The sequence below is a fragment of the Peribacillus frigoritolerans genome, assembly GCF_001636405.1.
Taxonomy (GTDB): domain Bacteria; phylum Bacillota; class Bacilli; order Bacillales; family DSM-1321; genus Peribacillus; species Peribacillus frigoritolerans.
This window is the reverse complement of the sequence record NZ_KV440950.1, coordinates 120,344-178,014: the sequence shown is the minus strand read 5'-3', so window position 1 is coordinate 178,014 and position 57,671 is coordinate 120,344. Positions and strand designations below refer to the sequence as shown.

The window sequence follows — 57,671 nt, the reverse complement described above, 5'->3', positions numbered from 1 at the left end:
ATTAAAGACGGAGGAAATTGTCAGCATCATCATCTTGCTGGCTTCGGTGATGACCGGAACCATCGGCTGGATGATATACGATTTATCACTCGACCATATATTCTCGCGATACCTGGTCCTCCTCTTCGGGCTGGCGGGAGGGGCCGCCATAGGCTCCACTGTAGGTGTAGTTACTGGATTGATATTCAGTTTAGCAAGTATTGCCAGTCTATATCAAATGAGCCTTCTCGCATTTTCAGGGCTTCTGGGCGGACTGTTGAAGGAGGGAAGGAAGATAGGGGTTGCTAGCGGCCTCTTGATTGCTACATTACTGATAGGTTTATATGGTGAGGGCACCAATAATATTATGGTGACCCTTTATGAATCACTTATAGCTGTGGCCCTATTTATATTGACTCCGTCATCCATCATCAACAAAATAGCGAAACATATACCGGGAACAGTCGAGAATTCTGATGAACAGCAGCAGTATGCCCGAAAAGTGAGGGATGTCACCGCTCAAAGGGTGGAGCAATTCTCACATGTATTTGAGGCGCTCTCTAATAGCTTTTCCCAAGTGGATGAAAGGGGAAGACTGGAGGAAGATGAGAAAGAATTCGACTACTTCTTAAGTAATGTAACGGAAAAGACGTGCCAGCTTTGTTTTAAAAAGGAACAATGCTGGTCCAAGAACTTTAATACAACCTATGACGGCATGCAGGAAATCATGCTTCAATTAAGTGAAAATAATGGTCAGCTCCCCCAAAAAACTTCGAAAGAATGGGGGAAATATTGCAGTCGCGGGCCTCAGGTGATTGGGGCGATATCACAGGAGCTTACTTATTTTGAAGCTAACCAAAAATTAAAAAGGCAGGTGAAGGAAAGTCGGAAGCTAGTGGCGGATCAACTGCGGGGCGTTTCGGCAGTAATGGATGATTTTGCAAAAGAAATTCAAAGGGAAAGGAAGAATCATCATGTACATGAAGAATCCATTTTGGAAGCCATCCAGGATTTTGGCCTGCACATAGGCCATGTGGAAATATACAGTCTAGAACAAGGAAATGTTGATATAGAGATGAGTGTCCCATACTGCCAGGGCAGAGGGGAATGTGAAAAGTTGATTGCACCTATGCTTTCAGACATTTTAGGGGAAACGATAGTCGTTCATTCAGAAGAGTGTGCAACGTATCCAAGCGGGCAATGTGAGGTGATATTTAGGTCAGCAAAAAAATTCACGGTCGAAACGGGTGTGGCTCATGCTGCCAAGGGGGGAGGGCTTGTATCAGGAGATAGTTTTACGACCATGGAAATTGGCTGCGGCAAATTCGCAATAGCCATTAGTGATGGAATGGGAAATGGGGAAAGGGCCCATTTTGAAAGTACAGAAACATTGAAGCTGCTACAAAAATTTTTACAATCGGGAATAGAAGAAAAAATAGCCATTAAATCCGTAAACTCCGTATTATCTCTACGCACTACCGATGAAATATTTTCGACTCTTGATTTGGCAATGATTGATCTTCAGGACGCAAGGGCTAAGTTTTTAAAAATCTGTTCGATACCGAGTTTCATTAAAAGGGGGGATAGGATAATAAAAATTGAATCAAGTAACCTCCCTATGGGGATCATCCAGGATTTCGATGTTGATGTAGTATCAGAAGAGCTGAAGGCAGGGGATATATTAATCATGATGAGCGATGGAGTGTTCGATGGCCCCTCACATGTCGAAAATATCGAGTTCTGGCTAAAACGAAAAATCAAGGAAATGGAAACTGACGATCCGCAGGAAATCTCTGATTTAATATTGGAAGAGGTCATCCGAACGAAAGGCATCATAGATGATGACATGACAGTGGTGACATCGAAAATTAAGCATAACACACCGAAATGGGCATCCATTCCCGTTTCCCCAAAACGTAAAAAGGCCCAGTAGGGGCCGTTTATATATAAAATAAATAAAACCCAAAATGAGGTGGTGTAAATGGAAGAAGGATAAAAGGTAAAGGGATGAACTCTTTTCAATCATTCCGCTCCATGATATGACTTGATGTAATGTCTTTTGCGTATAATTTCCCCTTTTTTAGTCAATTATGGTAACAAATTGATAGGAAGGGAGAGCAAAACATGAAAGCAGGAACATTAAGACAGATTTTGCTTATAACCGACGGATGTTCAAATCATGGTGAGGAGCCGTCTGCCATGGCTGAATTAGCAAGGGAGCAAGGCATAACCATCAATGTCATAGGTGTAATGGAAAATGATGTGATAGATGAAAAGGGACTTAAGGAAATCGAGAAGATTGCTGGTTCAGGAGGTGGCGTAAGTCAAGTAGTCTATTCGCAGCAGTTGTCCCAAACCGTCCAGATGGTGACACAAAAGGCGATGACTCAAACAATACAGGGAGTTATCAATCGCGAACTTCAACAAATACTAGGAGATTCAAAAACGATGGAGGATCTTCCGCCGGATAAACGGGGAGAAGTGATGGAGGTGGTCGATGAGCTTGGGGAAACAAGCAAGCTCGAAGTACTGATTCTTGTTGATACCAGTGCAAGCATGAAACATAAACTGCCTACAGTAAAAGATTCCTTATTAGATCTTTCCCTTAGTATGAATGCAAGGATGGGTGACAGCCGTTTTTCCGTATTCGTATTTCCTGGGAAAAGAAATGACGTTGAAAAGTTGCTGGATTGGACCCCGAACCTCGAAGCCTTGACGGCAACTTTTCCTAAGCTCAGTACAGGGGGACTCACTCCGACAGGTCCAGCCATTCGTGAAGCTTTAACTCATTTCAATAAAAAACGTTCATTGAGGGGATTGTTATCACATGATGATGAACAATACTTTGAGGAATCAATGTAAACTTCTGCCTGGCAGTTTGGTCACTGGAAAATGGAATAAAAACCAGTACAAAATAATTAAGGAATTGGGGTGTGGAGCGAACGGGATCGTTTATTTGGTTGAAAGCGGAAATCGTCATTATGCTTTAAAGCTCAGTGATAATGGGACGTCCATTATTTCGGAGATGAATATCCTAAAATCCTTTTCAAAGGTCCAGGGGTCTACCCTTGGACCTTCCTTTTTGGAAGCGGATGATTTCATGAAAACAGGAAAGCAGCTCCCTTTTTATGTCATGGAATATATCCATGGACACGATTTTTTGCGTTTCATTGATAAGAAAGGGTCGTCATGGATTGGAGTCTTGATGCTTCAGCTTTTAACAAGCTTGTCTGCCTTGCATTCCAATGGCTGGGTGTTCGGTGATTTGAAACCCGAGAATTTGATCGTGACATCACCAGCCTATAAGGTACGGTGCGTGGATGTTGGCGGAACCACCTTGATCGGGCGGTCTGTTAAAGAATTCACCGAGTTTTTTGACAGGGGGTACTGGGGACTTGGATCAAGAAAGGCCGATCCGCAATATGACTTATTCGCTGTAGCAATGATTATAATCAATTCTGCCTATTCCGGACGTTTTCAGAAGAAAGGGGAGGGGTATAAACAGCTTAACGACTTAATTAAGCAGAAAAAGGAATTGCATCCATACAGGAAGATGTTGGATAAGGCGCTCCGCGGACAGTATGATTCGGCCATCCAAATGCGGGAGGATCTGGTAACGGTGCTAAGTAAGCAAAATCATTCGAGGAAAAAGGGCCCGAACCAGACAGCGACGGGTCAGCAGCAAACCGTGCAGCCTTCAACAAGACAAGCAAGAAGGTCCCAAAACCAATCAAAAAAGAAAAGCGGCGGTTTTTTTGAAACGTTTTTGCTGGTTGCCATCATATCGATGCTCTATGTTCTTTACATATATGAACAGTTGTTATGATATAGTTATTAGGTGAATGCCATGAAATGGTTGAAACCATTTCATGATTCAATCGTATAAAACTAATGCCTGTCCATAAAGAAGGAAGATTGTATGTTAAAGGAAAAAGTTCTGAGCACCATTTATAGAAACGAATTGATTAAGGAAAACTCGAAGTTGCTAATAGGTGTTTCCGGAGGACCGGACTCGCTGGTGCTTCTCCATATCCTTAAGGAAATTCAACCTCTTTTTCATTACGAGATGATTGTAGCAAGTGTTGACCATATGTTTCGTGGTGAAGAATCCTATGGGGATTATAAATATGTCGAGCATATTTGTGAACGGTGGGGCATTACATTTGAGGGAAAAAGGATCGATGTTCCTGCCCGGATGGAACAAACGGGGGAAAGTTCACAAATAACGTCAAGAAAGCTGCGTTTTGCTTTCTATGAGGAAGTGATGGATAAGCATCAAGCCTCCACGCTTGTCCTGGGGCATCATGGAGATGATCAAATAGAAACGATGCTCATGCGATTAACAAGAGGGGCGACAGGCAAGGCAAGAGCGGGTATTCCTATAAAGAGACGTTTTCATACAGGGGATCTGATCAGGCCTTTTCTTGAAATCACGAAAAGCCAAATAATCGAATATGCGGGCCTTCATGATATTGAACCAAGGTTTGATCCGAGCAATGAAACGGGTGTCTATGCAAGAAATCGTTTTAGACATGAAGTTCTTCCGTTTTTAAAGAAAGAAAATAGAAAGGTTCATGAGCATTTTCAACGATTCAGTGAAGAGCTATATGAAGATGAAGAGTTTTTTTTGAACCTGGTTTCAAGCAAAATGTCCGAGGTTTGGATCCAGCAGGATAAAGATCAAGCGGTTATTCAGATTGATAAGGTTCTCGCGATGCCTAAACCTTTACAAAGAAGGGCGATTCAACTAATATTAAACTATCTTTATTTGGAGAGACCTTCATCGCTTTCGGCATTACATATTGACCAACTTTTAGTTTTGTTTTTGAATCCTCAACCATCTGCAGAATTGCATCTTCCGGAGGGCCTTATTGCGGAAAAATCATATCAAACTTGCACGTTTAGATTTTTTCGGCAAAAAAGCCGTGAATATTCCCTAAAATTACAAATTCCCGGTGAGACTATTCTTCCGAATGGATATAAGATTAAAGCGCACTATATAAAAGAAGAAATTCCGGTACTTAGGGGAAATCATTCTTTTATTCTTCCCGAATCAGCTGTTCAGTTTCCGCTTACAGTCCGAACCAGGAATGAAGGCGAACGGATGGCCGTCAAGGGATTAGGTGGAACTAAAAAGTTAAAGGATATTTTTATTAATGAAAAGATCCCGATGCTAGAAAGAAATGTGTGGCCGGTCATCATCGATCAAACGGGAACGGCGATTTGGCTGCCCGGTTTAAAGAAGTCGAATGTTGAGCCGGATATAATTTCTGATGAAAAATCTTTAATTTACTTAGAATATAAAAAAGCTTAATTCTTCATGGGGGGCAATTAATTACAATGACCATGCAAAACGACATTGAAAAAGTTTTAATATCAGAGGAAGAACTTCAATTGAAAATAAGGGAATTGGGTGCGCAGCTAGAAGCGGATTACCAAGGTAAGTTCCCGTTGGCCATCGGAGTGCTGAAAGGCGCCATGCCATTTATGTCAGATTTACTGAAACGTGTGGATACACATCTTGAAATGGACTTTATGGATGTTTCGAGCTATGGTAACTCCACTGTATCGTCCGGTGAAGTGAAAATCATCAAGGACCTTGATACATCGGTTGAAGGCCGGGATATTTTAATCATCGAAGATATTATCGACAGCGGTTTGACTCTTAGCTATCTTGCGGAACTTTTCCGTTATCGAAAAGCAAAATCAATTAAAATCGTTACCTTATTGGATAAACCAACAGGCAGGAAAGTGGATATCACGCCTGACTATGCCGGGTTCATCGTTCCGGATGCATTTGTTGTCGGATATGGTCTTGATTTTGCGGAAAAGTATCGTAATCTCCCGTATATTGGCATATTGAAGCCTGAAATTTACTCGAATTAATCGTACCTGTTTGAAAGGGAAGACCAGATAAAAACAGCGGTGTTAAATTATTGTAATTCATTAATTTTATATGATAGTATTTACTATAGTTTGTTTACCCGTGGGAGGAGGTAAGGGATGAATCGGATCTTCCGTAATACCATATTTTATTTACTGATCTTTTTGGTCATCATTGGGATTGTAAGCATTTTTAATAATAACAATGAACCAACGGAGAAAATGACCCAAGATGAATTCTATAAGCATTTGGAGAATGGGGACGTTACTGCACTGACGATGCAGCCCGAAAGCAGTGTATTTGAAATCACAGGAAAGCTCAAAGGTTATGAGGAAAACAAATTCTTTGTGACGTACGTGCCTTTCAGTGAATATTCGCAAAGTCGGATAAATGATGCCGTAACCAAGTTGGATAAGGACATCATCACTGTGGAACCTCCAGAAAAAACAAGTGGCTGGGTGACATTTTTCACTTCCATCATTCCATTTGTAATCATTTTTATCCTCTTCTTCTTTTTACTTAACCAAGCTCAGGGCGGCGGTGGTGGCCGCGTCATGAACTTCGGGAAAAGTAAGGCGAAATTGTATAATGATGATAAGAAAAAAGTTCGCTTCAATGATGTTGCCGGGGCGGACGAAGAAAAGCAGGAACTTGTCGAGGTCGTTGAATTCTTGAAAGATCCTCGCAAATATGCCGAGCTTGGAGCCCGTATTCCTAAAGGGGTACTTTTAGTTGGGCCTCCTGGTACAGGTAAAACTTTACTTGCACGAGCAGTAGCTGGTGAAGCCGGAACTCCTTTCTTCTCAATCAGTGGTTCTGATTTCGTTGAAATGTTTGTTGGTGTCGGTGCATCCCGTGTTCGTGATTTGTTTGAAAATGCTAAGAAGAATGCACCATGTATCATCTTCATCGATGAAATTGATGCAGTCGGTCGTCAACGTGGCGCAGGTCTTGGTGGCGGTCACGATGAACGTGAACAGACATTGAACCAATTACTGGTGGAAATGGATGGTTTCGGTGGTAATGAAGGAATCATCATCATCGCTGCGACTAACCGTGCTGATGTATTGGATCCGGCATTATTGCGTCCGGGACGTTTTGACCGTCAAATAACGGTAGGCCGCCCTGATGTTAAGGGCCGTGAAGAAGTGCTGAAAGTGCATGCACGCAATAAACCATTAGCGGAAACAGTCGATTTGAAAGCGATCGCTCAGCGTACTCCAGGATTTTCTGGTGCAGATCTTGAAAACTTACTGAATGAAGCGGCGCTTGTTGCTGCCCGTCAAGATAAGAAGAAGATCGACATGTCCGATTTGGATGAAGCTTCGGATCGCGTTATCGCCGGACCTGCCAAGAAAAACCGTGTCATTTCCAAAAAGGAAAGAAATATCGTAGCGTGGCATGAAGCAGGCCATACCATTATTGGGCTGGTTCTGGATGATGCCGAAGTCGTTCATAAAGTTACGATTGTCCCTCGTGGTCAAGCCGGCGGTTATGCAGTCATGCTGCCGAAAGAAGATCGTTTCTTCATGACGGAACCTGAGCTAAAAGATAAAATCGTAGGACTATTGGGTGGCCGTGTAGCCGAAGAAGTTACATTCGGAGAAGTGAGTACCGGTGCGCATAACGACTTCCAGCGTGCAACGGGCATAGCTCGTAGCATGGTTATGGAATATGGAATGAGTAAGCTCGGACCGCTTCAATTCGGTAATTCTCAAGGTCAGGTCTTCCTAGGCCGCGATTTCAACAATGATCAAAACTATTCAGATGCAATAGCATATGAAATCGATCTTGAAATTCAACGTATCATCAAGGAAGCTTACGAAAGATGTAAGAAGATCCTTACTGAAAATCGTGAAAAACTTGATTTGGTTGCAAAAACCCTGCTTGAAGTGGAAACACTTGATGCGGAACAAATCAAAGGTTTATTCCATAATGGTAAATTGCCAGATCGGGATTATACGGCCCTGAATGGGAATTTAACCACTGATGATGTCAAGGTGAACATCAATAAGAAGAAGGAAGAAAAAGAGGCCCTATTAGATCCATTGGATAAAAGAGGACCTGAGGACCTTGAAATAACGGAGGAAGGATTGAATACTCCTCCAATCAAAGAAGGTGCACCTCAAGATCAGCCGCTTTCCTTCCCGAACGAAGACGACAATAAAAAGTCTTAATCGACTAAATTCAAAAGGGTATTTCCGCCTCGGAAATACCCTTTTCTTAACTTTTAAATTAATTATGATAAAGTTCCTGGGATACCTTCCGAAAAGTGCGACTAATAGCGTGGGAAATAACAGTGTGGTATGATGTTGGAGAATAATTTACCGGAGTGATGAAACGATGATTTTTGTATTGGATGTTGGGAATACGAATACCGTATTAGGCGTATACGATGAAGATATTTTAAAATATCATTGGCGAATTGAGACTAACCGTCACAAGACAGAAGATGAGTATGGAATGATCATAAAGTCTTTGCTGCAGCATGAAAGTCTTGCGTTTGATCAATTTGATGGAATCATTATTTCTTCGGTAGTTCCGCCAATTATGTTTGCGCTTGAACGCATGTGCAAAAAATACTTTGGAATTAAACCGCTTATAGTTGGACCTGGAATAAAAACTGGATTGAATATTAAATACGAAAATCCCCGTGAGGTGGGAGCGGACCGAATCGTTAATGCTGTTGCTGGCATTCAGGAATATGGAAGCCCTCTCATTATCGTGGATTTTGGTACGGCAACTACATATTGCTACATAAATGAGGATAAACAATACATGGGAGGAGCCATTGCCCCGGGTATAAATATTTCTACTGAGGCACTTTATTCAAAGGCAGCCAAACTTCCGAGAATAGAAATCAGCCGTCCGGAAGGGATTATTGGGAAAAATACGGTGTCCGCCATGCAGGCTGGCATTTTGTATGGGTATGTTGGGCAGGTAGAAGGAATCGTTAATCGAATTAAAGCGCAAAGTAATCTAGAACCAACGGTAATAGCGACAGGCGGACTGGCTACCTTAATTGCTAATGAGTCTACTGTTATTGACGTTGTGGAGCCATTTTTGACCTTGAAGGGTTTGCAGCTGATTTATAAACGTAATCGTGAGCAAGTGAAGAAGTAACACAAAGCATGAAAGGAGCAATATAAATGAAGGATTATCTAATAAAGGCGTTAGGTTATGAAGGACAGGTTCGTGCATATGCTGTTTCAACAACAGACACCGTAGGAGAAGCTCAGCGACGCCATTATACATGGCCCACTGCTTCGGCTGCCCTTGGACGGGCTATGACGGCAGGCGTTATGATGGGTGGAATGTTAAAAGGGGAAGAAAAGCTGACGATTAAAATCGAGGGCGGTGGTCCGATTGGTTCCATCCTGGTCGACAGCAATGCAAAGGGAGAAGTCCGCGGATATGTCACTCATCCGCAAACCCACTTTGATTTGAATGAGCAAGGTAAGCTGGATGTCAGGAAAGCGGTGGGTACCGATGGTTTGTTGACTGTTGTGAAAGATATTGGTCTTCGTGATTACTTTTCAGGGCAAGTACCGCTTGTATCTGGAGAACTGGGTGAAGATTTCACTTATTACTTTGTTACTTCCGAACAGGTGCCTTCATCAGTGGGGGTTGGGGTCCTGGTGAATCCGGATAATTCAATCCTTGCAGCGGGCGGATTTATCATTCAGTTGATGCCGGGTACATCCGATGATACGATTTCCAAAATCGAAAAAAGACTAAGCACGATTACTCCAGTTTCCAAGATGATTCAAAACGGCATGACTCCTGAAGAAATCCTAACCGAAATATTAGGTGAGGGAAATGTGAATATATTAGAAAAAGTGGATGTCCAGTTCTCCTGTCAATGTTCAAGGGAAAGAATTGCGAATGCATTAATCAGCCTGGGGCAGGCTGAGATTCGGGATATTATAGAGACAGACGGACAAGCGGAGGCGCATTGTCATTTTTGTAATCAGACCTACCAATTCTCTAAGGAACAACTTGAGGAACTGGAAGCAGAAACCAAAAAATAATGTACGGGGGATAAAGGGTTTGCCAAAACACAAGCTTCGGGCAATTATTGCTGGCCTTGCCTTGTTGAACCTATTGACTATCATTATCTTTGTCATAAAACCACTAATCATTTCAAAAACCGTCATTGGGGAAGAAACGGCCGCGAAGGTCGGGTCGAAGGATATTTCCCGGGACGCATGGATGAATGAACTCGAAAAAAGATATGGGGAAGATGTACTTGAGGAAATGGTCGATAAAGAGGTAGTGAAACAGGCAGCTGAAAAATTCAAAGTGAAAATTTCGGATGAAGAGCTAGATCGGGAACTTAAAATGATGAAAACGATGTATGGGACTGCCGGTCAGAACCTTAATAAAAGTAACGATCAATTGAGGCAGGAAATTCAGTCGAGTCTCCTCCTCGAGAAGCTCCTCACCAAGGATGTTTCGGTTTCCAAAACGGCAATGCGGAATTATTATGATAATAATAAGGATATCTATAGAATCCCTACTGCTTTCCATATTTCACATATTACCACGTCTACAAAAAAGCAGGCAGACCAAGTCATACGTGAACTGGAGAAAGGTGTCTCCTTTGAAGTCTTGGCGATGGAAAAGTCCCTTGATGAATTTACTGCCAATCAAGGGGGCGACATGGGTTATATATCACAGGATAACGAGCAAGTATCCAAGGAATACATTACCGCTGCCGAGAAATTGAAGGTTAAAAAGTGGAGTGATGCAATCCAAACGGAGGATGGCTGGGCCGTTCTCTACCTGCATGAAAGAATAGAGGGCAAGCAATATGAATATGACGAAGTTAAAGACAAGATTCGCCGCCAAATAGCTCTTGAACAGATTCAGGCACCGGTCTCAGGGAAAATTTTCTGGGACGAATTTGATGTAGAATGGTTTTATGGATTGAAGGAAGAAAAGTAGGTCAATGGTTGTGTGAGAAAATTTAGAATATAGTATATAATCATTGACAATGAACTATTAAAACTGGTAACTTTAAAATTATAAAACCAATAAACATACTCGGTATTGAAATGACAAGGGAGTGGAGAAAATGGCACGTATAGCTAATTCTGTAATCGATTTAATTGGACAAACACCTATTGTTAAGTTAAACAAGCTTCAAAATGAAAACAGTGCAGATATTTATTTGAAACTTGAGTATTTTAACCCAGGCAGCAGTGTAAAAGACCGTATCGCCCTTGCGATGATCGAAGCGGCAGAAAAAAATGGTACCCTTAAACCAGGTGATACGATCATTGAACCTACAAGCGGAAATACTGGAATAGGCCTGGCGATGGTAGCTGCGGCAAAGGGCTATAAATCAATTCTGGTTATGCCGGAGACGATGAGCTTGGAACGCCGTAACTTGCTTCGCGCTTATGGCGCAGAATTAGTTCTTACTCCTGGGCCTGAAGGAATGAAGGGTGCAATCGCAAAGGCGACTGAGCTTTCTAAAGAAAAAGGTTACTTCATTCCACAGCAATTCGAAAACGAAGCCAACCCTGAAGTACATCGGAACACTACAGGCCCTGAAATCGTTGAAGCCTTTGGAGATGAAGGCCTGGATGCATTCGTTGCCGGAATCGGTACTGGCGGAACCATTACAGGTGCCGGTGAAGTCCTGCGTGAGAAATTCCCTGACATTAAAATTTACGCTGTTGAACCTGCGGATTCCCCAGTATTATCGGGAGGGACTCCAGGACCTCATAAAATCCAAGGAATCGGAGCAGGCTTCATTCCAACTATATTGAATACAGATCTCTATGACGAAATCATTCAAGTCAATACAGAGGAATCCTTTGATTATGCACGCCGCGCAGCAAAAGAAGAAGGAATCCTTGGCGGAATTTCTTCTGGAGGTGCAATTGCAGCTGCCATTAAAGTGGCTGATAAACTGGGAAAAGGCAAAAAGGTACTTGCCATCATACCAAGTAATGGTGAACGCTACTTAAGTACGCCATTATATAACTTTGAGTAAGACAAGACGCTAAAAATGAGAAGCGAAGTTCCTTAGGGGCTTTGCTTTTCTTTTTGCAGTAATGTTTGCAGAAGTGTTCCGAATCTTCATGGAGCTTGCACTATGCCTGTGTAAATGGGTAAACTCGTATATATAGATTTCTTTAAGTGAAGGAGAACGTTGGATGTCATTAGCTGGAGCGTCAAAAATAAAATGCGGTTCATTTGATTTGGATTACAGCAATAAAACCTTAATTATGGGGATTTTGAATGTTACGCCGGACTCCTTTTCGGATGGCGGGAAATATAATCGGATAGATGCTGCTTTGAAGCATGCCGAACGGATGGTCAACGATGGAGCGGATATATTGGATGTAGGCGGAGAGTCCACCCGACCTAATTATGAGAGGATATCGGAGGAAGAGGAAATAGAGAGAGTCGCCCCGATTATAGAGGCCATATCCCGTAATATTGAGGTTCCAATATCGGTCGATACGTATAAATCAAGAGTGGCGGAAGCGGCGGTAAAAGCGGGAGCCCATATATTAAATGACATTTGGGGAGGTAAAGCCGATTCCTTGATGTCGAAGGTTGCTGCAGAATATAAGGTGCCGATCATCTTGATGCATAACAGGGGTAATATGGAATATGGACATTTTGTTCGGGATGTACTTCAAGATTTATTCGAAAGCATCATGTTGGTGAAGGATGCAGGTGTCAAGGATGAAAACATCATACTCGATCCAGGAATTGGCTTTGCGAAAGATTTAAAGTTAAATTTAGAAATGATGAGGAATCTTGATAAGCTGGTATCGTTAGGTTATCCAGTTCTGTTAGCCACATCAAGAAAGTCCATGATTGGACATGTTCTGGACCTGCCGCCTAGTGAGCGAATGGAAGGAACGGCCGCCACAATCTGTCATGGCATTCAACAAGGCTGTCAAATGGTTCGCGTACATGATGTGAAGGAAATGGCACGGACTGCAAAGATGATGGATGCTCTATTAGGAAAAGGTGAATGATATGGATAAGATATATGTGAATAAAATGGAGTTTTACGGTTATCATGGAGTTTTTCCGGAAGAAACGAAGCTTGGCCAGCGATTTAAAGTGGATTTAATCGTCCAGACTGATTTAGCTAAGGCAGGAAAGAGTGACAACCTTGAAGACTCAATCAACTATGGCGAGTTATATGAAGTGTGTAAAAATGTTGTTGAGGGGGAACCTTTTAAGTTAGTGGAAGCTGTCGCTGAAAAAATAGCCTCTGAACTGCTTAATAAATATTCTTCCATCGAGACATGCACCGTCAAGGTTTATAAACCAGATCCTCCAATAGCAGGTCACTATGATTCGGTTGCTATAGAGATTGTAAGGGGACGCTGATTGTGAGAAATATTGCTTACCTTTCTATAGGGTCGAATTTAGGTGATCGCCTTGAAACATTTCGAAAGGCTTTCCAATTATTGTCTGAAAGCCCGCATATCAAATTGGTGTCATGCTCCTCTTTATATGAAACGGACCCGATAGGATATGAAGACCAGGACTGTTTTTTAAATGCTGTCCTTAAAGTGAAAACCGATTTAGAACCCGAACAATTACTTCACGCTTGTATGAAAATTGAACAGGATTTAGGGAGAAAAAGGGAAATCAGGTGGGGTCCTCGTACTTTAGACCTTGACATTTTGTTATATAATCATGAAAATATTGAGACAGAGATTCTTTCAGTCCCGCACCCTCGTATGCGCGAGAGGGCTTTTGTTATCGTGCCTTTAATGGAAGTGGACCCAGATATATCACTTCCGCAAATGCGTGCACCTTTGAGCGACCTGCTTGAACAGATTTCGGATAAAGAAGGAGTTCGATTATGGAAGGTGAAAAATGGGGAAGGCGTATTCGCGCTTTTCGAAAGTTAAAGGGTTATACCCAGGAAGGGTTTGCGAGGGAGATAGGTGTTTCCGTTTCCTTGCTGGGAGAAGTTGAACGAGGGAACCGTAACCCTTCAGAAGCATTTTTACTGGAAGTGGCGGAAATTCTTCATATTTCCATTGAGGAGCTTCAGCCACCTGAGGATAAATGAAAGAATGTTATAGGGGGTCACAACGTGTTAAGAATAGGCGATATAGAAATGAAGAACCAGGTAGTGCTGGCCCCGATGGCGGGAGTCTGTAACTCGGCATTCCGCTTGACTGTCAAGGAATTTGGAGCTGGTCTTGTTTGTGCGGAGATGGTCAGTGACAAAGGAATCGTTCTTAAAAATGCTAGAACGATGAATATGCTTTATATAGATGAAAGAGAAAAGCCGTTAAGTTTGCAAATCTTTGGCGGTGAAAAGAAATCTTTGGTCGAAGCTGCGCAATTTGTAGATAAAAATACAACTGCTGACATCATTGATATCAACATGGGCTGCCCTGTCCCTAAAATCACTAAATGTGATGCGGGTGCGAAGTGGCTTCTCGATCCAAACAAAATTTATGAGATGGTTTCAGCGGTGGTTGATGCTGTTGAAAAGCCGGTAACGGTAAAAATGCGCATAGGCTGGGATGATGAACACGTTTTTGCGATTCAAAATGCTCAGGCTGTTGAACGCGCAGGTGGTAAAGCTGTTTCCATGCATGGCAGAACACGTGTTCAAATGTATGAAGGAAAAGCTAACTGGGACATCATCCGTGAAGTGAAGAAATCAATTAATATTCCCCTTATCGGTAACGGTGATGTGGAAACTCCACAGGATGCGGAAAGAATGCTGAAGGAAACGGGTGTTGATGGAGTCATGATCGGCCGTGCAGCTTTAGGTAACCCGTGGATGATTTACCGGACTGTAAAATATCTTGAAACCGGTCAACTGATGGATGAGCCTTCAGTTCGTGAAAAGATGGATGTTTGCGTGCTTCATATGGATCGTTTGATTGCGTTGAAAAATGAAAATGTCGCCGTTCGTGAAATGCGTAAGCATGCTTCTTGGTATTTAAAGGGTGTTAAAGGGAATGCTACGGCACGCAAAGGAATTAATGATTGTGAAACAAGGGAAGATGTTGTGAAGCTTCTCTATGGACTTGTTGATGATATTGAAGCGAAGCAACAAAATATCCAAATGGTCTGATGTTTGACATTACCTTCCTATTTTCCTATAATACGCTTATCTTAAACTGCCAGTAAACCTGGCAGTTTTTATATGTACATAAACAATGTTTTATGATAAAAAGCTGTTGAATTCCTTTACTTTATGTAAGAATAAATATGTATGCAAAAGAATTTCTGATTAATTATATAAGGCATTTATTAATAAAGATGGAGATGATTTTCGTGAGTCATGAAGAATTGAATGACCAACTGCAGGTAAGACGCGATAAAATGCAAGCGATGATGGATAATGGACTAGACCCTTTCGGGAGCAGATTCGAGCGCACACATAACACTCAAGAGTTAATCAGTGCTTATGGTGAATTAGAAAAGGAAGATCTTGAAGAAAAAGAAATTGAAGTTACGATCGCTGGCCGTGTCATGACGAAGCGCGGAAAAGGAAAAGCGGGATTTGCCCATATCCAGGATATTAGCGGCCAAATCCAAATCTACGTCCGTTTGGATAACATAGGGGAAGATTCTTACCAAATTTTCAACCAAACGGATCTTGGTGATCTTGTAGGGGTAACTGGCGTTATCTTCAAAACGAAAGTCGGGGAACTTTCCATAAAAGCTAAAGAATATGTGTTCCTTGCTAAAGCACTTCGCCCGTTGCCTGATAAATTTCATGGCTTGAAGGATGTTGAAGAGCGTTACAGGAAACGCTATGTCGATTTAATTACAAATGAAGAAAGCAAAAATACGTTGATCATGCGCAGTCGCATTGTACAAGCCATGAGAAGGTATTTGGATGATCATGGCTACCTTGAAGTGGAGACGCCGCTATTGCACTCTGTTGCTGGTGGAGCAGCTGCACGACCTTTCCTTACTCACCATAATGCTTTGGATATGCCTTTGAATTTAAGGATTGCCATTGAACTTCATCTAAAACGCTTGATCGTTGGCGGATTGGAGAAAGTTTATGAAATTGGCCGGGTTTTCAGAAATGAAGGGGTGTCCACAAGGCACAATCCTGAATTCACGTTGATCGAATTGTACGAAGCTTATGCGGATTACCAAGATATCATGAGCTTAACGGAAAACTTGATTGCCCATATAGCTCAAGAAGTTCTTGGGACGACTACCATCCAGTATGGGGAGTATGAGATAGAGTTAAAACCGGAATGGAAACGACTTCACATGGTTGACGCTGTAAAAGAATATACCGGTGTGGACTTCTGGACTGAAATGAGTAAAGAAGAAGCCCAGCAGCTTGCTAAAGAAAATGGAATTGAAGTTAAGGAATCCATGGAGTTCGGCCATATCGTAAATGAATTCTTTGAACAAAAGGTCGAAGATAAGTTAATTCAACCTACATTCATCTATGGGCATCCAGTGGAAATCTCTCCTTTAGCAAAGAAAAATCCGGAAGATTCCCGTTTCACAGATCGTTTTGAGTTATTCATAGTAGGTAGGGAGCACGCAAATGCCTTCACTGAACTTAATGATCCTATTGATCAACGTCAACGCTTTGAAGCTCAATTGAAAGAACGAGAGCAAGGTAATGATGAAGCTCATGAAATGGATGAAGATTTCTTGGAGGCGTTAGAATACGGAATGCCGCCGACTGGCGGGCTGGGAATTGGTGTTGACCGTTTGGTTATGCTATTGACCAATTCTCCTTCCATACGTGACGTCCTGTTATTCCCTTTAATGAGACATCGCTAAATATAAGCAAAATGAGTTTTGATTGCAGGGCCGAATTCGGATGGCTGGGATCATGGGCGTAGCTCCTGATCCTGGTAAGTCCAATTCGGTTTTTGTTTTTTAATTATAATTTCATGCCTTTCAATAGAGTGGATTCTAGGGTTTAAAAGAAAAACAACATTATCTCAAAAAAACTTTATAAAAGGTATTGCACAGTTAACGTAATGGTGTTATATTTATATCTGTCGTTACGAACGAGTTGCAAACAGATTACAAACTTTAAAAAGTTTTTAAAAAAGTTGTTGACTTGAAGTGATGAAAATGTTATTATAAATAAGCTGTTCCGAAAGATATTGCTCTTTGAAAACTGAACAAAACAAAGCGCCAACGTTAAATTTTAAGTGAGCACACACTATCAAAAAAGCAAATGAGCAAGTCAAACATTTCTTCGGAGAGTTTGATCCTGGCTCAGGACGAACGCTGGCGGCGTGCCTAATACATGCAAGTCGAGCGAATCGATGGGAGCTTGCTCCCTGAGATTAGCGGCGGACGGGTGAGTAACACGTGGGCAACCTGCCTATAAGACTGGGATAACTTCGGGAAACCGGAGCTAATACCGGATACGTTCTTTTCTCGCATGAGAGAAGATGGAAAGACGGTTTACGCTGTCACTTATAGATGGGCCCGCGGCGCATTAGCTAGTTGGTGAGGTAATGGCTCACCAAGGCGACGATGCGTAGCCGACCTGAGAGGGTGATCGGCCACACTGGGACTGAGACACGGCCCAGACTCCTACGGGAGGCAGCAGTAGGGAATCTTCCGCAATGGACGAAAGTCTGACGGAGCAACGCCGCGTGAACGAAGAAGGCCTTCGGGTCGTAAAGTTCTGTTGTTAGGGAAGAACAAGTACCAGAGTAACTGCTGGTACCTTGACGGTACCTAACCAGAAAGCCACGGCTAACTACGTGCCAGCAGCCGCGGTAATACGTAGGTGGCAAGCGTTGTCCGGAATTATTGGGCGTAAAGCGCGCGCAGGTGGTTCCTTAAGTCTGATGTGAAAGCCCACGGCTCAACCGTGGAGGGTCATTGGAAACTGGGGAACTTGAGTGCAGAAGAGGAAAGTGGAATTCCAAGTGTAGCGGTGAAATGCGTAGAGATTTGGAGGAACACCAGTGGCGAAGGCGACTTTCTGGTCTGTAACTGACACTGAGGCGCGAAAGCGTGGGGAGCAAACAGGATTAGATACCCTGGTAGTCCACGCCGTAAACGATGAGTGCTAAGTGTTAGAGGGTTTCCGCCCTTTAGTGCTGCAGCTAACGCATTAAGCACTCCGCCTGGGGAGTACGGCCGCAAGGCTGAAACTCAAAGGAATTGACGGGGGCCCGCACAAGCGGTGGAGCATGTGGTTTAATTCGAAGCAACGCGAAGAACCTTACCAGGTCTTGACATCCTCTGACAACCCTAGAGATAGGGCTTTCCCCTTCGGGGGACAGAGTGACAGGTGGTGCATGGTTGTCGTCAGCTCGTGTCGTGAGATGTTGGGTTAAGTCCCGCAACGAGCGCAACCCTTGATCTTAGTTGCCAGCATTCAGTTGGGCACTCTAAGGTGACTGCCGGTGACAAACCGGAGGAAGGTGGGGATGACGTCAAATCATCATGCCCCTTATGACCTGGGCTACACACGTGCTACAATGGATGGTACAAAGGGCTGCAAACCTGCGAAGGTAAGCGAATCCCATAAAGCCATTCTCAGTTCGGATTGCAGGCTGCAACTCGCCTGCATGAAGCCGGAATCGCTAGTAATCGCGGATCAGCATGCCGCGGTGAATACGTTCCCGGGCCTTGTACACACCGCCCGTCACACCACGAGAGTTTGTAACACCCGAAGTCGGTGAGGTAACCTTCATGGAGCCAGCCGCCTAAGGTGGGACAGATGATTGGGGTGAAGTCGTAACAAGGTAGCCGTATCGGAAGGTGCGGCTGGATCACCTCCTTTCTAAGGATAATTACGAGAGCGCTTTTGTTTTGTTCAGTTTTGAATGAGTAATTCATTCAAATAGGAAAGACGAACATCACGATGTGATGGATTCTTTCTGCTTTGTTCCTTGAAAACTAGATAATAGATAGAAGGCAATTAATTTTTTTCAAAGCATCTGTAAGATCTTTTTTAACGGTTAAGTTAGAAAGGGCGCACGGTGGATGCCTTGGCACTAGGAGCCGATGAAGGACGGGACTAACACCGATATGCTTCGGGGAGCTGTAAGTAAGCTTTGATCCGGAGATTTCCGAATGGGGAAACCCACTGTTCGTAATGGAACAGTATCTTTACCTGAATACATAGGGTACTGAAGGCAGACCCGGGGAACTGAAACATCTAAGTACCCGGAGGAAGAGAAAGCAAACGCGATTTCCTGAGTAGCGGCGAGCGAAACGGAATTAGCCCAAACCAAGAGGCTTGCCTCTTGGGGTTGTAGGACACTCAACATGGAGTTACAAAGGAACGGGGTAAATGAAGCGACCTGGAAAGGTCCGTCGAAGAAGGTAAAAACCCTGTAGTTGAAACTTCGTTCCCTCCTGAGTGGATCCTGAGTACGGCGGGACACGAGAAATCCCGTCGGAAGCAGGGAGGACCATCTCCCAAGGCTAAATACTCCCTAGTGACCGATAGTGAACCAGTACCGTGAGGGAAAGGTGAAAAGCACCCCGGAAGGGGAGTGAAATAGATCCTGAAACCGTGTGCCTACAAGTAGTCAAAGCCCGTTAATGGGTAATGGCGTGCCTTTTGTAGAATGAACCGGCGAGTTACGATTTCATGCGAGGTTAAGTTGATGAGACGGAGCCGCAGCGAAAGCGAGTCTGAATAGGGCGAATGAGTATGAGGTCGTAGACCCGAAACCAGGTGATCTACCCATGTCCAGGGTGAAGTTCAGGTAACACTGAATGGAGGCCCGAACCCACGCACGTTGAAAAGTGCGGGGATGAGGTGTGGGTAGCGGAGAAATTCCAATCGAACCTGGAGATAGCTGGTTCTCTCCGAAATAGCTTTAGGGCTAGCCTCAAGATGAGAGTATTGGAGGTAGAGCACTGATTGGACTAGGGGCCCCCAACGGGTTACCGAATTCAGTCAAACTCCGAATGCCAAATACTTATTCTTGGGAGTCAGACTGCGAGTGATAAGATCCGTAGTCGAAAGGGAAACAGCCCAGACCACCAGCTAAGGTCCCAAAGTATACGTTAAGTGGAAAAGGATGTGGAGTTGCTTAGACAACCAGGATGTTGGCTTAGAAGCAGCCACCATTTAAAGAGTGCGTAATAGCTCACTGGTCGAGTGACTCCGCGCCGAAAATGTACCGGGGCTAAACGTATCACCGAAGCTGTGGATTGACACCGTATGGTGTCGATGGTAGGAGAGCGTTCTAAGGGCGTTGAAGTCAGACCGGAAGGACTGGTGGAGCGCTTAGAAGTGAGAATGCCGGTATGAGTAGCGAAAGAAGGGTGAGAATCCCTTCCACCGAATGCCTAAGGTTTCCTGAGGAAGGCTCGTCCGCTCAGGGTTAGTCGGGACCTAAGCCGAGGCCGAAAGGCGTAGGCGATGGACAACAGGTTGATATTCCTGTACCACCTATACATCGTTTGAACGATGGGGGGACGCAGAAGGATAGGGTAAGCGCGCTGTTGGATATGCGCGTCCAAGCAGTTAGGCCGGAAACGAGGCAAATCCCGTTTCCATTAAGGCGGAGCTGTGATGGCGAGGGAAATATAGTACCGAAGTTCCTGATTCCACGCTGCCAAGAAAAGCCTCTAGTGAGATGTAAGGTGCCCGTACCGCAAACCGACACAGGTAGGCGAGGAGAGAATCCTAAGGTGTGCGAGAGAACTCTCGTTAAGGAACTCGGCAAAATGACCCCGTAACTTCGGGAGAAGGGGTGCTTTTTAGGGTGAATAGCCCAGAAAAGCCGCAGTGAATAGGCCCAGGCGACTGTTTAGCAAAAACACAGGTCTCTGCGAAGCCGCAAGGCGAAGTATAGGGGCTGACACCTGCCCGGTGCTGGAAGGTTAAGGGGAGAGGTTAGCGCAAGCGAAGCTTTGAACCGAAGCCCCAGTAAACGGCGGCCGTAACTATAACGGTCCTAAGGTAGCGAAATTCCTTGTCGGGTAAGTTCCGACCCGCACGAAAGGTGTAACGATCTGGGCACTGTCTCAACGAGAGACTCGGTGAAATTATAGTACCTGTGAAGATGCAGGTTACCCGCGACAGGACGGAAAGACCCCGTGGAGCTTTACTGCAGCCTGATATTGAATTTTGGTACAGCTTGTACAGGATAGGTAGGAGCCTGAGAAGCCGGAGCGCCAGCTTCGGTGGAGGCGTTGGTGGGATACTACCCTGGCTGTATTGAAATTCTAACCCGCGCCCCTTATCGGGGTGGGAGACAGTGTCAGGTGGGCAGTTTGACTGGGGCGGTCGCCTCCTAAAGAGTAACGGAGGCGCCCAAAGGTTCCCTCAGAATGGTTGGAAATCATTCGTAGAGTGTAAAGGCACAAGGGAGCTTGACTGCGAGACCTACAAGTCGAGCAGGGACGAAAGTCGGGCTTAGTGATCCGGTGGTTCCGCATGGAAGGGCCATCGCTCAACGGATAAAAGCTACCCCGGGGATAACAGGCTTATCTCCCCCAAGAGTCCACATCGACGGGGAGGTTTGGCACCTCGATGTCGGCTCATCGCATCCTGGGGCTGTAGTCGGTCCCAAGGGTTGGGCTGTTCGCCCATTAAAGCGGTACGCGAGCTGGGTTCAGAACGTCGTGAGACAGTTCGGTCCCTATCCGTCGCGGGCGCAGGAAATTTGAGAGGAGCTGTCCTTAGTACGAGAGGACCGGGATGGACGCACCGCTGGTGTACCAGTTGTCTTGCCAAAGGCATAGCTGGGTAGCTACGTGCGGACGGGATAAGTGCTGAAAGCATCTAAGCATGAAGCCCCCCTCAAGATGAGATTTCCCATGGCGCAAGCTAGTAAGATCCCTGAAAGATGATCAGGTTGATAGGTCAGAGGTGGAAGCATGGTGACATGTGGAGCTGACTGATACTAATAGATCGAGGACTTAACCAACGCTTTAAAAAAATGAAATACCTTCTTATTATCTAGTTTTGAAGGAACAACGTTCCTTTTATGTTTGGTGGCGATAGCGAAGAGGTCACACCCGTTCCCATTCCGAACACGGCAGTTAAGCTCTTCAGCGCCGATGGTAGTTGGGGGTTTCCCCCTGTGAGAGTAGGACGCCGCCAAGCAGTTATATATGGAGGATTAGCTCAGCTGGGAGAGCATCTGCCTTACAAGCAGAGGGTCGGCGGTTCGATCCCGTCATCCTCCACCATTTTTACACTTGCCGGTGTAGCTCAACTGGTAGAGCAACTGACTTGTAATCAGTAGGTTGGGGGTTCAAGTCCTCTTGCCGGCACCATTTTCATACAAGCTTGATATTGCATATATAAATAGTTTATATGAGCCATTAGCTCAGTTGGTAGAGCATCTGACTTTTAATCAGAGGGTCGAAGGTTCGAATCCTTCATGGCTCACCATTTTATTATGCGGGTGTGGCGGAATTGGCAGACGCACCAGCCTTAGGATCTGGCGCCGAAAGGCGTGGGGGTTCAAGTCCCTTCACCCGCATGTTCGCGGAAGTAGTTCAGTGGTAGAATACAACCTTGCCAAGGTTGGGGTCGCGGGTTCGAATCCCGTCTTCCGCTCCACTATTTATTTATGCCGGGGTGGCGGAACTGGCAGACGCACAGGACTTAAAATCCTGCGGTAGGTGACTACCGTACCGGTTCGATTCCGGTCCTCGGCACCATCATAAATATGCGCCCGTAGCTCAATTGGATAGAGCATCTGACTACGAATCAGAAGGTTGTAGGTTCGACTCCCGCCGGGCGCACCATGTTTTTTTCGGGAAGTAGCTCAGCTTGGTAGAGCACTTGGTTTGGGACCAAGGGGTCGCAGGTTCGAATCCTGTCTTCCCGACCATTATTTTTTTGGGGCCTTAGCTCAGCTGGGAGAGCGCCTGCCTTGCACGCAGGAGGTCAGCGGTTCGATCCCGCTAGGCTCCACCAAAAAAACTTGACAAGCCGATTTGGCTCTGTTATGATATGAAAGTTGATTCTTTAAGAAGAGTCAAATTGCTCTTTGAAAACTGAACAAAACAAAGCGCCAACGTTAAATTTTAAGTGAGCACACACTATCAAAAAAGCAAATGAGCAAGTCAAACATTTCTTCGGAGAGTTTGATCCTGGCTCAGGACGAACGCTGGCGGCGTGCCTAATACATGCAAGTCGAGCGAATCGATGGGAGCTTGCTCCCTGAGATTAGCGGCGGACGGGTGAGTAACACGTGGGCAACCTGCCTATAAGACTGGGATAACTTCGGGAAACCGGAGCTAATACCGGATACGTTCTTTTCTCGCATGAGAGAAGATGGAAAGACGGTTTACGCTGTCACTTATAGATGGGCCCGCGGCGCATTAGCTAGTTGGTGAGGTAATGGCTCACCAAGGCGACGATGCGTAGCCGACCTGAGAGGGTGATCGGCCACACTGGGACTGAGACACGGCCCAGACTCCTACGGGAGGCAGCAGTAGGGAATCTTCCGCAATGGACGAAAGTCTGACGGAGCAACGCCGCGTGAACGAAGAAGGCCTTCGGGTCGTAAAGTTCTGTTGTTAGGGAAGAACAAGTACCAGAGTAACTGCTGGTACCTTGACGGTACCTAACCAGAAAGCCACGGCTAACTACGTGCCAGCAGCCGCGGTAATACGTAGGTGGCAAGCGTTGTCCGGAATTATTGGGCGTAAAGCGCGCGCAGGTGGTTCCTTAAGTCTGATGTGAAAGCCCACGGCTCAACCGTGGAGGGTCATTGGAAACTGGGGAACTTGAGTGCAGAAGAGGAAAGTGGAATTCCAAGTGTAGCGGTGAAATGCGTAGAGATTTGGAGGAACACCAGTGGCGAAGGCGACTTTCTGGTCTGTAACTGACACTGAGGCGCGAAAGCGTGGGGAGCAAACAGGATTAGATACCCTGGTAGTCCACGCCGTAAACGATGAGTGCTAAGTGTTAGAGGGTTTCCGCCCTTTAGTGCTGCAGCTAACGCATTAAGCACTCCGCCTGGGGAGTACGGCCGCAAGGCTGAAACTCAAAGGAATTGACGGGGGCCCGCACAAGCGGTGGAGCATGTGGTTTAATTCGAAGCAACGCGAAGAACCTTACCAGGTCTTGACATCCTCTGACAACCCTAGAGATAGGGCTTTCCCCTTCGGGGGACAGAGTGACAGGTGGTGCATGGTTGTCGTCAGCTCGTGTCGTGAGATGTTGGGTTAAGTCCCGCAACGAGCGCAACCCTTGATCTTAGTTGCCAGCATTCAGTTGGGCACTCTAAGGTGACTGCCGGTGACAAACCGGAGGAAGGTGGGGATGACGTCAAATCATCATGCCCCTTATGACCTGGGCTACACACGTGCTACAATGGATGGTACAAAGGGCTGCAAACCTGCGAAGGTAAGCGAATCCCATAAAGCCATTCTCAGTTCGGATTGCAGGCTGCAACTCGCCTGCATGAAGCCGGAATCGCTAGTAATCGCGGATCAGCATGCCGCGGTGAATACGTTCCCGGGCCTTGTACACACCGCCCGTCACACCACGAGAGTTTGTAACACCCGAAGTCGGTGAGGTAACCTTCATGGAGCCAGCCGCCTAAGGTGGGACAGATGATTGGGGTGAAGTCGTAACAAGGTAGCCGTATCGGAAGGTGCGGCTGGATCACCTCCTTTCTAAGGATAATTACGAGAGCGCTTTTGTTTTGTTCAGTTTTGAATGAGTAATTCATTCAAATAGGAAAGACGAACATCACGATGTGATGGATTCTTTCTGCTTTGTTCCTTGAAAACTAGATAATAGATAGAAGGCAATTAATTTTTTTCAAAGCATCTGTAAGATCTTTTTTAACGGTTAAGTTAGAAAGGGCGCACGGTGGATGCCTTGGCACTAGGAGCCGATGAAGGACGGGACTAACACCGATATGCTTCGGGGAGCTGTAAGTAAGCTTTGATCCGGAGATTTCCGAATGGGGAAACCCACTGTTCGTAATGGAACAGTATCTTTACCTGAATACATAGGGTACTGAAGGCAGACCCGGGGAACTGAAACATCTAAGTACCCGGAGGAAGAGAAAGCAAACGCGATTTCCTGAGTAGCGGCGAGCGAAACGGAATTAGCCCAAACCAAGAGGCTTGCCTCTTGGGGTTGTAGGACACTCAACATGGAGTTACAAAGGAACGGGGTAAATGAAGCGACCTGGAAAGGTCCGTCGAAGAAGGTAAAAACCCTGTAGTTGAAACTTCGTTCCCTCCTGAGTGGATCCTGAGTACGGCGGGACACGAGAAATCCCGTCGGAAGCAGGGAGGACCATCTCCCAAGGCTAAATACTCCCTAGTGACCGATAGTGAACCAGTACCGTGAGGGAAAGGTGAAAAGCACCCCGGAAGGGGAGTGAAATAGATCCTGAAACCGTGTGCCTACAAGTAGTCAAAGCCCGTTAATGGGTAATGGCGTGCCTTTTGTAGAATGAACCGGCGAGTTACGATTTCATGCGAGGTTAAGTTGATGAGACGGAGCCGCAGCGAAAGCGAGTCTGAATAGGGCGAATGAGTATGAGGTCGTAGACCCGAAACCAGGTGATCTACCCATGTCCAGGGTGAAGTTCAGGTAACACTGAATGGAGGCCCGAACCCACGCACGTTGAAAAGTGCGGGGATGAGGTGTGGGTAGCGGAGAAATTCCAATCGAACCTGGAGATAGCTGGTTCTCTCCGAAATAGCTTTAGGGCTAGCCTCAAGATGAGAGTATTGGAGGTAGAGCACTGATTGGACTAGGGGCCCCCAACGGGTTACCGAATTCAGTCAAACTCCGAATGCCAAATACTTATTCTTGGGAGTCAGACTGCGAGTGATAAGATCCGTAGTCGAAAGGGAAACAGCCCAGACCACCAGCTAAGGTCCCAAAGTATACGTTAAGTGGAAAAGGATGTGGAGTTGCTTAGACAACCAGGATGTTGGCTTAGAAGCAGCCACCATTTAAAGAGTGCGTAATAGCTCACTGGTCGAGTGACTCCGCGCCGAAAATGTACCGGGGCTAAACGTATCACCGAAGCTGTGGATTGACACCGTATGGTGTCGATGGTAGGAGAGCGTTCTAAGGGCGTTGAAGTCAGACCGGAAGGACTGGTGGAGCGCTTAGAAGTGAGAATGCCGGTATGAGTAGCGAAAGAAGGGTGAGAATCCCTTCCACCGAATGCCTAAGGTTTCCTGAGGAAGGCTCGTCCGCTCAGGGTTAGTCGGGACCTAAGCCGAGGCCGAAAGGCGTAGGCGATGGACAACAGGTTGATATTCCTGTACCACCTATACATCGTTTGAACGATGGGGGGACGCAGAAGGATAGGGTAAGCGCGCTGTTGGATATGCGCGTCCAAGCAGTTAGGCCGGAAACGAGGCAAATCCCGTTTCCATTAAGGCGGAGCTGTGATGGCGAGGGAAATATAGTACCGAAGTTCCTGATTCCACGCTGCCAAGAAAAGCCTCTAGTGAGATGTAAGGTGCCCGTACCGCAAACCGACACAGGTAGGCGAGGAGAGAATCCTAAGGTGTGCGAGAGAACTCTCGTTAAGGAACTCGGCAAAATGACCCCGTAACTTCGGGAGAAGGGGTGCTTTTTAGGGTGAATAGCCCAGAAAAGCCGCAGTGAATAGGCCCAGGCGACTGTTTAGCAAAAACACAGGTCTCTGCGAAGCCGCAAGGCGAAGTATAGGGGCTGACACCTGCCCGGTGCTGGAAGGTTAAGGGGAGAGGTTAGCGCAAGCGAAGCTTTGAACCGAAGCCCCAGTAAACGGCGGCCGTAACTATAACGGTCCTAAGGTAGCGAAATTCCTTGTCGGGTAAGTTCCGACCCGCACGAAAGGTGTAACGATCTGGGCACTGTCTCAACGAGAGACTCGGTGAAATTATAGTACCTGTGAAGATGCAGGTTACCCGCGACAGGACGGAAAGACCCCGTGGAGCTTTACTGCAGCCTGATATTGAATTTTGGTACAGCTTGTACAGGATAGGTAGGAGCCTGAGAAGCCGGAGCGCCAGCTTCGGTGGAGGCGTTGGTGGGATACTACCCTGGCTGTATTGAAATTCTAACCCGCGCCCCTTATCGGGGTGGGAGACAGTGTCAGGTGGGCAGTTTGACTGGGGCGGTCGCCTCCTAAAGAGTAACGGAGGCGCCCAAAGGTTCCCTCAGAATGGTTGGAAATCATTCGTAGAGTGTAAAGGCACAAGGGAGCTTGACTGCGAGACCTACAAGTCGAGCAGGGACGAAAGTCGGGCTTAGTGATCCGGTGGTTCCGCATGGAAGGGCCATCGCTCAACGGATAAAAGCTACCCCGGGGATAACAGGCTTATCTCCCCCAAGAGTCCACATCGACGGGGAGGTTTGGCACCTCGATGTCGGCTCATCGCATCCTGGGGCTGTAGTCGGTCCCAAGGGTTGGGCTGTTCGCCCATTAAAGCGGTACGCGAGCTGGGTTCAGAACGTCGTGAGACAGTTCGGTCCCTATCCGTCGCGGGCGCAGGAAATTTGAGAGGAGCTGTCCTTAGTACGAGAGGACCGGGATGGACGCACCGCTGGTGTACCAGTTGTCTTGCCAAAGGCATAGCTGGGTAGCTACGTGCGGACGGGATAAGTGCTGAAAGCATCTAAGCATGAAGCCCCCCTCAAGATGAGATTTCCCATGGCGCAAGCTAGTAAGATCCCTGAAAGATGATCAGGTTGATAGGTCAGAGGTGGAAGCATGGTGACATGTGGAGCTGACTGATACTAATAGATCGAGGACTTAACCAACGCTTTTAAAAAAATGAAATACCTTCTTATTATCTAGTTTTGAAGGAACAACGTTCCTTTTATGTTTGGTGGCGATAGCGAAGAGGTCACACCCGTTCCCATTCCGAACACGGCAGTTAAGCTCTTCAGCGCCGATGGTAGTTGGGGGTTTCCCCCTGTGAGAGTAGGACGCCGCCAAGCCATTTAAAAAGATCAGCCATCCGGCTGGTCTTTTTTTGTTTGTAATTAAAAAATTTTTCCGTTTGCAGGGACAGTACGGGCTGGCCTTATTTGAATTGGTTGCCATATCATGAGGAGGAATGGATGAGCTGGGGAAAAGGGGCAGAATTCTTATGGAGAAGAAAAATTTCAGGTTTTACATCCATTTATATAGGGTATTTATGTAAGATATTTCAACTTTAATGTTCAATGGGGTATGTAACTACATATAATTTGGAGAAAATGGATATTACAGAAAGAAAATGCGTTTAAGTTGCAAAATGCATTATTCCTTGTATAATAATAGTCAAATATAGTCAAAGTCAGAATGGAGGAGGCTGAGTGAGAAACATATCTGATGTTATCGAAACTTATTTGAAGCAAGTACTTGAAATAAGTCAAAAAGATATCTTGGAGATAAAAAGAAGTGAAATAGCGGATAAATTTCAGTGTGTTCCTTCTCAAATCAATTACGTAATAAATACCAGGTTTACCATCGAGAGAGGCTATGTTGTAGAGAGTAAGCGTGGAGGCGGCGGTTATATACGCATCATGAAAGTAGAATCACAGGATTCCGTGCAACTTATCAACCACTTATTATCGCTTATTGGTTCCAGGGTAACTCAATCGATGGCTGAAGGAGTAATTTCACGGCTGATGAATGAAGACGTCATTAATGAAAGAGAAGCAAAGATTATGATGAGCGTCATAGATAGATCGGTGATTTATATCGACCTGCCTGACCGCGATGAGCTTAGGGCAAGAATTTTAACAGCGATGCTTACTACTTTAAAATATAAATGAAACTGGCAGAGGTGATGAACGTTGATTTGCCAAGAATGTCATCAAAGGCCTGCTACCCTGCACTTCACCAAAATCATCAATGGGAAAAAGACTGAAGTCATGATTTGTGAGAAATGTGCTCAGGAAAAAGGTGAAATGTTCATGGAGGCAGGTGGACCTGGTTTTTCAATAAATAATTTATTAGCAGGATTGTTGAATATGGAGTCGAATATTCAACAGACAAAGGCAAATGCATTTCCGAAAACGGAAGAGAGGCGCTGCCCGCATTGTCATCGATCTTATAAAGAATTTGTCCATATTGGCAAGTTTGGCTGTGCCGAATGTTATAAAACGTTCAATGAACAGTTAAATCCCATTTTAAAGAGGGTTCATAGCGGCAATACAGCACACATAGGGAAAATTCCAAAAAGGATTGGCGGCGCCATATATCTTCGAAAGCAAATTTTGGATTTAAAAGAAGTTTTAAAGGTCCACATTGATCAAGAGGAGTTTGAGAAGGCGGCAGAAGTAAGAGATAAGGTTCGTTCCCTTGAAAAAAGGTATGAAGCACAAGAGGGAGGCGAGGAATTATGAGCTTGGAAAAGTTTGTAGAAAACGCCTTGAGTTCCTGGATGAGTGCCGAAGGTCCGGAAATCGATATTGTATTGAGTTCGCGGATTCGGCTGGCCAGGAATTTCAAAGACTTTACCTTCCCAACCTCCTTTTCGAACGAAGAAGCTAATAAAATCATTGAATTGATTAAAAAAAGAATCGAAGAGGAAGTAACACCAGAGATTGGGAAATTGGAGCTATTAGAGATTGACCAATTGCAGCCACTGGAAAAGCGCGTTCTGGTTGAAAAACATTTAATCAGTCCTCATTTAGTTGAAGATTCAGCGAAAAGCGCATGTCTCCTTTCGGAAAATGAAGAAATAAGTATCATGATAAACGAAGAGGACCATCTCCGTATTCAATGTTTAATGTCGGGGTTGCAGCTAAAGGAAACCTTAAAGATTGCAAATGTTCTTGACGATTGGATTGAAGAATCCATAGACTATGCATATGATGAAGAAAGAGGATACCTGACTAGTTGTCCGACTAATGTGGGAACAGGGTTAAGGGCTTCAGTCATGATGCATCTGCCGGGTCTGGTCCTTACACAGCAGATGAATAATATCATACCGGCTATCAATCAATTGGGGTTGGTGGTTCGAGGGATTTATGGAGAGGGCAGTCAAGCGTTGGGGAATATTTTTCAAATTTCCAATCAAATCACTCTTGGAAAATCGGAAAGGGATATCGTTGAAGATCTAACGAGTGTAGTGCAACAAATCATAGCCCAGGAACGGTCAGCGAGGGATGCATTAGCGAGGACTTCCCACATACAATTAGAAGATAGAATTTTCCGTTCATATGGGGTTTTGTCCAATGCTCGAATAATCGAGACAAAGGAAGCAGCTACATGTATCTCCGATGTTAGGTTAGGGATAGATCTTGGGTATATAAAGAGTATTTCCAAAAGCATTCTAAATGAATTGATGATTTTGACGCAGTCGGGATTTTTACAAAAGTACGCAGGCGGCCCTTTAAGACCCCATGAAAGGGATATCCGTAGAGCAGCACTCATCCGGGAACGCTTGAATTTCACGGAATCTTCCTCCTCATAGAGGTTATTGACCCCTTTAGGGAGAATTAAATTTCATGTAATAGATATGGAGCAAGAATAAGCTTCTGCCATTACTTAGAGAATTGCCAGCAATTTTATTCAAAACGAAAATTCTTAAGGAGGAATTCCCTATGATGTTTGGTCGTTTTACTGAAAGAGCCCAGAAAGTATTAGCATTAGCCCAAGAAGAAGCAATCCGTTTAGGTCATAATAATATTGGCACGGAACATATTTTACTGGGCCTGGTCCGAGAGGGTGATGGTATTGCAGCCAAAGCGTTATATGCTCTTGGATTGGGTCCGGAGAAGATTCAGAAAGAAGTGGAAAATTTAATTGGCCGTGGACAGGATACGGCTCAAACGATACATTATACCCCAAGAGCCAAGAAGGTCATTGAGCTTTCCATGGATGAAGCAAGAAAATTAGGTCACTCATATGTTGGGACAGAGCATGTCCTTCTAGGTCTTATACGAGAAGGGGAAGGTGTCGCTGCCCGCGTATTGAATAATCTGGGAGTAAGTTTAAATAAAGCCCGACAACAAGTATTACAACTTTTGGGCAGCAATGAATCAGGTGGTCATCAAGGTTCAGCCGCTGCAAATGCAAGCACGCCGACACTAGATGGCCTTGCCCGTGATTTAACGGCGATTGCCAGGGAAGGAAGCTTGGATCCGGTTATCGGAAGAAGTAAGGAAATACAGCGTGTCATTGAGGTATTAAGCCGCCGTACAAAAAATAACCCAGTATTGATCGGTGAACCTGGCGTTGGTAAAACAGCCATTGCTGAAGGGCTTGCCCAACAGATTATCAATAATGAGGTACCTGAGATTTTACGTGATAAACGCGTCATGACACTTGATATGGGTACTGTTGTGGCTGGCACTAAATACCGGGGTGAATTTGAGGATCGGTTGAAGAAAGTCATGGATGAAATACGCCAGGCAGGTAATATCATCCTATTCATCGATGAATTGCATACATTGATTGGTGCAGGTGGTGCAGAAGGTGCCATCGATGCCTCCAATATCCTTAAACCATCATTGGCCCGTGGTGAATTACAATGTATCGGTGCTACAACTTTGGATGAGTACCGCAAGTATATTGAAAAGGATGCTGCCCTTGAACGTCGCTTCCAGCCAATCCAAGTCGATGAACCGACAATTGAGGAATCCATCCAAATTCTCAAAGGTCTTCGTGACCGTTATGAGGCACATCACCGCGTATCGATCACTGACGAAGCGATTGATGCTGCAGTCAAATTATCAGACCGTTATATTTCCGATCGCTTTTTACCTGATAAAGCGATTGACTTGATTGATGAAGCTGGTTCCAAAGTTAGGCTGCGCTCATACACAACGCCACCTAACCTAAAGGAACTTGAAGTGAAACTAGATGATGTTCGCAAGGAAAAGGATGCTTCCGTTCAAAGTCAGGAATTTGAAAAAGCAGCTTCGCTTCGCGATACAGAACAACGCTTAAGAGAACAATTGGAAGAAACGAAAAAAACTTGGAAAGAAAAACAAGGGCAGGAAAACAGTGAAGTGACCGTGGATGACATTGCACACGTCGTATCCAGCTGGACGGGAGTGCCGGTCACTAAATTGGCGCAAACGGAGTCAGACAAACTGCTTAATATGGAGTCGATCCTCCATGATCGTGTAATTGGGCAGGAAGAGGCCGTCATTGCGGTTTCTAAAGCAGTACGACGTGCAAGGGCAGGTTTGAAAGATCCTAAGCGTCCAATTGGTTCATTCATCTTCTTGGGGCCTACAGGGGTCGGTAAAACCGAGCTAGCCCGTGCTTTGGCTGAATCCATTTTTGGTGATGAAGATGCCATGATCCGCATCGATATGTCCGAATATATGGAGAAACATTCGACTTCACGTCTTGTTGGATCGCCTCCAGGATATGTTGGGTACGAAGAAGGCGGTCAGTTAACGGAAAAAGTGCGGAGGAAACCATACTCCGTCGTTCTTCTTGATGAAATAGAAAAGGCGCATCCGGATGTCTTCAATATTCTTCTTCAAGTGTTGGAAGACGGAAGACTGACAGATTCCAAGGGACGTACTGTCGATTTCAGGAATACCATTCTGATCATGACATCGAATGTAGGGGCGTCTGCCTTGAAAACTGATAAGTATGTCGGCTTTAACATCCAGGATACTGGGCAGGACTATAAAAATATGAAAGGGAAAGTGATGGAAGAACTCAAACGTGCATTCCGTCCGGAATTCCTGAATCGTATTGATGAAACTATCGTGTTCCACTCATTAGAGAAGGATCATTTGAAACAAATCGTTACATTAATGTCAAATCAGCTTACTACCCGTTTGAAAGAACAGGAGATATACTTGGAGCTGACAGATGCGGCTAGAGAAAAAATTGCCACGGAAGGTTTTGATCCGGAATATGGGGCAAGGCCAATCCGCAGGGCGCTTCAAAAGCATGTAGAGGATTATCTATCCGAAGAGTTGCTTAAGGGCAACGTGAAAAAAGGGCAAACGGTCGTAATGGATGTCGTGAATAATGAGTTTGCAATCCGACAAGGCGAGCCTGTTAATGTAAGTGAATAACCTGATCCTAAACTTCGAGGTACACGCAGATTCTTTTGCAGTGTACCTCTGTTTTTTATCCATAGGTAGATATGAGTATAAACGGGACAAGCAAAGTGAATATTTTTTTAAAAAAACTTAGCCTTAAGAAGGTTTAAATAAAACAGAGATATAATATCCTTAATATAGATATTTTTTCCAAAGGAAGAGGAGTAATTTATGGCTGTAAAAAAGAAAACGAAATTTATGTGTCAGTCTTGTGGGTATGAGTCCGCGAAATGGATGGGGAAATGTCCAGGCTGCGGTGAATGGAACAAAATGGTCGAGGAAACCGAAATCGTTAAACCTGCAAGAAAAGGCGCTTTTACCCATTCAGAGGTTAGAGTTTCCGGGGAACGGGAGAAGGCAGCACCCATAACGACCATTCAATCGGAAAAAGAACCACGCATTAAGACGGATCTAATGGAATTGAATCGTGCTCTTGGGGGCGGGATCGTACAGGGATCACTTGTATTGATCGGAGGGGACCCGGGTATCGGTAAGTCCACCCTGCTTCTACAGGTATCATCCCAATTGGCGCATAAACAGAAAAAAGTGCTTTATATATCAGGTGAAGAATCAGTCAAGCAAACCAAATTGAGAGCGGACCGGCTTGGGACCATGTCGGAAAATCTATTCGTTTATTCTGAAACAGATATGGACTATATTCAACAGGCAATTACAGACGTTAAACCGGATTTGGTCATTATTGACTCGATTCAAACGGTTTACCATTCGGAGGTTACATCTGCCCCGGGAAGCGTTTCACAAGTGAGGGAATGCACAGCCTCACTCATGCGCATTGCTAAAACGAACGGGATTGCGATTTTTATCGTCGGTCACGTTACAAAAGAAGGGGCCATTGCGGGACCACGGCTGCTTGAGCACATGGTTGACACCGTATTATATTTTGAAGGGGAAAGACACCATACATATCGAATTATACGTGCGGTTAAAAATCGCTTTGGTTCGACGAATGAGATGGGTATTTTTGAAATGAAAGAACATGGATTGGAAGAGGTGGCGAATCCATCGGAAATTTTCCTTGAAGAACGGTCGCAAGGAGCTTCGGGATCCACAGTCGTCGCATCCATGGAGGGCACAAGGCCGGTGCTTGTTGAAATTCAAGCATTGATTTCTCCTACGAGTTTTGGCAATCCGAGGCGGATGGCCACGGGAATTGATCACAATCGAGTTTCGCTTTTAATGGCTGTCCTGGAAAAGAGAGTGGGCTTGCTGCTCCAAAACCAAGATGCGTATTTAAAGGTTGCTGGCGGTGTCAAGCTGGATGAACCGGCAATTGACCTCGCTGTCGCAATAAGCATTGCATCAAGCTTCCGTGATAAACCAACAAACCCTGCCGATTGCATCATTGGTGAAGTGGGGCTGACTGGTGAAGTTAGAAGGGTGTCACGAATTGAACAAAGGGTGCAGGAAGCAGCGAAATTAGGGTTTGAGCGGGCTATCATACCGGCTAATAATATAGGAGGGTGGACCGCGCCGAAAGGTATTAAGATCATTGGTGTTTCATCGGTTTCGGAGGCTCTTAAACAATCGTTAGGGGGTTAAGCATGACAGATAAAAAAGGGTATGAGAAAACAAAATTGGAAATTCTGCAAATCGTAGCACCGGGTACCCCGCTTCGGGAAGGTATTGAAAATGTCCTGAGGGCGAACACGGGCGGTTTGATAGTGGCCGGATATAATGAGAAGGTGCGAACGATCGTGGATGGCGGCTTCGAAATCAACTGCAGCTGTACCCCCAGCACATTATATGAGTTGGCGAAGATGGACGGGGCCATCATTTTAAATGAAACCGCCGATAAGATCATTTTCGCAAATGCCCAATTAGTGCCTGATAACAGTACACCTTCCACTGAAACGGGAATGAGACATAGGACAGCGGAACGTGTGGCAAGGGAGACCAAGTCGTTGGTCATCGCAATCTCACAACGCCGGAATGTCATCACTTTATATCAGGGCAATTTCCGGTATGCCCTTAAAGATATAGGAGTCATACTTGCCAAGGCTAATTTAGCCATCCAGACCTTGGAAAAATACAAGGTGGTCCTGCAGCAGAGCATATCGGTTTTAGGAGCGCTCGAGTTTGAGGAAATCGTGACCTATGCCGATCTTTTGCAGGTATTTCACCGTTATGTGATGGTGCTCAGGATCAAGGCGGAGCTGCTGACGTACCTTAATGAGCTTGGTACGGAAGGAAGGCTGATCCGTTTGCAAATGAATGAAATCCTGGCAGATATTGAAACGGAAGGGAAATGGCTTATCAAGGATTATACCTCCAGTAATGATGAAAATCCCGAGGAAATCATTTTTAGGCTTCAAGAGTTGGCCATGCAGGAAAAACTGGATGAAAGCATTCTTCTTAAGGTGCTGGGCTATCATGGATACATTCATCTTGATGAGTCAGTACATCCCCGTGGTTACCGTATTCTTCATAAAATCCCACGCTTGCCGGGTTTGATCATCGAAAATTTAGTGAAACAGTTCGGAAGCTTTAGTGAAGTCAATAAAGCTACGGTTGAAAACCTTGACGATGTGGAGGGCATAGGAGAAGTCCGGGCCAATAAAATTAAAGAAGGACTCCGAATTTTGAAAAATCAGCTGGTCACAAATAGAAGGATGTAAGGTGCAGCCGGCTTTAAAAATACTCCTGAACGGGCCTGAAATTGATTGGTGTTTATTTTTGACACTCAAAACTCGGGGTGCTAGGCTAATATTACGAAAAAGAGAAGAATTCATATTTGTAAATCCACTAATTCCTTAAGTGAATTTAACGTATATAGTGAAAACGAATTTTCGAAGGTTTCATTTTATTTTATTGGTCAATAATGAGTAGAAGGAGGTGAAAGGGATGTTAAAACGCATTATACAAGCATGCTTCTTAATAGTAGGCGGAACACTTGGTATGTTGCTTATTCCGGAATTATTAACTGTTTTACATGCAGACGATATTGCTTTATTAAACAATCCTTATGTAAGTGTACTGTTCGGTGCCATTATCTTTTATCTTATAACTTTTTGGGCAGTAGATCACGTGATCTATTTTATGAAATGGCTGGAGGAACAGCTTGTAAAGATACCGATTACGGATATAATCTTTGGCAGCGTAGGTCTTTTAGTTGGATTGCTGGCAGCGTTCTTGGTTGGATCCGCATTCAGTGCCATCAAGGTTCCCATTTTGAATACAGTGGTTCCTATCATCCTTACGCTTTTATTTGGATATCTTGGTTTTCAGGTGGGCTTTAAAAAACGCGATGAGCTATTGAGTTTATTCACGAAAAGCAATAAGAAAAAGAACACGGATGGTGAAGCAAGCGAAGAGGATGAAGAGGGGTATAGCAAGCGCCTGAAGATTCTCGATACAAGCGTCATCATTGATGGCAGAATTGCGGATATTTGTCAGACAGGCTTTCTGGAGGGTACCATAGTCATTCCTCAATTCGTATTAAACGAATTACAGCACATCGCCGATTCATCTGATGCATTGAAAAGGAATCGTGGAAGGCGCGGTTTGGATATCCTGAATCGGATTCAAAAAGACCTGCCGATTAAAGTGGAGATGTACGAGGGGGATTTTGAAGACATTCAGGAAGTGGACAGTAAACTGGTGAAGCTTGCCAAAATATCGGGCGGAATGGTCGTTACCAATGATTTCAATTTAAACAAAGTATGCGAGTTTCAAAATGTGGCGGTACTTAATATCAATGACCTGGCCAATGCCGTAAAACCTGTTGTACTTCCTGGGGAAGAGATGAACGTTCAGGTCATAAAGGACGGGAAAGAGCAGAACCAGGGCATCGCTTATTTGGACGATGGAACCATGATCGTTGTCGAGGGTGGCCGTGACCATATCGGGAAACGGATCGATGTACTTGTCACAAGTGTATTGCAAACCTCTGCAGGCCGCATGATATTCGCTAAACCGAAACTATTAGAAAAAGCATTATAAAGAAGAGTAGGAGAAACCGTTATGTTTTATGAAGTAGTGATACCTGCAGCTGGACAAGGCAAAAGAATGAAAGCGGGCAAGAATAAACTTTTTATTGAACTATCGGGTATCCCGATCATTGTTTATACACTGCGTGTCTTCGAAGAAGATCCTGACTGCCGGGGGATTATCCTTTCGATAAACCCGGCAGAAAAGGATTATTTCAATCAATTGATAGCAGCGTATGGTCTTAAAAAGGTCAAGAAACTGGTCATGGGTGGCAAGGAGCGGCAACAAAGCGTTTATAATGGACTGCAACATGCAGATGAAGACATCGTCCTGGTCCATGACGGTGCCCGCCCTTTTATTACCCTAGGTCAAATCAGTGAATTGACTACTGCCGCCTCCCTTCATGGAGGTGCCGTAATTGCAGTGCCCGTTAAGGATACGATTAAAAAAGCGGCAAACAAAAAGGTATTGGAAACAGTGGAACGATCAAGCTTGTGGGCGGTGCAAACTCCACAAGCTTTTCGTGTATCCATATTAAAAAGGGCGTATGAACAGGCAGAAGCTGAAGGATTTTTAGGGACGGACGATGCAAGTTTACTAGAGCGGATCAATGAACAGGTAGTTATTATTGAGGGCAATTATGATAATATTAAGATTACGACTCAGGAAGACCTTTATTTTGCAGAAGCGATTTTACATAAACAACAACATGGAAAACGATGATTGGGGAGAATGATATGTTTAGAATAGGACAAGGATATGACGTTCATCAGCTTGTGGAAGGCAGGCCTTTGATAATTGGCGGGATTACGATTCCGTATGAGAAAGGACTGCTGGGTCATTCGGATGCGGATGTCCTTCTGCATACTGTTGCCGATGCCTGCTTGGGGGCAATTGGTGCAGGGGATATCGGTAAGCATTTTCCGGATACGGACCCTGAATTTAAAGATGCCGATTCGGCAAAACTGCTGCAGTATATTTGGGCGATCGTAAAAAAAGAAGGATATTCCCTAGGCAATGCGGATTGTACAATCATTGCACAAAGCCCGAAAATGGCACCTTATATCGAGGAAATGCGAGGCAGGATTGCAGAACTTCTAGATGCCTCGATAGACAGGATTAATGTAAAGGCGACCACTACGGAGAAACTTGGATTTACAGGCAGGGGCGAAGGAATCGCGGCACAGGCTGTTGTCTTATTGGTCAAATCAAACTAAATCGTTTTTAGAGTGGATGCCTTTATCCCAATGTATTTAAATGATAATATAAACAATAGAATAGAACGACTGGGAGGTCTATATATATCATGAGCAGCGATATTCGAGTTCGCTATGCACCGAGTCCGACTGGACATTTACATATTGGTAATGCACGGACTGCTTTATTTAATTATTTATACGCACGAAATAAAGGCGGGAAATTCATCATCCGTATTGAAGATACCGACCAAAAGAGAAATATTGAAGGCGGAGAGGAAAGTCAGCTTAAATATTTGAAATGGCTTGGCATGGATTGGGATGAAGGTGTTGATGTTGGCGGTGAATACGGTCCATACCGTCAATCCGAAAGGAACGACCTTTATCAGGAATTGTATCAAGAGCTTTTGGATAAGGGTTTAGCATATAAATGCTATTGTACGGAAGAAGAGCTTGAAGCAGAGCGTGAAGGACAGGTCGAACGCAATGAAACGCCAAAATATTCCGGGAAGTGCAAGCATTTAACTGAGGAAGAGCAAGCGGAACTAGTGGCACAAGGAAGAAAACCGAGCATTCGCTTTGCCGTACCAGCTGGGAAGGTCCTTACCTTCAAAGATATGGTCAAGGATGAGGTTTCATTTGAAACGGATGGCTTTGGTGATTTTGTCATCGTTAAAAAAGATGGCATTCCAACTTATAACTTTGCAGTGGCCGTCGATGATCACTTGATGAAGATCTCCCATGTCCTTCGCGGTGATGATCATATCTCCAATACTCCAAAACAATTGATGATTTATGAAGCTTTCGGCTGGGAACCGCCGGTATTCGGACATATGACGCTGATTGTAAACGAAAGCAGGAAGAAACTGAGTAAACGTGATGAGTCGATCATTCAATTCATTGAGCAATATGAAGAGCTTGGTTATGTACCTGAAGCTTTATTCAATTTCATTACATTACTAGGATGGTCTCCGGTCGGGGAGGAAGAGATATTCACGAAGGAAGAATTCATAAATCTTTTCGATGCTGACCGTCTGTCTAAATCACCTGCACTTTTCGATAAGCAAAAGCTTACTTGGATGAATAATCAATATGTGAAGCAATTGGACGTCAATCGTGCAGTGGAATTGTCATTGCCTCACTTAATTAAAGACGGGAAGGTTTCAGAGACACTGACCGCCGAAGAAGAAGAGTGGGTAAATGGGCTTGTTTCACTTTTTCAAGAGCAGATGAGCTATGGAGCGGAAATAGTCGAGCTTTCTGAACTGTTTTTCAAGGATGAGGTCGAGTTCGAGCAAGAAGCTAAGGAAGTGCTGGCTGAAGAACAGGTACCGGAAGTCATGAAAGCTTTCCTTCAGGAGATTGAAGGGCTTGAAGAATTTAATGCGGATGAAATCAAGAAGTCGATTAAAGCCGTACAAAAAAGCACAGGCCATAAAGGGAAAAAATTATTCATGCCAATAAGGGCTGCCGTCACGGGTCAAACACATGGTCCTGACTTGCCTAAGGCAATTTCATTACTGGGCCAAGAAAAAATTAAACAGCGTATTCAGAGTATTTTATATTAACAATTTGTCGAAAATGTAATATAGTATTTAATAATCTTACAAAAGAACGCGTAGATGGGGAGAAGTAAGTAAACGAAGCTTTTTAGAGAGAACCATAACCTGCTGAAAGTGGTTCAGGCCTCTCGTTTTCTGAAATGCACCCTTGAGTCCTTTGCTGAACTAACCTATAGTAGGCACAGGCGGGATGTCCTCCGTTACAGGGATTAAAGTTGGGGATGAAAAAACAGGAAAAAGCTTTACCTGATTCGTACATTCCAAACAGAGTGGAACCGCGCTTCAAGCGTCTCTGTCTATTTGGACAGAGACGCTTTTTTATATGCTTTAAAAGCTTCAAAAGGGGATGTTGGAAAAGGACGGAACATAGGGGGGAATCATTTTGTTAAAGATGTTTAAAGAAGATATCGAAGTGGTTTTTGATCAAGATCCTGCTGCACGCAGCTATTTGGAAGTCATATTGACGTACGCGGGTTTACATGCGATTTGGAGTCATAGGATGGCTCACGCACTATTTAAGAGGAAATTCTATTTCCTGGCGAGAAGCATATCTCAAATCAGCCGGTTTTTTACCGGAATTGAAATTCATCCAGGGGCTACGATTGGCCGTCGTTTCTTCATTGACCATGGAATGGGGATCGTCATTGGCGAAACTTGTGAAATTGGCGACAATGTATCCGTCTTTCAAGGTGTAACCCTTGGGGGGACCGGAAAAGAAAAGGGAAAACGTCATCCTACGATAAAGGATAATGTTTTGATAGCTACAGGAGCAAAAGTGCTGGGTTCCATCACTGTTGGGGAAAACTCGAAAATCGGTGCGGGGTCGGTCGTTTTAAAGGAAGTGCCACCTAATTCTACAGTGGTGGGCATTCCAGGTAAAGTGGTCATTCAAGATGGTATCAAAATCAATAAAGACCTAAATCATTGTGATCTTCCTGATCCAATCGCTGATCGCTTTAAGGAATTGGATAGTGAAATCAGAGCCTTAAGAGCAAGGTTGGCCGAACAGAAGCAGGAAGAAAGGAGTCTATAATATGGCGATTAAAATATATAACACAGCAACAAGAAAAAAGGAAACCTTCGTCCCGATTGAAGAGGGAAAAGTGAAGATGTATGTATGCGGACCCACTGTCTATAATTACATTCATATTGGCAATGCAAGACCGGCAATAGTATTCGATACCGTTCGTAGGTATTTGGATTACCGTGGATATGATGTGCAATTCGTTTCGAACTTCACGGATGTGGATGATAAGCTGATTCGCGCGGCAAAAGAATTGGGGGAAGATGTCCCGACCATATCTGAGCGTTTCATCAAGGCGTATTTTGAAGACGTGTCGGCATTGGGCTGCAAAAAAGCGGATGCTCACCCGACCGTAATGGAGAACATGGATGCAATCATTGAATTCATCTCGGCGTTAATCGAGAAAGGATTCGCTTATGAATCGGAAGGGGATGTGTACTACCGCACTCGTAAGTTTGAGGGATATGGCAAGCTTTCACATCAGTCCATCGATGAGCTTCGAGTGGGGGCACGTATTGAAATAGGGGAGAAAAAACAAGATGCCCTTGATTTTGCCCTTTGGAAAGCGGCCAAGGATGATGAAATATCATGGGAGAGCCCATGGGGTAAGGGGCGTCCTGGCTGGCATATCGAATGCTCCGCAATGGTCAAAAAGTATTTGGGGGATACCATCGATATTCATGCAGGAGGTCAAGATCTGGCATTCCCGCATCATGAAAATGAAATTGCACAATCCGAAGCATTGACGGGTAAGACCTTTGCGAATTATTGGATGCATAATGGGTATATAAATATTGAGAATGAAAAAATGTCTAAGTCCTTAGGCAATTTCGTCCTTGTGCATGACATCATTCAGAAGCATGATCCACAAGTGTTACGCTTCTTCATGTTATCAGTACATTACCGTCATCCGATCAATTATAGTGAAGAAGTGCTTGAAAATGTAAAAGCGTCCCTTGAACGCTTAAGGACATCATATCAAAATTTAAAGCATCGCCTTCAAGTAAGTGACGGATTGACTGAGAATAATGATGTTTGGTTGGAGAAGCTTAATGATTTACATGAACAATTCATTAAGGAAATGGACGATGATTTCAACACGGCTAATGCAATATCCATGCTTTTTGAACTTTCCAAACAGGCAAATTATTACTTGATGGAGAAAAACACAGACAAGGAAGTGATTGATGCTTTCCTTGATAAATTCAACACCTTATTTTCTGTCCTCGGTTTGTCCCTTGAAGAAGAGGGGCTTCTGGATGAAGAAATTGAAGGGTTGATACAGCAAAGGATTCAAGCGCGGAAAGACCGCAATTTTGGATTATCTGATGAAATTCGCGATCGCTTGAAAAACATGAATATCATATTAGAGGATACCCCTCAAGGTACAAGATGGAAAAGAGGGTAATTAATGCTTCATTACGATAGTAAGGTAGATGCAAAAATGCTGAACAGTCTTGCTTTAGCATATATAGGTGATGCTGTATACGAAACGTATATACGGCATCACCTCATTCAAAAAGGGGCGGTCAAGCCCAATCTACTTCACAAAAAAGCTACATCTTTTGTAGCTGCTAAAGCGCAAAATAAAATCATCCACTTCTTTCTGGAGTCAGATTGGCTATCGGACGAGGAATCCGCTGTCGTTCGGCGCGGCCGAAATGCGAAATCCGGTACGGTACCGAAGAATACAGATGTGCAAACGTATCGCTACAGTACAGCCTTCGAGGCTCTTATGGGATTTTTGTATTTATCCGGTCGAATAGAAAGAATGGAAGAACTCATCAAAAAATCCATTGAATACATTGAAGAAGAAAAGGGGAGTAACCCATGAGCGAAGAATATATCATTGGCAGAAACCCCGTATTGGAGGCACTTCGCTCCGAACGGGAAGTTAATAAAATTTGGATAGCCGAGGGCTCGCAAAAAGGCTCGATGCAACCACTTATCGGTCTCGCGAAGGAAAAGAAGGTTCTCGTGCAAATCGTACCGAAGAAAAAAATTGACCAAATGGTAGAAGGCATCCATCAAGGCGTTATCGCACAAGTGGCTGCATATGAATATGTGGAGCTGGATGACTTATTCGCTAAAGCGGCTGAACGGGACGAAGCACCTTTTTTCATGATCCTTGATGAGGTTGAAGATCCGCATAATTTAGGTTCGATCATGAGGACGGCCGATGCAGTCGGGGCCCATGGAATCATCATACCGAAAAGAAGAGCGGTTGGCTTGACGGCAACAGTGGCTAAAGCTTCGACTGGTGCAATCGAATATATTCCTGTAGCTCGCGTTACAAATTTGGCAAGAGCGGTGGAAGAATTGAAAGAGCGAGGGGTATGGATAGTCGGTACCGATGCGAAAGGCAGCGATGATTACCGTAACATGGACGGAAAGATGCCTATCGGACTTGTTATCGGCAGCGAAGGAAAAGGCATGGCCCGGTTAATGAAAGAGAAATGTGATTTTCTCATCCGTCTTCCAATGGCAGGAAAAGTAACTTCGTTAAATGCATCGGTAGCAGCCGGTTTATTGATGTATGAGGTTTATAGAAAAAGAAATCCCCTAGGGCAATGACGAAATGAATATTCTGTTGGTGGACGGTTATAACATTATTGGAGCTTGGCCGGAACTGAGAGAATTAAAAGAACGGGATCTTGCTGCTGCAAGGGACCGATTGATAGAAATGATGGCGGAATATCAAGCATTTACCGGATACCGTGTAATTGTCGTATTTGATGCTCAATATGTTCAGGGAATTGCCCGCATATTCAAAAATCACAAAGTTGACGTAATTTTTACAAAAGAAAATGAAACTGCGGATGAAAGAATAGAAAAGATGGCCATCGAACTGAATAATGTCAAAACGCAAATTCAAGTGGCAACCTCTGACTTCACGGAACAGTGGGTGATCTTTGGCCAAGGGGCTCTAAGGAAATCCGCTCGTGAACTGCTAATTGAAATGGAAGAAATTCAAGGCGAAATCAAGAAAGATGTAAGAAAAACAACAACGATAAGACCAGTTGCTAAAATTCCTTTAAGTGAAGAAGTGGCAGAAATTTTCGAAAAATGGCGCCGGGGGAAAATTTGAACCATTGACGGGTAAAATTTACCTGCTGTATAATATTTCTATCTGAGTCAGGTCAGGGGGATATAATGTGGGTCTCAAATTCGGAATGAAGCTGAACGAAAAGTATCTTCAGTTTGAGGATGATGAATTGATAGGGTTGGTGCACACTGGAGACAGTGAAGCGCTTGATTATTTGATCCAAAAGTATCGTAATTTTGTAAGAGCGAAGGCAAGGACTTATTTCTTGATTGGTGCCGATAAGGAAGACATCGTGCAAGAAGGTATGATTGGTTTATATAAAGCCGTCCGTGATTTTAAAGGGGATAAGTTATCTTCTTTTAAAGCATTTGCAGAACTATGCATTACGAGGCAGATCATTACAGCTATCAAAACAGCAACACGTCAAAAACATATTCCGCTCAATTCCTATGTTTCCCTGGACAAGCCAATTTATGATGAGGAATCGGACCGAACTCTAATGGATATCATATCGGGTACGAAGGTTTTGGACCCGGAAGAACTGATCATCAACCAAGAAGAGTTTGACGATATCGAATTAAAGATGGCCGAGCTCCTGAGTGATCTTGAGAGAAAAGTGTTAGCTCTTTACCTGGATGGACAAACCTACCAAGAAATTTCGGAAGAGTTGAACCGGCATGTTAAGTCAATCGACAACGCCCTTCAGCGGGTGAAAAGAAAGCTCGAGCGCTATCTGGAAGTAAGGGAAATCAGTTTATAATCCCTCCGCTTTTTCCGCTTAATTTCATCTGTCCCTTCTCCACATGGAAGTTTTTTATTCACTAAGATTTTTAGATGAAAGCCGATGTTTTGATTTACGTTGTCCATAATGGGTAGAACCCGCTTTGATATTGACAATAAAAAACAGTCGTGATAAGGTTTTATGGATATAGTAGATAGGATAGGTGTATCTAATGCGAAAAAAAATAGTTCTTGCCTGCAACGATTGCGGTTCAAGAAATTATAGTTATGAGAGCAAACAATCGACAAGCGGCGAACGGCTGGAAATCAAGAAATTTTGCAGTACGTGCAACTCACACTCGATTCACAAAGAAACGAAATAACCGTTTTATAAATAGATTGACAGAAGCTTCTAATGCTTGGAGGTACATTCATGAAACGTTTTACCGAATTTTTCAGCGGAGTCGCTCGCGAAATGCAAAAGGTAAGCTGGCCGAAACGCAAGGAGCTTACCAAATATACAATCGTGGTGGTAACGACTGTAGTATTTATGGCTTTATTCTTTACAGTGGTCGATTTGGGTATTTCCGAATTAATTCGCTTAGTTATTGAATAAGAGATTCGAAAATAAGGTATAATAGTGATAGAATAATATGTGTCAGCAGAAAAGCCCGGAAACGGGTTTTTTAATTTGTCTTTTTTAATAAGTGAAGAAGTTCAAAAACGAGTGCTGCTGTAATACGAATCATCACAATATATTCTAGTTAAGTTCGGGATGACGCCTGTATGGTTTTTGGCTAAAACGTTCAAAGATAAAGATTAATAAAGAAAATGATCGATTGCAGGGAGGGAAGGACGTTAAAGTCCTAACACATGGAAAAGAATTGGTATGTAGTTCACACCTATTCAGGTTATGAGAACAAGGTTAAAGCTAACTTGGAAAAACGTGTTGAAACTATGGGGATGGAAGACAAGATCTTTCGCGTTGTAGTTCCAGAAGAAGAAGAAACAGAAGTGAAAGATGGCAAAAAGAAAGTGACCAAAAAGAAAGTGTTTCCAGGTTATGTGTTGGTTGAGATCATCATGACGGATGATTCATGGTATGTTGTCCGGAATACGCCTGGGGTAACAGGTTTCGTGGGTTCATCTGGAGCTGGGTCAAAACCGACTGCATTGCTTCCGGAGGAAATTGAAGTCGTTCTTAAACGCATGGGCGTAGATGAGAGCAAAATCGAAGTTGATTTTGAAATCGGTGATACGGTTCAAGTTAAAGAAGGACCATTTGCAACTTTTGCAGGACCGATTGAAGAACTTGATAAAGACAAAGGAAAAGTAAGGGTCCTAGTCAATATGTTCGGCCGTGATACACCGGTAGAACTTGATTTTAATCAAGTGGAAAAATTATAAACGGAAAAAAACTTGAAATTGCCTTTTGAAAGTGGTAAAATTTCAAAGGTCAGTATGTTTCAATTTTTAGGCCTCAACGATACAAGCATTCTTTATTAATATATAAAGAATTCAAGATGAGTGGGAGGGTATTACCCTATTACCACATCACGGACTTATAAGGAGGTGTGTCTCGTGGCTAAAAAAGTAATTAAAATGGTTAAATTGCAAATTCCTGCTGGTAAAGCGAATCCGGCACCGCCAGTCGGTCCTGCATTAGGTCAAGCTGGTGTAAACATCATGGGATTCTGTAAGGAGTTCAACGCTCGTACAGCAGATCAAGCTGGTCTAATTATTCCTGTTGAAATCACGGTATTTGAAGACCGTTCATTTACATTCATTACAAAAACTCCACCGGCTGCAGTATTGCTTAAGAAAGTAGCTGGTATCGAGTCTGGTTCTGGTGAACCTAACCGTAATAAAGTTGCTACAGTCAAGCGTGATCAAGTGCGCGAGATTGCTGAAACTAAAATGCCTGACCTAAACGCTGCAAGCGTTGAAGCTGCAATGCGTATGGTTGAAGGTACTGCTCGCAGCATGGGTATTGTCATCGAAGACTAATCCATGTAATTGCTATTTGTTTCTACGGGGTTGCGATTGATACTCGCAACCTTTATTCGTGGGAGGTCATTCCGTTAAAACCACAATTTAGGAGGATTTATATCATGGCAAAAAAAGGTAAAAAGTATCTTGAAGCAGCTAAGCTTGTAGAAGTTTCTAAGGCTTATGCTGTAACTGAAGCAATCGAAGTTGCTAAAAAAGCAAACTTCGCAAAATTCGATGCGACTGTTGAAGTTGCTTTCCGTTTAGGCGTAGACCCTAAGAAAGCTGACCAACAAATTCGTGGAGCTGTTGTTCTTCCGAATGGTACTGGTAAAACTCAACGCGTATTAGTATTCGCAAAAGGCGAAAAAGCAAAAGAAGCGGAAGCTGCTGGTGCTGACTACGTTGGCGAATCTGACTACATCAACAAAATCCAACAAGGATGGTTCGAATTCGATGTAATCGTTGCGACTCCAGACATGATGGGTGAAGTTGGTAAACTTGGCCGTGTATTAGGACCTAAAGGTTTAATGCCTAACCCTAAAACTGGCACAGTAACTTTCGATGTAACGAAAGCTGTTAATGAAATCAAAGCTGGTAAAGTTGAATACCGCGTAGATAAAGCTGGTAACATCCATGCTCCAATCGGTAAAGTATCTTTCGAAGATGCTAAACTAGTGGAAAACTTCACTACTATCTATGATACATTATTGAAAGTTAAACCTGCGGCTGCTAAAGGAACTTACATGAAAAACGTTTCTGTAACAACTACAATGGGCCCTGGCGTGAAAGTTGATCCTTCTTCTTTCAAATAAATAATTGACATACCAAAACTATTATTGTTATAATAAGTTTTGTTGTGAATAAATGAATACTATTTGTACCGTAGACAGTAGGTGCTCATTACGAGCTTAATTCCCTGCCGAGGTAATTCGATAATAATAGTCCTTGACTATGACTTTTGAAATTACTGCCTTCATGTCTGCAATAGAGATGAAGGCTTTTTCTTTGAAACGGTATAAATGTTTTCAAGCAAATCTACAGGAGGTGTAAGGATGAACGCAATTATTGAACAAAAGCAAAAAATCGTTGCTGAGATTTCTGAAAAGTTAACTTCAAGCCAATCAACAGTAGTTGTTGACTACCGTGGATTGACTGTTGCTGAAGTAACAGAACTTCGTAAGCAACTTCGTGAAGCTGGCGTTGAGTTTAAAGTTTACAAAAACTCTATGACTCGCCGTGCTGCTGAAAGTGCTGAACTTAGCGCTTTGAACGAATCATTAACAGGTCCAAACGCAATTGCATTCTCAACTGAAGATGTTATTGCGCCAGCAAAAATCCTTAACGATTTTGCGAAAAAACATGAAGCGTTAGAAATCAAAGCTGGAGTTATCGAAGGAAATGTTGCAACTGCTGAAGAAATTAAAGCTCTTGCAGAACTACCTTCACGCGAAGGCCTACTTTCAATGCTACTCAGCGTGCTACAAGCACCTATGCGCGGACTTGCTCTTGCTACAAAAGCTGTTGCAGAGCAAAAAGAAGAACAAGGCGCGTAAGCTAACCGCTTATTTAGCCTGCTGATTCAAAAAAAACCAACCATTTCGAGGAGGAAATAAAAATGACTAAAGATCAAATCATTGAAGCAGTTAAAAACATGACTGTTTTAGAATTAAACGACCTTGTAAAAGCAATCGAAGAAGAATTTGGCGTAACTGCTGCTGCACCTGTAGCTGTAGCTGCTGCTGGTGGCGCTGCTGCTGAAGAAAAAACTGAGTTTGATGTAGTTCTTACATCAGCTGGAGATCAAAAAATCAAAGTTATCAAAGCTGTACGTGAAGTTACAGGTCTTGGACTTAAAGAAGCAAAAGAACTTGTTGACAACACTCCAAAAGCAATCAAAGAAGGCGCTTCTAAAGAAGAAGCTGAAGAAATCAAAGCTAAACTTGAAGAAGTTGGAGCTGGCGTTGAAGTTAAGTAATCTTGCATAAACAAAAAGCTCGCTATCATTGGCGGGCTTTTTTTCTTCATTTTTAAAGAAATGACGGGAACTGGCCGTTAATGGTTTGGTAACGAGGATATCGTTACTGGAACATTCCGGCGTGCAAGCATCCATTCTTCAATTCTCTTCTCTCATTAAATCTTCAATATTCCTTTCTGATAGGGGGAGATGACTCTGACAGAGCATTACTACTCACATAAACCGGATGTCGTAAGCAATCCGAAATTTTGGGATTTCACATTAAAGGGACGTACATTTCGCTTCAAAAGTGATAATGGTGTTTTTTCGAAAAAGGAAGTTGATTTCGGATCGCGTCTTTTGGTTGAGAGTTTCAACCTTAGTGAAGCTGTAGAAGGAAATATTCTCGATGTTGGTTGCGGGTATGGACCGATCGGAATATCGATTGCGGCAGCTTATCCCGATAGAACGATAGAAATGATTGATATAAATAGCCGGGCAGTTGAATTGTCAAAAGAGAATGCTGCTTCTAATGGGATCGCAAATGTGAAGATTTACGAAAGCGATCGTTTTGACAAAGTTGCCTCCAATCAATTCGCAGCGATTCTTACGAACCCTCCCATTCGCGCAGGTAAAAGTGTAGTCCACGAAATTTTAGAAGAAAGCTATCGCAGTTTGGTAGCTGGTGGAGAATTATGGGTTGTCATTCAAAAAAAACAAGGGGCTCCATCCGCAATGGATAAAATGGAGCAATTATTTGGAAATGTTGAAGTGCCTGTTAAGAAAAAAGGTTACTATATACTATTATCCAAAAAGGTTTGACTCTAAATTTTCGCTATGTTAGTATTATAAAATGCATATATATAATTCCGTAACTATGCAATTTTTATACCATTGGTGTATAATCAATGGATAATATGGGAAAAATATATAAATAATAGTTCGTTTTATGAGAAATAGTGGTTTTTAAAATAAAAACCATTTTCTTTTTGTCTATGGAAATGATTCCTTTTCCGAGGCAAATGGATCCTTATAACGCTTGATTTAAGGGGTGAATCAGTTGACAGGTCAACTTGTTCAGTATGGACGACACCGCCAACGTAGAAGTTATGCAAGAATCAGTGAGGTTTTGGACCTTCCGAATCTGATTGAAATTCAAACAGCTTCTTATCAATGGTTTCTAGATGTAGGTTTAAAGGAAATGTTCCAGGATATTTCTCCTATTGAGGATTTTACAGGTAATTTATCGTTAGAATTCATCGATTACAGCTTAGCTGAGCCGAAGTATTCTGTGGAAGAAACAAAAGAACGCGATGTTACGTATTCTGCACCACTTCGTGTGAAAGTGCGCCTTGTTAACAAAGAAACAGGGGAAGTAAAAGACCAAGATGTATTTATGGGCGACTTCCCGCTGATGACTGAAACAGGTACATTTGTCATCAATGGTGCTGAACGGGTAATTGTATCCCAATTAGTGCGCTCACCGAGTGTTTACTACAATGGGAAAATGGATAAAAACGGTAAGCTCGGGTTCTCTGCGACCGTTATTCCTAACCGTGGCGCATGGCTCGAATACGAAACAGACGCCAAGGATGTTGTGTATGTTCGAATCGACCGCACCAGGAAATTACCGATCACGGTATTGATGCGTGCCCTTGGATTCGGAACAGATCAAGAAATCATCGATTTGATCGGTGACAACGAATACCTTCGCAACACTCTTGAAAAGGATAACACCGAGAGTGTGGAAAAAGCATTACTAGAAATCTATGAGCGTCTACGCCCAGGTGAACCGCCTACTGTCGAAAACGCGAAAAGTCTTTTAGTATCACGCTTTTTTGATCCGAAACGTTATGATTTAGCTAATGTAGGCCGTTATAAAATAAACAAAAAACTGCATATTAAGAACCGTTTATTCGGACAACGTATTGCAGAGACTTTGATTGATCCTGAAACGGGAGAAATCATTGTTGAAAAAGGTACAATGCTTGATCGTCGGACTCTTGATAGGATTCTGCCTCATATCGAAGGTGGAATAGGATTCAAAACATTCCATCCATCAGGTGGTGTAGTAGAGGAAGAAACTCTTCTTCAACCTATTAAAGTGTTTGCACCAAACGATGCTGAAGGCGAAAAAGTGATCAATATCATCGGTAATGCTTATGTGACCGACCAGGTCAAAAACATTACACCGGCTGATATCATTTCTTCCATCAGTTATTTCTTTAATTTATTGCATGGTGTGGGAATCACGGATGACATTGACCATTTAGGTAACCGTCGTCTGCGTTCCGTTGGTGAATTGCTGCAGAACCAATTCAGAATTGGTTTATCCCGTATGGAGCGTGTTGTCCGTGAAAGAATGTCCATTCAGGATACGAACACAATCACTCCACAACAACTAATCAACATTCGCCCGGTCATTGCATCCATTAAGGAGTTCTTTGGAAGTTCACAGCTTTCCCAGTTCATGGATCAAACGAACCCATTGGCTGAGTTGACGCATAAACGTCGTCTATCCGCATTGGGACCTGGTGGTCTGACACGTGAGCGTGCTGGCTTTGAAGTGCGTGACGTTCATTATTCCCACTATGGCCGCATGTGTCCGATTGAAACGCCTGAGGGACCGAATATTGGTTTGATTAACTCGTTATCCAGTTTTGCAAAGGTTAACCCATATGGCTTCATTGAAACACCATACCGCCGCGTGGACCCTGAAACAGGTAAAATTACAAGCCAAATCGATTACTTAACAGCTGATGAGGAAGATAACTATGTAGTTGCCCAAGCGAATGTACGACTGTCGGATGACGGCTCATTCCTTGATAACGATGTTGTTGCACGTTTCCGCGGTGAAAATACCGTTGTTCCGCGTGACCGCGTAGATTACATGGATGTCTCTCCTAAACAGGTTGTATCTGCCGCGACTGCATGTATTCCTTTCTTGGAAAACGATGACTCCAACCGTGCCCTTATGGGAGCGAACATGCAACGTCAAGCAGTTCCTTTGCTTCAACCGGAAGCCCCTCGGGTAGGAACGGGTATGGAATATGTTTCAGCGAAAGACTCCGGTGCTGCCGTAATCTGTAAACACCCTGGTATCGTAGAGCACGTTGAATCACGTGAAGTATGGGTACGTAGGATAAGTGAAGTAGACGGGCAGCAAGTAAAAGGAAATCTTGATAAATATCGTCTATTAAAATTCATTCGTTCCAACCAAGGAACGTGCTATAATCAACGCCCTATCGTAAGTGTTGGCGACAATGTCGTAAAAGGTGAAATTCTTGCTGATGGTCCTTCAATGGAAAAAGGTGAGTTGGCACTTGGACGTAACGTATTGGTAGCCTTCATGACATGGGATGGATATAACTATGAAGATGCCATCATCATGAGTGAACGATTGGTTAAAGATGATGTGTACACTTCCATTCATATTGAAGAATATGAATCTGAATCACGCGATACAAAATTAGGGCCTGAAGAAATCACCCGCGATATCCCTAACGTAGGGGAAGATGCGCTTCGTAATCTTGATGAGCGCGGAATTATCCGTGTGGGTGCTGAAGTGAAAGACGGAGACCTTCTCGTTGGTAAAGTCACGCCTAAAGGTGTAACGGAACTGACTGCTGAGGAACGTCTATTACATGCAATCTTCGGTGAAAAAGCACGTGAAGTAAGGGATACATCACTTCGTGTACCTCACGGCGGCGGAGGAATCGTTCTTGATGTTAAAGTATTTAACAGAGAAGACGGCGATGAACTGCCTCCTGGTGTAAACCAACTCGCACGTGTATATATCGTTCAAAAACGTAAAATCCATGAAGGCGATAAAATGGCCGGACGACATGGTAACAAAGGGGTAATCTCCAGGATTCTTCCTGAAGAAGATATGCCTTATCTACCGGACGGCACTCCAGTCGACATCATGTTAAACCCATTGGGTGTACCTTCACGTATGAACATCGGTCAGGTGTTGGAGCTACACTTGGGTATGGCTGCACGCGCACTTGGCATTCATGTAGCATCTCCTGTATTCGATGGTGCCACTGAGGAAGACGTTTGGGGTACGATTGAAGAAGCCGGGATGTCCCGTGATGCAAAAACTGTCCTTTATGATGGCCGTTCAGGTGAAGCATTCGATAACCGTGTATCAGTTGGTGTCATGTACATGATCAAACTGGCGCATATGGTCGATGATAAACTTCATGCACGTTCAACTGGACCTTACTCCCTTGTTACGCAGCAACCACTTGGTGGTAAAGCGCAATTTGGTGGACAGCGTTTCGGTGAGATGGAAGTATGGGCACTTGAAGCTTATGGTGCCGCTTATACATTACAAGAAATCCTAACCGTTAAATCAGATGATGTCGTAGGTCGTGTTAAAACGTACGAAGCGATTGTCAAAGGTGAAAATGTCCCTGAACCAGGCGTTCCTGAGTCATTCAAAGTATTGATTAAGGAGCTTCAAAGTTTAGGATTGGATGTTAAAATCCTCAATGCCGAAGATCGTGAAATCGAAATGCGTGATTTGGAAGATGAAGATGAAGCCAACCAAGCAGACAAATTAAGCCTTGATTCAGAAACTAAAGATATGGTTGCTTCCGAAGTAGGGGCACCTGTCAAAGAATAAAATTAAATATAAACATATCAGTTATATATTACCTGCTCTGACTGGCAGCGAGATGTTCATTAGAAAATCATGCTGCCTTGTTAGAGCCTTATTGATTCAATCAACCATCATCCGGTGTAAGATTGCCTCATAACGTGACGGCAATCAAGGGTTAAACCTGGAGATTAAAAGGGAGGTAGGCCCCTTGTTAGACGTTAATAATTTTGAGTATATGAAAATTGGTCTTGCTTCACCAGACAAGATTCGTTCTTGGTCCCATGGAGAAGTTAAAAAACCAGAAACAATCAACTATCGTACGTTAAAGCCAGAAAAAGACGGTTTATTCTGTGAGAGAATTTTTGGACCTCAAAAGGACTGGGAATGTCATTGCGGAAAATATAAACGTGTTCGTTATAAAGGCGTAGTCTGTGACCGTTGTGGCGTTGAAGTCACCCGTGCTAAGGTGCGTCGTGAGCGTATGGGACATATTGAACTGGCAGCACCAGTTTCACACATATGGTATTTTAAAGGAATTCCTAGCCGTATGGGACTTGTTCTTGATATGTCTCCACGGGCTTTGGAAGAAGTTATTTACTTTGCATCTTACGTAGTAACTGAAACGGGCGATACGACTTTAGAAAAGAAACAGCTTCTTTCTGAAAAGGAATATCGTACATACCGTGAAAAATACGGTAAGAAATTCCAAGCTGCCATGGGTGCGGAAGCTATTAAAAAACTTTTACAAGATATTGATACGGAAAAGGAAGTAGAGTCGTTGAAAGAGGAGCTTAAAACAGCTCAAGGACAACGCAGAACCCGTGCAATCAAACGCTTGGAAGTGCTTGAAGCATTCCGTAACTCCGGAAATGAGCCTTCATGGATGATCCTTGACGTGCTTCCGGTCATTCCACCGGAGCTTCGTCCTATGGTTCAACTTGATGGAGGACGTTTTGCCACATCTGATTTAAATGATTTATATCGCCGTGTTATAAACCGTAATAATCGGTTGAAAAGATTACTGGACCTTGGAGCACCAAGCATTATCGTTCAAAATGAGAAGCGTATGCTGCAAGAAGCTGTCGATGCTCTTATCGATAATGGCCGTCGTGGCCGTCCGGTAACTGGACCAGGTAACCGTCCGTTAAAATCTTTATCTCACATGTTAAAAGGTAAACAAGGTCGTTTCCGTCAAAACCTTCTTGGTAAACGTGTTGATTACTCTGGCCGTTCCGTTATCGTAGTCGGACCAAACTTAAAGATGTACCAATGTGGTCTTCCGAAAGAAATGGCGATTGAATTATTCAAACCATTCGTAATGAAGGAGCTTGTTCAAAGAGGTCTGGCGCATAACATCAAATCCGCTAAGCGCAAAATTGAACGTTTATCTCCTGAAATATGGGATGTCCTAGAAGAAGTTATTAGAGAACACCCAGTACTATTGAACCGTGCACCGACTCTTCATAGACTTGGGATCCAAGCATTTGAACCAACGTTGGTTGAAGGTCGCGCAATTCGTTTGCATCCGCTCGTATGTACAGCTTACAACGCTGACTTTGACGGTGACCAAATGGCGGTCCACGTTCCTCTATCTTCTGAAGCACAAGCCGAAGCACGCATGCTTATGCTTGCAGCACAGAACATTTTGAACCCTAAAGATGGTAAACCTGTCGTTACACCTTCTCAAGATATGGTATTAGGTAACTATTACTTAACGTTGGAAAGAGAAGGCGCTATCGGTGAAGGTATGATCTTTAAAGATACAAGTGAAGCATTACTTGCATACCAAAACGGATATGTACACTTACATTCCCGTTGTGCCGTACATGCATCGTCACTAAATAATGAAACATTCACTGAAGAACAAAACGGCCAACTTCTAATTACGACTGTTGGAAAATTGATCTTCAATGAAATTTTACCTAAATCATTCCCGTATATTAACGAACCGACACGTTATAATCTGGAAACCAAAACTCCAGAGAAATACTTTGTGGAAAAGGGCGCTAATATCCCTGAATTGATTAAGTCCCAACCTGCTATCGATCCTTTCAAGAAGAAAATTCTTGGAAATATCATCGCGGAAGTCTTTAAACGCTTTAAAATTACCGAAACATCCAAAATGCTTGACCGGATGAAAGATCTTGGATTCAAATATTCGACAAAAGCTGGTATTACCGTTGGTGTGGCTGATATTGTCGTTTTAAAAGAAAAACAAGAAATCATTACTGAGGCTCAAACCAAAGTGGATAACGTCTTGAAACAATTCAGACGCGGTCTTATTACTGAGGATGAGCGTTATGATCGCGTCATTTCGATTTGGAGTGCTGCCAAGGATACCATTCAGTCCAAACTTATGGACTCCCTGGACCGACGCAACCCGATCTTCATGATGAGTGATTCCGGTGCCCGTGGTAATGCTTCCAACTTTACGCAGCTTGCTGGTATGCGTGGTTTGATGGCCAACCCGGCTGGACGTATCATTGAATTACCGATCAAATCAAGTTTCCGTGAAGGTTTAACCGTGTTGGAGTACTTCATCTCTACACATGGTGCGCGTAAAGGTCTTGCCGATACAGCGCTTAAAACGGCCGATTCCGGTTACCTTACCCGTCGACTTGTTGACGTTGCCCAAGATGTCATCATCCGTGATGACGATTGTGGAACGGACCGCGGCTTGAAAATTTCAGCCTTGAGAGAGGGTACTGAAATAATTGAGCATCTTGAAGAGCGTCTAGTTGGCCGTTATGCAAGAAAAGCGATCAGACATCCAGAAACAAATGAAGTAATCGTGGCTGAAAACGATCTTATTACTGAAGATCTTGCTAACTATATTGAATCACTTGGAATCGAAACAGCATGGATCCGTTCTGCCTTTACATGTAACACCAGCCATGGTGTATGTAAAAAATGTTATGGACGCAACTTGGCTACCGGTCAAGAAGTTGAAGTGGGCGAAGCAGTCGGTATCATTGCCGCTCAATCAATCGGAGAACCTGGTACACAGTTGACGATGCGTACATTCCATACAGGTGGGGTTGCTGGGGACGATATCACTCAAGGTCTTCCTCGTATCCAAGAAATATTTGAAGCAAGAAATCCTAAAGGTCAAGCTGTCATTTCCGAAATTGAAGGAACGATTGTTTCCATCAATGAAATTCGGGATAAACAACAGGAAATCGTTGTTCAAGGTGCTGTTGAATCACGCACATATACTGCGCCGTACACAGCACGTTTAAGAGTAACTGTTGATACACCTGTCCGTCGTGGTGAAGAGTTGACAGAGGGTTCCATCGATCCGAAAGAATTGTTGAAGGTTACAGACGTGCTTACTGTTCAGGAATACCTGCTTCATGAAGTTCAAAAAGTATACCGGATGCAAGGTGTTGAAATCGGTGATAAGCACATCGAGGTAATGGTTAGACAAATGATGCGTAAAGTCCGTGTGCTTGATGCAGGTGAAACTGAAGTGCTTCCAGGAACATTATTGGATGTCAACCAGTTCACTACTGCAAACACTGATGCATTGCTGACCAACAAATTACCGGCTACAGGCCGTCCTGTATTGCTAGGTATCACAAAAGCATCTCTTGAAACGGATTCCTTCTTGTCCGCCGCGTCATTCCAAGAAACAACTAGGGTCTTGACTGATGCAGCAATAAAAGGAAAACGTGATGAATTGCTTGGGCTTAAAGAAAATGTCATCATCGGTAAACTTGTCCCTGCAGGAACGGGAATGCTTAGATACAGAAAAGCAAACCCTGTCGTTGTTGACGAAAGTGCCGATACAGTAACAGTGGATTAATGGAAAAAGGACCAGCTCAATAATTTAAACTGAAAACCACACTCCCGTTTCCTATTGGAGGAGATGAAGGATCAGAATTTATTGAGCTGGTCTCTCTTATTACTAAAGGCCAGCTGAAAAGCCTATGAGAATTTGATAATTTCCGTTTGGGAAAATTGAAAATCTTAATAGAATTATGTAAGGAAAACCTTTTGCTTGAATTATTTCTTTGAAAGAAGTTGACAGTATCCGACTTATAATGATACTATAGCAAAGGTGCTCCTATGTTACCCTGTAACTTTGGAGGATATGGACCATGTCTTATGAAAAAGTAATACAGGCAAAGTCAGTGATTATAGGGACGAAGCAAGCAGTTAGAGCTCTTAAAAACAATTTAATTCAAGAAGTTATCATCGCTGATGATGCAGATATATACTTGACTGGGCGTGTCGTTGAGACCGCCAAAGAATTGGATGTTCCTATCACATATGTTGATTCGATGAGAATGCTTGGCAAAGCATGTGGTATTGATGTCGGAGCAGCAACTGTTGCCATTAAAAAGTAAAAATGTTTTTGCAATAATATTTGCAAAGACTTTGTTTTTACCCATTTATGAACCACCTGGATGTGTGGTACTAGAAATGAAAACGTGAAGGGAGGAAAAATGTAATGCCTACTATTAATCAATTAGTGCGTAAAGGACGCGAGTCTAAAGAGGTTAATTCAAAATCTCCAGCACTTAACAAAGGCTACAACAGCTTTAAAAAAGCACAAACTAACGTATCATCTCCGCAAAAACGTGGTGTTTGCACTCGTGTGGGTACTATGACACCGAAAAAACCAAACTCCGCGTTACGTAAATATGCGCGTGTGCGTTTAACAAACGGTATCGAGGTAACAGCTTATATCCCAGGTATCGGTCACAACCTACAAGAACACAGCGTGGTTCTTATCCGTGGCGGACGTGTAAAAGATTTACCAGGGGTACGTTACCATATCGTACGTGGTGCTCTTGATACAGCTGGAGTTAACAATCGTATGCAAGGCCGTTCTAAA

At 43.8% G+C, this 57,671-nt stretch carries 44 protein-coding genes, 9 tRNA genes, 6 rRNA genes and 2 other annotated features (2 of these 61 running past the window's edge); all 59 genes read left to right on the top strand.

Going from position 1 to position 57,671, the window contains the following annotated elements; all coding sequences use genetic code 11:
- Positions 1 to 1,912, top strand: partial view of a stage II sporulation protein E gene (spoIIE, locus tag A6755_RS00910; protein ID WP_034316302.1) — the 3' portion only. It extends 563 nt beyond the left edge of the window; only the last 1,912 of its 2,475 coding nucleotides appear in the window; the start codon falls outside the window, past its left edge; the stop codon is at positions 1,910 to 1,912.
- A gap of 191 nt (positions 1,913 to 2,103) precedes the next feature.
- Positions 2,104 to 2,841 carry a VWA domain-containing protein gene (locus A6755_RS00905; RefSeq protein ID WP_034316300.1) on the top strand — a complete coding sequence of 246 codons (738 nt, stop codon included), beginning with the start codon at positions 2,104 to 2,106 and terminating at the stop codon, positions 2,839 to 2,841.
- The gene (locus tag A6755_RS00900) at positions 2,807 to 3,805 is read left to right on the top strand and encodes a protein kinase domain-containing protein (protein ID WP_343929707.1); all 999 of its coding nucleotides are present in this window, start codon (positions 2,807 to 2,809) and stop codon (positions 3,803 to 3,805) included. Before A6755_RS00905 ends, A6755_RS00900 begins: the two co-directional genes overlap by 35 nt.
- A gap of 93 nt (positions 3,806 to 3,898) precedes the next feature.
- The gene (gene tilS, locus A6755_RS00895) at positions 3,899 to 5,293 is read left to right on the top strand and encodes a tRNA lysidine(34) synthetase TilS (RefSeq protein WP_034316299.1); all 1,395 of its coding nucleotides are present in this window, start codon (positions 3,899 to 3,901) and stop codon (positions 5,291 to 5,293) included.
- A 32-nt stretch (positions 5,294 to 5,325) separates the two neighbouring features.
- The gene (gene hpt / locus A6755_RS00890; protein ID WP_034316382.1) at positions 5,326 to 5,865 is read left to right on the top strand and encodes a hypoxanthine phosphoribosyltransferase; all 540 of its coding nucleotides are present in this window, start codon (positions 5,326 to 5,328) and stop codon (positions 5,863 to 5,865) included.
- A gap of 117 nt (positions 5,866 to 5,982) precedes the next feature.
- Positions 5,983 to 8,040: an ATP-dependent zinc metalloprotease FtsH gene (gene ftsH / locus A6755_RS00885; protein WP_084737279.1), complete on the top strand. Its 2,058-nt coding sequence runs from the start codon at positions 5,983 to 5,985 to the stop codon at positions 8,038 to 8,040.
- 166 nt (positions 8,041 to 8,206) lie between these two features.
- Positions 8,207 to 8,986 carry a type III pantothenate kinase gene (locus A6755_RS00880; protein WP_034316297.1) on the top strand — a complete coding sequence of 260 codons (780 nt, stop codon included), beginning with the start codon at positions 8,207 to 8,209 and terminating at the stop codon, positions 8,984 to 8,986.
- 26 nt (positions 8,987 to 9,012) lie between these two features.
- Positions 9,013 to 9,894, top strand: a complete 882-nt coding sequence (gene hslO, locus A6755_RS00875; RefSeq protein WP_034316295.1) for an Hsp33 family molecular chaperone HslO — start codon at positions 9,013 to 9,015, stop codon at positions 9,892 to 9,894.
- Between the two features lie 19 nt (positions 9,895 to 9,913).
- Positions 9,914 to 10,810, top strand: a complete 897-nt coding sequence (locus tag A6755_RS00870; protein ID WP_063589563.1) for a peptidyl-prolyl cis-trans isomerase — start codon at positions 9,914 to 9,916, stop codon at positions 10,808 to 10,810.
- Positions 10,811 to 10,940: 130 nt separating this feature from the next.
- Positions 10,941 to 11,867 (top strand): cysteine synthase A, encoded by a 927-nt coding sequence (gene cysK, locus A6755_RS00865; protein ID WP_034316291.1) that lies wholly within the window; start codon positions 10,941 to 10,943, stop codon positions 11,865 to 11,867.
- A 163-nt stretch (positions 11,868 to 12,030) separates the two neighbouring features.
- Positions 12,031 to 12,867, top strand: coding sequence for a dihydropteroate synthase (gene folP, locus A6755_RS00860; RefSeq protein ID WP_034316288.1), 837 nt, complete (start codon positions 12,031 to 12,033; stop codon positions 12,865 to 12,867).
- Position 12,868: 1 nt separating this feature from the next.
- The gene (folB, locus tag A6755_RS00855; RefSeq protein ID WP_034316287.1) at positions 12,869 to 13,228 is read left to right on the top strand and encodes a dihydroneopterin aldolase; all 360 of its coding nucleotides are present in this window, start codon (positions 12,869 to 12,871) and stop codon (positions 13,226 to 13,228) included.
- 2 nt (positions 13,229 to 13,230) lie between these two features.
- Complete coding sequence (folK, locus tag A6755_RS00850; RefSeq protein WP_034316285.1) at positions 13,231 to 13,758, top strand: 2-amino-4-hydroxy-6-hydroxymethyldihydropteridine diphosphokinase; 528 nt, start codon at positions 13,231 to 13,233, stop codon at positions 13,756 to 13,758.
- Positions 13,710 to 13,922 (top strand): helix-turn-helix domain-containing protein, encoded by a 213-nt coding sequence (locus tag A6755_RS00845; RefSeq protein ID WP_034316283.1) that lies wholly within the window; start codon positions 13,710 to 13,712, stop codon positions 13,920 to 13,922. Before folK ends, A6755_RS00845 begins: the two co-directional genes overlap by 49 nt.
- Positions 13,923 to 13,946: 24 nt before the next feature.
- Complete coding sequence (gene dusB, locus A6755_RS00840; RefSeq protein WP_034316281.1) at positions 13,947 to 14,945, top strand: tRNA dihydrouridine synthase DusB; 999 nt, start codon at positions 13,947 to 13,949, stop codon at positions 14,943 to 14,945.
- A 188-nt stretch (positions 14,946 to 15,133) separates the two neighbouring features.
- Positions 15,134 to 16,633, top strand: coding sequence for a lysine--tRNA ligase (gene lysS / locus A6755_RS00835; protein WP_170946992.1), 1,500 nt, complete (start codon positions 15,134 to 15,136; stop codon positions 16,631 to 16,633).
- 424 nt (positions 16,634 to 17,057) lie between these two features.
- Positions 17,058 to 18,608, top strand: a 16S ribosomal RNA gene (locus tag A6755_RS00830).
- Between the two features lie 176 nt (positions 18,609 to 18,784).
- Positions 18,785 to 21,717 (top strand): 23S ribosomal RNA (locus A6755_RS00825).
- Between the two features lie 63 nt (positions 21,718 to 21,780).
- A 5S ribosomal RNA gene (gene rrf / locus A6755_RS00820) occupies positions 21,781 to 21,896 on the top strand.
- A gap of 10 nt (positions 21,897 to 21,906) precedes the next feature.
- Positions 21,907 to 21,982: transfer RNA gene (locus tag A6755_RS00815), tRNA-Val, on the top strand.
- 11 nt (positions 21,983 to 21,993) lie between these two features.
- Positions 21,994 to 22,069 (top strand) — tRNA-Thr (locus tag A6755_RS00810).
- A 42-nt stretch (positions 22,070 to 22,111) separates the two neighbouring features.
- Positions 22,112 to 22,187 (top strand) — tRNA-Lys (locus A6755_RS00805).
- 9 nt (positions 22,188 to 22,196) lie between these two features.
- A tRNA-Leu gene (locus A6755_RS00800) sits at positions 22,197 to 22,278 on the top strand.
- A 5-nt stretch (positions 22,279 to 22,283) separates the two neighbouring features.
- Positions 22,284 to 22,358 (top strand) — tRNA-Gly (locus tag A6755_RS00795).
- Positions 22,359 to 22,370: 12 nt separating this feature from the next.
- A tRNA-Leu gene (locus A6755_RS00790) sits at positions 22,371 to 22,459 on the top strand.
- A 10-nt stretch (positions 22,460 to 22,469) separates the two neighbouring features.
- Positions 22,470 to 22,546: transfer RNA gene (locus A6755_RS00785), tRNA-Arg, on the top strand.
- Between the two features lie 9 nt (positions 22,547 to 22,555).
- Positions 22,556 to 22,632, top strand: a tRNA-Pro gene (locus tag A6755_RS00780).
- Between the two features lie 10 nt (positions 22,633 to 22,642).
- Positions 22,643 to 22,718, top strand: a tRNA-Ala gene (locus A6755_RS00775).
- Between the two features lie 158 nt (positions 22,719 to 22,876).
- Positions 22,877 to 24,427 (top strand): 16S ribosomal RNA (locus tag A6755_RS00770).
- 176 nt (positions 24,428 to 24,603) lie between these two features.
- Positions 24,604 to 27,536: ribosomal RNA gene (locus A6755_RS00765) — 23S ribosomal RNA — on the top strand.
- A gap of 64 nt (positions 27,537 to 27,600) precedes the next feature.
- Positions 27,601 to 27,716 (top strand): 5S ribosomal RNA (rrf, locus tag A6755_RS00760).
- Together the 16S, 23S and 5S rRNA genes with 9 tRNA genes alongside form the textbook arrangement of a ribosomal RNA operon.
- Before the next feature lie 360 nt (positions 27,717 to 28,076).
- Complete coding sequence (locus A6755_RS00755) at positions 28,077 to 28,538, top strand: CtsR family transcriptional regulator (protein WP_034305095.1); 462 nt, start codon at positions 28,077 to 28,079, stop codon at positions 28,536 to 28,538.
- A gap of 21 nt (positions 28,539 to 28,559) precedes the next feature.
- Entirely contained in the window at positions 28,560 to 29,111 is a 552-nt protein-coding gene (gene mcsA, locus A6755_RS00750; protein WP_034305093.1) for a protein-arginine kinase activator protein McsA, read from the top strand.
- Positions 29,108 to 30,184, top strand: a complete 1,077-nt coding sequence (gene mcsB / locus A6755_RS00745; protein WP_034305092.1) for a protein-arginine kinase McsB — start codon at positions 29,108 to 29,110, stop codon at positions 30,182 to 30,184. The genes mcsA and mcsB overlap by 4 nt, the downstream gene beginning before the upstream one ends.
- 130 nt (positions 30,185 to 30,314) lie before the next feature.
- Positions 30,315 to 32,756, top strand: coding sequence for an ATP-dependent protease ATP-binding subunit ClpC (gene clpC / locus A6755_RS00740; protein ID WP_034305090.1), 2,442 nt, complete (start codon positions 30,315 to 30,317; stop codon positions 32,754 to 32,756).
- Between the two features lie 198 nt (positions 32,757 to 32,954).
- Positions 32,955 to 34,343, top strand: coding sequence for a DNA repair protein RadA (gene radA, locus A6755_RS00735; protein ID WP_034305087.1), 1,389 nt, complete (start codon positions 32,955 to 32,957; stop codon positions 34,341 to 34,343).
- Between the two features lie 2 nt (positions 34,344 to 34,345).
- The gene (gene disA, locus A6755_RS00730; RefSeq protein WP_034305085.1) at positions 34,346 to 35,419 is read left to right on the top strand and encodes a DNA integrity scanning diadenylate cyclase DisA; all 1,074 of its coding nucleotides are present in this window, start codon (positions 34,346 to 34,348) and stop codon (positions 35,417 to 35,419) included.
- A gap of 226 nt (positions 35,420 to 35,645) precedes the next feature.
- On the top strand, positions 35,646 to 36,743 hold the full coding sequence (locus A6755_RS00725) for a PIN/TRAM domain-containing protein (RefSeq protein WP_063589562.1): 1,098 nt from the start codon (positions 35,646 to 35,648) through the stop codon (positions 36,741 to 36,743).
- Positions 36,744 to 36,764: 21 nt separating this feature from the next.
- Positions 36,765 to 37,454, top strand: coding sequence for a 2-C-methyl-D-erythritol 4-phosphate cytidylyltransferase (gene ispD / locus A6755_RS00720; protein ID WP_034305081.1), 690 nt, complete (start codon positions 36,765 to 36,767; stop codon positions 37,452 to 37,454).
- A 14-nt stretch (positions 37,455 to 37,468) separates the two neighbouring features.
- On the top strand, positions 37,469 to 37,948 hold the full coding sequence (ispF, locus tag A6755_RS00715; RefSeq protein WP_034305078.1) for a 2-C-methyl-D-erythritol 2,4-cyclodiphosphate synthase: 480 nt from the start codon (positions 37,469 to 37,471) through the stop codon (positions 37,946 to 37,948).
- A gap of 89 nt (positions 37,949 to 38,037) precedes the next feature.
- Positions 38,038 to 39,495, top strand: coding sequence for a glutamate--tRNA ligase (gene gltX, locus A6755_RS00710; RefSeq protein ID WP_063589561.1), 1,458 nt, complete (start codon positions 38,038 to 38,040; stop codon positions 39,493 to 39,495).
- 42 nt (positions 39,496 to 39,537) lie between these two features.
- Positions 39,538 to 39,786 (top strand) — a binding site (T-box leader).
- 85 nt (positions 39,787 to 39,871) lie between these two features.
- Positions 39,872 to 40,522 (top strand): serine O-acetyltransferase, encoded by a 651-nt coding sequence (gene cysE / locus A6755_RS00705; RefSeq protein ID WP_063589560.1) that lies wholly within the window; start codon positions 39,872 to 39,874, stop codon positions 40,520 to 40,522.
- Position 40,523: 1 nt separating this feature from the next.
- Positions 40,524 to 41,921 (top strand): cysteine--tRNA ligase, encoded by a 1,398-nt coding sequence (gene cysS, locus A6755_RS00700; protein WP_057276472.1) that lies wholly within the window; start codon positions 40,524 to 40,526, stop codon positions 41,919 to 41,921.
- Positions 41,922 to 41,924: 3 nt separating this feature from the next.
- A complete protein-coding gene (locus A6755_RS00695; RefSeq protein WP_063589559.1) occupies positions 41,925 to 42,347 on the top strand; it encodes a Mini-ribonuclease 3 in 423 nt (140 codons plus the stop codon).
- A complete protein-coding gene (rlmB, locus tag A6755_RS00690) occupies positions 42,344 to 43,087 on the top strand; it encodes a 23S rRNA (guanosine(2251)-2'-O)-methyltransferase RlmB (RefSeq protein ID WP_034305069.1) in 744 nt (247 codons plus the stop codon). Before A6755_RS00695 ends, rlmB begins: the two co-directional genes overlap by 4 nt.
- A 4-nt stretch (positions 43,088 to 43,091) precedes the next feature.
- Positions 43,092 to 43,601 (top strand): NYN domain-containing protein, encoded by a 510-nt coding sequence (locus A6755_RS00685; RefSeq protein ID WP_034305067.1) that lies wholly within the window; start codon positions 43,092 to 43,094, stop codon positions 43,599 to 43,601.
- A gap of 85 nt (positions 43,602 to 43,686) precedes the next feature.
- On the top strand, positions 43,687 to 44,319 hold the full coding sequence (gene sigH, locus A6755_RS00680; protein ID WP_094246690.1) for an RNA polymerase sporulation sigma factor SigH: 633 nt from the start codon (positions 43,687 to 43,689) through the stop codon (positions 44,317 to 44,319).
- Between the two features lie 193 nt (positions 44,320 to 44,512).
- Positions 44,513 to 44,662 carry a 50S ribosomal protein L33 gene (rpmG, locus tag A6755_RS25780; protein WP_072273931.1) on the top strand — a complete coding sequence of 50 codons (150 nt, stop codon included), beginning with the start codon at positions 44,513 to 44,515 and terminating at the stop codon, positions 44,660 to 44,662.
- Positions 44,663 to 44,712: 50 nt separating this feature from the next.
- Positions 44,713 to 44,895: a preprotein translocase subunit SecE gene (secE, locus tag A6755_RS00675; protein WP_034305062.1), complete on the top strand. Its 183-nt coding sequence runs from the start codon at positions 44,713 to 44,715 to the stop codon at positions 44,893 to 44,895.
- Between the two features lie 257 nt (positions 44,896 to 45,152).
- On the top strand, positions 45,153 to 45,686 hold the full coding sequence (gene nusG / locus A6755_RS00670; protein ID WP_048677866.1) for a transcription termination/antitermination protein NusG: 534 nt from the start codon (positions 45,153 to 45,155) through the stop codon (positions 45,684 to 45,686).
- A gap of 174 nt (positions 45,687 to 45,860) precedes the next feature.
- Complete coding sequence (gene rplK, locus A6755_RS00665) at positions 45,861 to 46,286, top strand: 50S ribosomal protein L11 (protein WP_034305057.1); 426 nt, start codon at positions 45,861 to 45,863, stop codon at positions 46,284 to 46,286.
- A gap of 104 nt (positions 46,287 to 46,390) precedes the next feature.
- The gene (gene rplA, locus A6755_RS00660; protein WP_048677868.1) at positions 46,391 to 47,083 is read left to right on the top strand and encodes a 50S ribosomal protein L1; all 693 of its coding nucleotides are present in this window, start codon (positions 46,391 to 46,393) and stop codon (positions 47,081 to 47,083) included.
- Between the two features lie 50 nt (positions 47,084 to 47,133).
- Positions 47,134 to 47,284: a sequence feature (ribosomal protein L10 leader region), on the top strand.
- A 39-nt stretch (positions 47,285 to 47,323) separates the two neighbouring features.
- Positions 47,324 to 47,824 carry a 50S ribosomal protein L10 gene (gene rplJ / locus A6755_RS00655; RefSeq protein ID WP_048677870.1) on the top strand — a complete coding sequence of 167 codons (501 nt, stop codon included), beginning with the start codon at positions 47,324 to 47,326 and terminating at the stop codon, positions 47,822 to 47,824.
- A gap of 62 nt (positions 47,825 to 47,886) precedes the next feature.
- On the top strand, positions 47,887 to 48,246 hold the full coding sequence (gene rplL, locus A6755_RS00650; RefSeq protein ID WP_048677872.1) for a 50S ribosomal protein L7/L12: 360 nt from the start codon (positions 47,887 to 47,889) through the stop codon (positions 48,244 to 48,246).
- Between the two features lie 195 nt (positions 48,247 to 48,441).
- Complete coding sequence (locus A6755_RS00645; protein ID WP_063577540.1) at positions 48,442 to 49,047, top strand: class I SAM-dependent methyltransferase; 606 nt, start codon at positions 48,442 to 48,444, stop codon at positions 49,045 to 49,047.
- Positions 49,048 to 49,285: 238 nt separating this feature from the next.
- Complete coding sequence (gene rpoB / locus A6755_RS00640) at positions 49,286 to 52,855, top strand: DNA-directed RNA polymerase subunit beta (protein WP_063589558.1); 3,570 nt, start codon at positions 49,286 to 49,288, stop codon at positions 52,853 to 52,855.
- Between the two features lie 184 nt (positions 52,856 to 53,039).
- Positions 53,040 to 56,636, top strand: coding sequence for a DNA-directed RNA polymerase subunit beta' (gene rpoC / locus A6755_RS00635; protein WP_053537043.1), 3,597 nt, complete (start codon positions 53,040 to 53,042; stop codon positions 56,634 to 56,636).
- Between the two features lie 295 nt (positions 56,637 to 56,931).
- The gene (locus A6755_RS00630) at positions 56,932 to 57,180 is read left to right on the top strand and encodes a 50S ribosomal protein L7ae-like protein (RefSeq protein ID WP_034305040.1); all 249 of its coding nucleotides are present in this window, start codon (positions 56,932 to 56,934) and stop codon (positions 57,178 to 57,180) included.
- A 104-nt stretch (positions 57,181 to 57,284) separates the two neighbouring features.
- Positions 57,285 to 57,671, top strand: the 5' portion of a protein-coding gene (rpsL, locus tag A6755_RS00625) for a 30S ribosomal protein S12 (protein ID WP_034305038.1). 36 nt of this gene lie beyond the right edge of the window; 387 of the gene's 423 nt are visible here — the first part of the coding sequence; it begins with the start codon at positions 57,285 to 57,287; the stop codon falls past the right edge of the window.

Coding starts and splice junctions, on each gene's coding strand:
- hslO (WP_034316295.1), top strand. CDS start 9,013: ATGAAGGATTATCTAATAAAGGCGTTAGGTTATGAAGGACAGGTTCGT.
- disA (WP_034305085.1), top strand. CDS start 34,346: ATGACAGATAAAAAAGGGTATGAGAAAACAAAATTGGAAATTCTGCAA.
- A6755_RS00725 (WP_063589562.1), top strand. CDS start 35,646: ATGTTAAAACGCATTATACAAGCATGCTTCTTAATAGTAGGCGGAACA.
- folP (WP_034316288.1), top strand. CDS start 12,031: ATGTCATTAGCTGGAGCGTCAAAAATAAAATGCGGTTCATTTGATTTG.
- rlmB (WP_034305069.1), top strand. CDS start 42,344: ATGAGCGAAGAATATATCATTGGCAGAAACCCCGTATTGGAGGCACTT.
- mcsB (WP_034305092.1), top strand. CDS start 29,108: ATGAGCTTGGAAAAGTTTGTAGAAAACGCCTTGAGTTCCTGGATGAGT.
- A6755_RS00695 (WP_063589559.1), top strand. CDS start 41,925: ATGCTTCATTACGATAGTAAGGTAGATGCAAAAATGCTGAACAGTCTT.
- A6755_RS00845 (WP_034316283.1), top strand. CDS start 13,710: ATGGAAGGTGAAAAATGGGGAAGGCGTATTCGCGCTTTTCGAAAGTTA.
- A6755_RS00630 (WP_034305040.1), top strand. CDS start 56,932: ATGTCTTATGAAAAAGTAATACAGGCAAAGTCAGTGATTATAGGGACG.
- secE (WP_034305062.1), top strand. CDS start 44,713: ATGAAACGTTTTACCGAATTTTTCAGCGGAGTCGCTCGCGAAATGCAA.
- rplL (WP_048677872.1), top strand. CDS start 47,887: ATGACTAAAGATCAAATCATTGAAGCAGTTAAAAACATGACTGTTTTA.
- folB (WP_034316287.1), top strand. CDS start 12,869: ATGGATAAGATATATGTGAATAAAATGGAGTTTTACGGTTATCATGGA.
- sigH (WP_094246690.1), top strand. CDS start 43,687: ATGAAGCTGAACGAAAAGTATCTTCAGTTTGAGGATGATGAATTGATA.
- rplJ (WP_048677870.1), top strand. CDS start 47,324: ATGAACGCAATTATTGAACAAAAGCAAAAAATCGTTGCTGAGATTTCT.
- gltX (WP_063589561.1), top strand. CDS start 38,038: ATGAGCAGCGATATTCGAGTTCGCTATGCACCGAGTCCGACTGGACAT.
- radA (WP_034305087.1), top strand. CDS start 32,955: ATGGCTGTAAAAAAGAAAACGAAATTTATGTGTCAGTCTTGTGGGTAT.
- A6755_RS00880 (WP_034316297.1), top strand. CDS start 8,207: ATGATTTTTGTATTGGATGTTGGGAATACGAATACCGTATTAGGCGTA.
- A6755_RS00685 (WP_034305067.1), top strand. CDS start 43,092: ATGAATATTCTGTTGGTGGACGGTTATAACATTATTGGAGCTTGGCCG.
- A6755_RS00905 (WP_034316300.1), top strand. CDS start 2,104: ATGAAAGCAGGAACATTAAGACAGATTTTGCTTATAACCGACGGATGT.
- ispD (WP_034305081.1), top strand. CDS start 36,765: ATGTTTTATGAAGTAGTGATACCTGCAGCTGGACAAGGCAAAAGAATG.
- cysS (WP_057276472.1), top strand. CDS start 40,524: ATGGCGATTAAAATATATAACACAGCAACAAGAAAAAAGGAAACCTTC.
- lysS (WP_170946992.1), top strand. CDS start 15,134: ATGGAGATGATTTTCGTGAGTCATGAAGAATTGAATGACCAACTGCAG.
- tilS (WP_034316299.1), top strand. CDS start 3,899: ATGTTAAAGGAAAAAGTTCTGAGCACCATTTATAGAAACGAATTGATT.
- ftsH (WP_084737279.1), top strand. CDS start 5,983: ATGAATCGGATCTTCCGTAATACCATATTTTATTTACTGATCTTTTTG.
- A6755_RS00900 (WP_343929707.1), top strand. CDS start 2,807: ATGATGATGAACAATACTTTGAGGAATCAATGTAAACTTCTGCCTGGC.
- hpt (WP_034316382.1), top strand. CDS start 5,326: ATGCAAAACGACATTGAAAAAGTTTTAATATCAGAGGAAGAACTTCAA.
- cysK (WP_034316291.1), top strand. CDS start 10,941: ATGGCACGTATAGCTAATTCTGTAATCGATTTAATTGGACAAACACCT.
- rpmG (WP_072273931.1), top strand. CDS start 44,513: ATGCGAAAAAAAATAGTTCTTGCCTGCAACGATTGCGGTTCAAGAAAT.
- rplA (WP_048677868.1), top strand. CDS start 46,391: ATGGCAAAAAAAGGTAAAAAGTATCTTGAAGCAGCTAAGCTTGTAGAA.
- nusG (WP_048677866.1), top strand. CDS start 45,153: ATGGAAAAGAATTGGTATGTAGTTCACACCTATTCAGGTTATGAGAAC.
- clpC (WP_034305090.1), top strand. CDS start 30,315: ATGATGTTTGGTCGTTTTACTGAAAGAGCCCAGAAAGTATTAGCATTA.
- ispF (WP_034305078.1), top strand. CDS start 37,469: ATGTTTAGAATAGGACAAGGATATGACGTTCATCAGCTTGTGGAAGGC.